At 73.6% G+C, this 55184-nt stretch carries 54 protein-coding genes and 2 pseudogenes (2 of these 56 only partly in view); 24 read left to right on the top strand and 32 right to left on the bottom strand.

From position 1 onward, the window contains the following. Nucleotides 1-572: the final stretch of a hypothetical protein gene (locus tag AB5J51_RS33740; RefSeq protein WP_369779353.1), read on the top strand. 901 nt of this gene lie to the left of the window's left edge; 572 of the gene's 1473 nt are visible here — the last part of the coding sequence; the start codon falls outside the window, past its left edge; it ends in the stop codon at nt 570-572. A gap of 33 nt (nt 573-605) precedes the next feature. Here AB5J51_RS33740 and AB5J51_RS33735 read toward each other — a convergent pair whose 3' ends face one another. After that, a complete protein-coding gene (locus AB5J51_RS33735) occupies nt 606-1430 on the bottom strand; it encodes an alpha/beta hydrolase (RefSeq protein ID WP_133898813.1) in 825 nt (274 codons plus the stop codon). A 153-nt stretch (nt 1431-1583) separates the two neighbouring features. Between AB5J51_RS33735 and AB5J51_RS33730 the strand changes: the two genes are divergently transcribed. Then, on the top strand, nt 1584-2348 hold the full coding sequence (locus tag AB5J51_RS33730; RefSeq protein ID WP_240805111.1) for a serine protease: 765 nt from the start codon (nt 1584-1586) through the stop codon (nt 2346-2348). A 16-nt stretch (nt 2349-2364) separates the two neighbouring features. Here the strand turns inward: AB5J51_RS33730 and AB5J51_RS33725 are convergent, their stop codons facing one another. The 3 genes from AB5J51_RS33725 to AB5J51_RS33715 are packed head-to-tail and all read right to left on the bottom strand — an operon-like array spanning nt 2365 to nt 5082. Then, a complete protein-coding gene (locus AB5J51_RS33725) occupies nt 2365-2865 on the bottom strand; it encodes an NUDIX domain-containing protein (RefSeq protein ID WP_053788538.1) in 501 nt (166 codons plus the stop codon). Between the two features lie 37 nt (nt 2866-2902). After that, nucleotides 2903-4522: an apolipoprotein N-acyltransferase gene (gene lnt / locus AB5J51_RS33720; RefSeq protein WP_369779351.1), complete on the bottom strand. Its 1620-nt coding sequence runs from the start codon at nt 4520-4522 to the stop codon at nt 2903-2905. A gap of 44 nt (nt 4523-4566) precedes the next feature. Continuing rightward, complete coding sequence (locus AB5J51_RS33715; RefSeq protein WP_243879101.1) at nt 4567-5082, bottom strand: hypothetical protein; 516 nt, start codon at nt 5080-5082, stop codon at nt 4567-4569. A 124-nt stretch (nt 5083-5206) separates the two neighbouring features. Here AB5J51_RS33715 and AB5J51_RS33710 point away from each other — a divergent pair, with 124 nt between their 5' ends. Beyond that, entirely contained in the window at nt 5207-5683 is a 477-nt protein-coding gene (locus AB5J51_RS33710; RefSeq protein WP_369779350.1) for a VOC family protein, read from the top strand. Between the two features lie 38 nt (nt 5684-5721). On the opposite strand, the pseudogene AB5J51_RS33705 reads toward AB5J51_RS33710, so the two are convergent. Beyond that, nucleotides 5722-6092, bottom strand: a pseudogene (locus tag AB5J51_RS33705) (FAD-dependent oxidoreductase); the annotation flags it as partial. A gap of 35 nt (nt 6093-6127) precedes the next feature. On the opposite strand from AB5J51_RS33705, the gene AB5J51_RS33700 reads away from it, so the two are divergent. Both AB5J51_RS33700 and AB5J51_RS33695 read left to right on the top strand, forming a co-directional pair. After that, nucleotides 6128-6265 (top strand): hypothetical protein, encoded by a 138-nt coding sequence (locus AB5J51_RS33700; RefSeq protein WP_369779349.1) that lies wholly within the window; start codon nt 6128-6130, stop codon nt 6263-6265. Next, nucleotides 6235-7182, top strand: a complete 948-nt coding sequence (locus AB5J51_RS33695; RefSeq protein WP_369779348.1) for an ADP-ribosylglycohydrolase family protein — start codon at nt 6235-6237, stop codon at nt 7180-7182. Before AB5J51_RS33700 ends, AB5J51_RS33695 begins: the two co-directional genes overlap by 31 nt. 103 nt (nt 7183-7285) lie before the next feature. Here AB5J51_RS33695 and AB5J51_RS33690 read toward each other — a convergent pair whose 3' ends face one another. Both AB5J51_RS33690 and AB5J51_RS33685 read right to left on the bottom strand, forming a co-directional pair. Next, nucleotides 7286-7435 (bottom strand): hypothetical protein, encoded by a 150-nt coding sequence (locus tag AB5J51_RS33690; RefSeq protein WP_369779347.1) that lies wholly within the window; start codon nt 7433-7435, stop codon nt 7286-7288. A gap of 7 nt (nt 7436-7442) precedes the next feature. Next, nucleotides 7443-8237, bottom strand: coding sequence for a glutamate racemase (locus AB5J51_RS33685; protein WP_053788534.1), 795 nt, complete (start codon nt 8235-8237; stop codon nt 7443-7445). A gap of 2003 nt (nt 8238-10240) precedes the next feature. On the opposite strand from AB5J51_RS33685, the gene AB5J51_RS33680 reads away from it, so the two are divergent. From AB5J51_RS33680 to AB5J51_RS33660, 5 genes are all read left to right on the top strand, one after another. Then, complete coding sequence (locus AB5J51_RS33680; protein ID WP_369779346.1) at nt 10241-11410, top strand: glycosyltransferase; 1170 nt, start codon at nt 10241-10243, stop codon at nt 11408-11410. A 247-nt stretch (nt 11411-11657) separates the two neighbouring features. Next, nucleotides 11658-12170: a DUF6643 family protein gene (locus AB5J51_RS33675; RefSeq protein WP_133898807.1), complete on the top strand. Its 513-nt coding sequence runs from the start codon at nt 11658-11660 to the stop codon at nt 12168-12170. A 55-nt stretch (nt 12171-12225) separates the two neighbouring features. Further along, entirely contained in the window at nt 12226-13050 is an 825-nt protein-coding gene (locus tag AB5J51_RS33670) for an MOSC domain-containing protein (RefSeq protein ID WP_136222234.1), read from the top strand. Between the two features lie 247 nt (nt 13051-13297). Continuing rightward, complete coding sequence (locus tag AB5J51_RS33665; protein ID WP_369779345.1) at nt 13298-13915, top strand: hypothetical protein; 618 nt, start codon at nt 13298-13300, stop codon at nt 13913-13915. 127 nt (nt 13916-14042) lie between these two features. Further along, nucleotides 14043-16484, top strand: coding sequence for a right-handed parallel beta-helix repeat-containing protein (locus AB5J51_RS33660; protein WP_136222236.1), 2442 nt, complete (start codon nt 14043-14045; stop codon nt 16482-16484). On the opposite strand, the gene AB5J51_RS33655 is transcribed toward AB5J51_RS33660, so the two are convergent. Beyond that, nucleotides 16435-18897, bottom strand: coding sequence for a hypothetical protein (locus AB5J51_RS33655; protein ID WP_369780356.1), 2463 nt, complete (start codon nt 18895-18897; stop codon nt 16435-16437). The genes AB5J51_RS33660 and AB5J51_RS33655 overlap by 50 nt on opposite strands. 201 nt (nt 18898-19098) lie before the next feature. On the opposite strand from AB5J51_RS33655, the gene AB5J51_RS33650 reads away from it, so the two are divergent. Further along, nucleotides 19099-19596 (top strand): SRPBCC family protein, encoded by a 498-nt coding sequence (locus tag AB5J51_RS33650; protein WP_053790831.1) that lies wholly within the window; start codon nt 19099-19101, stop codon nt 19594-19596. Nucleotides 19597-19678: 82 nt separating this feature from the next. Here AB5J51_RS33650 and AB5J51_RS33645 read toward each other — a convergent pair whose 3' ends face one another. Beyond that, on the bottom strand, nt 19679-20815 hold the full coding sequence (locus tag AB5J51_RS33645; protein ID WP_369779344.1) for a PLP-dependent cysteine synthase family protein: 1137 nt from the start codon (nt 20813-20815) through the stop codon (nt 19679-19681). Nucleotides 20816-21013: 198 nt separating this feature from the next. On the opposite strand from AB5J51_RS33645, the gene AB5J51_RS33640 reads away from it, so the two are divergent. Further along, on the top strand, nt 21014-21562 hold the full coding sequence (locus tag AB5J51_RS33640) for an ATP-binding protein (RefSeq protein WP_063785334.1): 549 nt from the start codon (nt 21014-21016) through the stop codon (nt 21560-21562). Between the two features lie 150 nt (nt 21563-21712). On the opposite strand, the gene AB5J51_RS33635 is transcribed toward AB5J51_RS33640, so the two are convergent. Then, nucleotides 21713-22948 (bottom strand): ROK family protein, encoded by a 1236-nt coding sequence (locus AB5J51_RS33635; RefSeq protein ID WP_133898803.1) that lies wholly within the window; start codon nt 22946-22948, stop codon nt 21713-21715. A 44-nt stretch (nt 22949-22992) separates the two neighbouring features. Further along, nucleotides 22993-23709, bottom strand: coding sequence for an alpha-ketoglutarate-dependent dioxygenase AlkB (locus AB5J51_RS33630; RefSeq protein ID WP_136222240.1), 717 nt, complete (start codon nt 23707-23709; stop codon nt 22993-22995). Between the two features lie 36 nt (nt 23710-23745). Here AB5J51_RS33630 and AB5J51_RS33625 point away from each other — a divergent pair, with 36 nt between their 5' ends. The 3 genes and pseudogenes from AB5J51_RS33625 to AB5J51_RS33615 all read left to right on the top strand — a co-directional run. After that, a complete protein-coding gene (locus AB5J51_RS33625; RefSeq protein ID WP_053790722.1) occupies nt 23746-24492 on the top strand; it encodes a maleylpyruvate isomerase family mycothiol-dependent enzyme in 747 nt (248 codons plus the stop codon). 55 nt (nt 24493-24547) lie between these two features. Continuing rightward, a complete protein-coding gene (locus tag AB5J51_RS33620; protein ID WP_053790723.1) occupies nt 24548-24799 on the top strand; it encodes a DUF6332 family protein in 252 nt (83 codons plus the stop codon). A gap of 134 nt (nt 24800-24933) precedes the next feature. Further along, nucleotides 24934-25560: pseudogene (locus AB5J51_RS33615) on the top strand (phosphatase PAP2 family protein); the annotation flags it as partial. A 51-nt stretch (nt 25561-25611) separates the two neighbouring features. Here AB5J51_RS33615 and AB5J51_RS33610 read toward each other — a convergent pair. From AB5J51_RS33610 to AB5J51_RS33595, 4 genes are all read right to left on the bottom strand, one after another. Then, nucleotides 25612-26292, bottom strand: coding sequence for a response regulator (locus AB5J51_RS33610; RefSeq protein ID WP_369780355.1), 681 nt, complete (start codon nt 26290-26292; stop codon nt 25612-25614). A gap of 35 nt (nt 26293-26327) precedes the next feature. Then, the gene (locus AB5J51_RS33605; protein ID WP_369780354.1) at nt 26328-27770 is read right to left on the bottom strand and encodes a sensor histidine kinase; all 1443 of its coding nucleotides are present in this window, start codon (nt 27768-27770) and stop codon (nt 26328-26330) included. 83 nt (nt 27771-27853) lie between these two features. Continuing rightward, nucleotides 27854-28798 carry a spherulation-specific family 4 protein gene (locus tag AB5J51_RS33600; RefSeq protein WP_078988077.1) on the bottom strand — a complete coding sequence of 315 codons (945 nt, stop codon included), beginning with the start codon at nt 28796-28798 and terminating at the stop codon, nt 27854-27856. 140 nt (nt 28799-28938) lie between these two features. Continuing rightward, nucleotides 28939-29637: a TetR/AcrR family transcriptional regulator gene (locus AB5J51_RS33595; RefSeq protein WP_369779343.1), complete on the bottom strand. Its 699-nt coding sequence runs from the start codon at nt 29635-29637 to the stop codon at nt 28939-28941. Between the two features lie 147 nt (nt 29638-29784). On the opposite strand from AB5J51_RS33595, the gene AB5J51_RS33590 reads away from it, so the two are divergent. Next, nucleotides 29785-30243, top strand: coding sequence for a nitroreductase/quinone reductase family protein (locus tag AB5J51_RS33590; protein ID WP_053790726.1), 459 nt, complete (start codon nt 29785-29787; stop codon nt 30241-30243). Between the two features lie 182 nt (nt 30244-30425). Here the strand turns inward: AB5J51_RS33590 and AB5J51_RS33585 are convergent, their stop codons facing one another. Then, complete coding sequence (locus AB5J51_RS33585) at nt 30426-31676, bottom strand: geranylgeranyl reductase family protein (protein ID WP_369780353.1); 1251 nt, start codon at nt 31674-31676, stop codon at nt 30426-30428. A gap of 254 nt (nt 31677-31930) precedes the next feature. Here AB5J51_RS33585 and AB5J51_RS33580 point away from each other — a divergent pair, with 254 nt between their 5' ends. After that, nucleotides 31931-33295: a dipeptidase gene (locus tag AB5J51_RS33580; RefSeq protein WP_133898797.1), complete on the top strand. Its 1365-nt coding sequence runs from the start codon at nt 31931-31933 to the stop codon at nt 33293-33295. Nucleotides 33296-33369: 74 nt separating this feature from the next. Continuing rightward, a complete protein-coding gene (locus tag AB5J51_RS33575; RefSeq protein WP_369779342.1) occupies nt 33370-34071 on the top strand; it encodes an MBL fold metallo-hydrolase in 702 nt (233 codons plus the stop codon). A 38-nt stretch (nt 34072-34109) separates the two neighbouring features. Here AB5J51_RS33575 and AB5J51_RS33570 read toward each other — a convergent pair whose 3' ends face one another. Next, entirely contained in the window at nt 34110-35168 is a 1059-nt protein-coding gene (locus tag AB5J51_RS33570) for an NUDIX hydrolase (protein WP_107093719.1), read from the bottom strand. Between the two features lie 120 nt (nt 35169-35288). Between AB5J51_RS33570 and AB5J51_RS33565 the strand changes: the two genes are divergently transcribed. Continuing rightward, the gene (locus AB5J51_RS33565; RefSeq protein ID WP_369779341.1) at nt 35289-36326 is read left to right on the top strand and encodes a LacI family DNA-binding transcriptional regulator; all 1038 of its coding nucleotides are present in this window, start codon (nt 35289-35291) and stop codon (nt 36324-36326) included. Nucleotides 36327-36330: 4 nt separating this feature from the next. On the opposite strand, the gene AB5J51_RS33560 is transcribed toward AB5J51_RS33565, so the two are convergent. Beyond that, nucleotides 36331-36528, bottom strand: coding sequence for a hypothetical protein (locus tag AB5J51_RS33560; protein WP_136222265.1), 198 nt, complete (start codon nt 36526-36528; stop codon nt 36331-36333). Nucleotides 36529-36726: 198 nt separating this feature from the next. Here AB5J51_RS33560 and AB5J51_RS33555 point away from each other — a divergent pair, with 198 nt between their 5' ends. Continuing rightward, the gene (locus AB5J51_RS33555; RefSeq protein WP_369779340.1) at nt 36727-39027 is read left to right on the top strand and encodes a WD40 repeat domain-containing protein; all 2301 of its coding nucleotides are present in this window, start codon (nt 36727-36729) and stop codon (nt 39025-39027) included. Nucleotides 39028-39078: 51 nt separating this feature from the next. On the opposite strand, the gene AB5J51_RS33550 is transcribed toward AB5J51_RS33555, so the two are convergent. The 6 genes from AB5J51_RS33550 to AB5J51_RS33525 all read right to left on the bottom strand — a co-directional run bounded on the left by AB5J51_RS33550 (nt 39079) and on the right by AB5J51_RS33525 (nt 43678). After that, nucleotides 39079-40377 (bottom strand): aldolase, encoded by a 1299-nt coding sequence (locus AB5J51_RS33550; RefSeq protein WP_369779339.1) that lies wholly within the window; start codon nt 40375-40377, stop codon nt 39079-39081. A gap of 185 nt (nt 40378-40562) precedes the next feature. After that, a complete protein-coding gene (locus AB5J51_RS33545; protein ID WP_030296678.1) occupies nt 40563-41525 on the bottom strand; it encodes an electron transfer flavoprotein subunit alpha/FixB family protein in 963 nt (320 codons plus the stop codon). A gap of 59 nt (nt 41526-41584) precedes the next feature. Beyond that, nucleotides 41585-42370, bottom strand: coding sequence for an electron transfer flavoprotein subunit beta/FixA family protein (locus AB5J51_RS33540; protein WP_030296680.1), 786 nt, complete (start codon nt 42368-42370; stop codon nt 41585-41587). Nucleotides 42371-42573: 203 nt separating this feature from the next. Next, nucleotides 42574-43107 carry a flavin reductase family protein gene (locus AB5J51_RS33535; protein WP_053790736.1) on the bottom strand — a complete coding sequence of 178 codons (534 nt, stop codon included), beginning with the start codon at nt 43105-43107 and terminating at the stop codon, nt 42574-42576. Between the two features lie 71 nt (nt 43108-43178). Then, nucleotides 43179-43259, bottom strand: a complete 81-nt coding sequence (locus AB5J51_RS33530; RefSeq protein WP_353962368.1) for a putative leader peptide — start codon at nt 43257-43259, stop codon at nt 43179-43181. Nucleotides 43260-43357: 98 nt separating this feature from the next. Beyond that, nucleotides 43358-43678, bottom strand: coding sequence for a thioredoxin family protein (locus AB5J51_RS33525; RefSeq protein ID WP_240805113.1), 321 nt, complete (start codon nt 43676-43678; stop codon nt 43358-43360). A 220-nt stretch (nt 43679-43898) separates the two neighbouring features. Here AB5J51_RS33525 and AB5J51_RS33520 point away from each other — a divergent pair, with 220 nt between their 5' ends. Further along, on the top strand, nt 43899-44621 hold the full coding sequence (locus AB5J51_RS33520; protein ID WP_053790738.1) for a 1-acyl-sn-glycerol-3-phosphate acyltransferase: 723 nt from the start codon (nt 43899-43901) through the stop codon (nt 44619-44621). Between the two features lie 89 nt (nt 44622-44710). On the opposite strand, the gene AB5J51_RS33515 is transcribed toward AB5J51_RS33520, so the two are convergent. Together AB5J51_RS33515 and AB5J51_RS33510 are read right to left on the bottom strand one after the other, a co-directional pair. Beyond that, nucleotides 44711-45922 carry an alginate lyase family protein gene (locus AB5J51_RS33515; RefSeq protein WP_369779338.1) on the bottom strand — a complete coding sequence of 404 codons (1212 nt, stop codon included), beginning with the start codon at nt 45920-45922 and terminating at the stop codon, nt 44711-44713. A gap of 151 nt (nt 45923-46073) precedes the next feature. Beyond that, entirely contained in the window at nt 46074-46658 is a 585-nt protein-coding gene (locus tag AB5J51_RS33510) for a CGNR zinc finger domain-containing protein (protein WP_369779337.1), read from the bottom strand. An 82-nt stretch (nt 46659-46740) separates the two neighbouring features. Between AB5J51_RS33510 and AB5J51_RS33505 the strand changes: the two genes are divergently transcribed. Beyond that, nucleotides 46741-48015, top strand: coding sequence for an MFS transporter (locus tag AB5J51_RS33505; protein WP_136222275.1), 1275 nt, complete (start codon nt 46741-46743; stop codon nt 48013-48015). Here AB5J51_RS33505 and AB5J51_RS33500 read toward each other — a convergent pair. From AB5J51_RS33500 to AB5J51_RS33480, 5 genes are all read right to left on the bottom strand, one after another. Then, entirely contained in the window at nt 47951-48550 is a 600-nt protein-coding gene (locus AB5J51_RS33500) for a transglutaminase family protein (protein ID WP_369780352.1), read from the bottom strand. The genes AB5J51_RS33505 and AB5J51_RS33500 overlap by 65 nt on opposite strands. Before the next feature lie 90 nt (nt 48551-48640). Next, nucleotides 48641-49702: a low specificity L-threonine aldolase gene (locus AB5J51_RS33495; RefSeq protein ID WP_030296694.1), complete on the bottom strand. Its 1062-nt coding sequence runs from the start codon at nt 49700-49702 to the stop codon at nt 48641-48643. Then, nucleotides 49699-50463: an SDR family NAD(P)-dependent oxidoreductase gene (locus AB5J51_RS33490; RefSeq protein WP_053790742.1), complete on the bottom strand. Its 765-nt coding sequence runs from the start codon at nt 50461-50463 to the stop codon at nt 49699-49701. Before AB5J51_RS33490 ends, AB5J51_RS33495 begins: the two co-directional genes overlap by 4 nt. A gap of 26 nt (nt 50464-50489) precedes the next feature. Continuing rightward, complete coding sequence (locus AB5J51_RS33485; protein ID WP_053790743.1) at nt 50490-51896, bottom strand: DUF6421 family protein; 1407 nt, start codon at nt 51894-51896, stop codon at nt 50490-50492. A 259-nt stretch (nt 51897-52155) separates the two neighbouring features. Further along, nucleotides 52156-53277, bottom strand: coding sequence for an LLM class flavin-dependent oxidoreductase (locus tag AB5J51_RS33480; RefSeq protein ID WP_369779336.1), 1122 nt, complete (start codon nt 53275-53277; stop codon nt 52156-52158). Between the two features lie 49 nt (nt 53278-53326). Between AB5J51_RS33480 and AB5J51_RS33475 the strand changes: the two genes are divergently transcribed. Both AB5J51_RS33475 and AB5J51_RS33470 read left to right on the top strand, forming a co-directional pair. Continuing rightward, nucleotides 53327-53962 carry a PadR family transcriptional regulator gene (locus AB5J51_RS33475; RefSeq protein WP_369779335.1) on the top strand — a complete coding sequence of 212 codons (636 nt, stop codon included), beginning with the start codon at nt 53327-53329 and terminating at the stop codon, nt 53960-53962. Nucleotides 53963-54150: 188 nt separating this feature from the next. Further along, entirely contained in the window at nt 54151-54840 is a 690-nt protein-coding gene (locus AB5J51_RS33470; protein ID WP_053790746.1) for a glycerophosphodiester phosphodiesterase family protein, read from the top strand. Between the two features lie 42 nt (nt 54841-54882). On the opposite strand, the gene AB5J51_RS33465 is transcribed toward AB5J51_RS33470, so the two are convergent. Then, nucleotides 54883-55184, bottom strand: partial view of a GNAT family N-acetyltransferase gene (locus tag AB5J51_RS33465; RefSeq protein ID WP_053790747.1) — the 3' portion only. Its footprint extends 238 nt past the window's final position; the window shows 302 of its 540 coding nt (coding positions 239-540); the start codon falls outside the window, past its right edge — the gene reads right to left on this strand; it ends in the stop codon at nt 54883-54885.

Raw genomic sequence — 55184 nt, 5'->3', positions numbered from 1 at the left:
TGTTCCTGGACCGGTACGTGCTGTTCAGCATGCTGGGTCTGGCCCTGCTGGTCGGTGCGGCGCTGGGCGCTGCGGTACGGGCGGCCCGGCCCCGGTTCCCGAGGGCGGCGGGCCTGCTCGTGCCGGGCGTGGCCGGGATCGCGGTGCTGGCGCTGCTGCCGGTGGAGCTGGGCAAGCGGGCTCCGGCCAGCCGGGTCGACGACGTGCTGGCGGTGGCCGGCGAGGTGGCCCGGCTGGGGCGGCCCGGGGACGCGGTGCTGTTCGTACCGGCCGCCCGGCGGGACACGGCGCTGGTCTCCCCGGGGGCCTTCGCGGGGCTGGTGGACGTCGCCCTGGAACGCAGTCCGGTGGCCTCGGCCACCCTCAAGGGCGAGGAGGCGGACCCGGCGCGGATTCGGGCGGCGCTGCTCGGGCAGCAGCGGGTGCTGCTGGTGACGGACGCGGCGAAGGTGGCGAAGCCGTCAGGGGCGGCGCGGGACGCGGCGAAGGCGGCGGCGCTGAAGGAACGTTTCACCGTGGTGGAGGACCGCCAGGTCCGGGGCCGCCGGGTGACGGTGTACGAGCGCCGCTGACGGCGTACGAGGGCCGGTGGACGCCGATGCCGGTCAGGCGGCGTGGGGATGGGCCGCCGCGGTGTGGGAATCCAGCCACGAGAGCGAGGCCTCGGCCAGGTCCGGCCAGCCGTGGTCGACGGTCAGCGAGTGGCCGCGGTCCTCGAAGCACTGGTACTCGGTGGTCGCGTGGGAATGCTGATACTGCTTGTAGGTCGAGCGGGTCAGCAGGTCCGGGACGGTGTGGTCGAGCCTCCCGGACAGCAGGAGCAGCGGTCCCCGGGTCTCGTTCTCCGTGTCGACCTTGGTCGGTGAGTGCGGGGTGAAATTGCCGAGGGCCAGCTGGAACAGCGGGCGGGCGGTGCTCGGGATCGTCCACTCCTCGAAGAGCTCCTCGGCCTCCTGCTCGGAAACGGCGTTGGCGAAGCCGTAGCGGAACTGCTCGCGGTTCAGCGAGACGGCTCGCCGGGTGTTTCCGGGGTTGTGCAGGACGGCGAACGTCGACTTGGCCTGGGCCGGGGCGATGGCCTTGACGCCCTTGATCTGCCCGGGGCAGATGGCGACGGCGGCCTCGGCGAGGCCCTGGCCGAGCAGGTGCTGGGCGATGAACCCGCCCACCGAGTGCCCGACGAGAACAGGTCGGACCGGCAGGGCGCGGATCACCTTGGCGTGCGCCTCGGAGATCTCGACCAGGCCGACCCCGGCCTGGTCGTCGGGTCGGCGACGGGCCTCGGTGACGGTGCCGGGGACCCCGGGCCACTCGGGCAGGACGGGCTCGTACCCGGCTTCACTGAAGGTGTCGGCCCAGCCCTCCCAGCTCGAGGAATGCAGCCAGAGGCCGTGGATGAACACCACGGGCGTTCGGCGCTGTGCGGTCATGGCAGGACACCTCCTGGGCCCCCCTGGCGCCTCTGCCAGTCTCGCCCGTGCGGCGCGGCCCCGCCTGCGGAGCCCGGATTCACAGCGCATTCATATGGAATACCGGGCTCCGGACATAGCTTCTGCGGGGAGGCTCGGTGCATGATCCCGTGCATGCTTCCCCGACCGGCCCACCGCGCCCGCGCCCGGCGGGCGTCCCGGATCCTGCCGACGCTGGCCGCGATGGCCGCCCTGGTGAGCGTGGACCTGCCCGACGCCGCGGCCGTCCCGCCGCTCGGGGTGACGGCCGAGGCCGGGTCCGACCGGGCGGCGGACCGGGTGGGCGCCCTCTTCGCGGGCACCCTCGACGGAGGGCACTTCTGCACCGCTGCGGTGGTGCACAGCGACGACCGCAACGTGATAGCCACCGCCGCGCACTGCCTGGACGACCCGGACACCACGGTGTTCGCGCCGGGCTACCGCGACGGCAAGGCCCCGTACGGGGTGTGGAAGCTGACCGGCGTGCACGTCGCCCCGGACTGGACGGACGGGCGGGACCCGGATCAGGACATCGCCTTCGCGACGGTCGCCCCGGCGGACGGCGGCACCGGACGCATCGAGGACGCGGTGGGCGGCTTCCCGGTGGCCACCGGGCAGCCGGACGACGTCACGGTGACCATCCTCGGCTACCCCGCCGCCGACGAGGCCCCGCTGCGCTGCGCCAACACCACCGGCCTGTTCTCGCGGACCCAGCGCCGGATCGACTGTCCCGGCCTCAGCGGCGGCACGAGCGGCAGCCCCTGGCTGGCGGACGGCGCCGTGGCCGGCGTCCTCGGCGGCCACGAGGGCGGCGGCACGGACCCGGACGTCTCGTACAGCGCGGTGATGGGCGACCAGGCCCTGGAGCTCTACCGCGAAGCCGCGGTCTCCGCCGGCTGACCATCCGCCGGGCGCCTCAGACGGGGCGCGGCTCCTCCTGGATCCCGACCGGGGGTGCGAACCAGGTCGGTTCGTCGCGTCGGGCGCGGTGGATGCGGTCCAGCGCGAACTCTTCCAGCGGAGGCAGGGCGTCCGGTGCGAACCAGGCCACCTCCAGCGACTCGTTGTCGTTGGCCCGGGCCTCGCCGCCGGTGGCCCGGCAGCGGAAGGTGATGTCCTGGAACTGGCAGACGTCGCCGTTCGGGTAGGTGATCGGCTCGAGCATCTGGACCAGCACCACCCGCTCCGGGACGCAGTGCACCGCCGTTTCCTCGTACACCTCGCGCACCGCCGTCTCCGCGGGCTGCTCCCCCGGCTCCGCGATCCCGCCGACCACGGCCCACCGGCCGGTGTCGGAGCGCCGGCCGAGCAGCACCCGCCCCCGGTCGTCGAAGACGATGGCCGTGACCCCGGGCAGCAGGAGCAGCTGGTTCCCGGCAGAGGCGCGGATCGCGCGGATGAACTCAGGTGTGGTCATCCTCCGACCCTAAGGGGCCGCGCCCACCCGACCCGCGTCAGGCCGCCCGGCGGGCGCTGATCCGGCGGGCGAGGGTCCAGCCGAGGCCGCCGGCGGCGACCAGGAGCAGCAGGTACTCGGGCAGCGGGCCGAAGCGGGTGGCCGGGGTCTGCGTGGAGCGCAGCGGGATCTCGGCGACCAGCGCGTCCGCGGTGAACATCTCGGTCTGCCGGACGATCTCCCCGTCGGGGCGGATGACGGCGCTGACACCGCTGGTGACGGGGACGAGCACGGTCCGGCTGTGCTCGACCGCGCGGACCCGGTCCATCGCGAGCTGCTGGTAGGTCATCTGCGACCGGCCGAACGTGGCGTTGTTGCTCGGTACGGCGATCACCTGCGCACCGTCCTGGACGGTGGAGCGCACGGCGTCGTCGAAGGCCGCCTCGAAGCAGGTGACCATGCCGACCCCGCTGCCCGCCATGTCGAAGACGCCCGGGTCCTTGCCGGGGCCGAAGTCGCGGCGCACCCGGTCCACGTCCGAGCTGAAGAGCCGGACGAACGACCGCATCGGGATGCGCTCGCCGAAGGGCTGGATCTTGCGCTTGTCGTACGTGTCGGTGGGGCCCTTGACCGGGTCCCAGAGGATCATCGTGTTGCGCAGCGGGCCGGTCTCCGGGGCCAGGACGGAGCCGATCGCGACCGGCACGCCGATGGCCTTGACCGCATTGTCGATGACGCCGTACGCATCGGGCTGCGTGTACGGGTCGATGTCCGAGGAGTTCTCCGGCCAGACCACGAAGTCGGGCTTGGGGACCCGGCCGGCCTTGACGTCCGCGGCGAGCTGGATCGTGCGGTTGGCGTGGTTGTCGAGGACCTGGCGGCGCTGGGCGTTGAAGTCGAACCCGGCGCGCGGGACATTGCCCTGGACGACGGCGGCCACGGCGGTGCCGTCCTCGGCTGCGTCGGACACCAGCGGGCGGGCGGCGAGCGCCGCGCCGATCGGGGCGGCGACGGTGAGGGCCGCGAGGGCCGCGGTGGCCCGGCGGGGGTGGCTGCGCGCGGTGCGCAGGGCCTCGTACAGCCCGAATCCGCAGAGCACGATGGCGAAGGAGAGCAAGGGGGTCCCGCCGAGGGCGGCGAGCGGCAGGAAGAAGCCGTCGGCCTGGCCGAAGGCGAGCTTGCCCCAGGGGAAGCCGCCGAACGGGGCCCGGGCGCGCAGCGCCTCGCCCGCGATCCAGACGGCCGCGGCCCACAGGGGCCAGGCGGGGAGCCGGCTGACGAGGGCGATCCCGAGGCCGGTGAGGCCGATCAGGAGGGCCTCGAGGGTGACGAGGGCGATCCACGGGACCGGGCCGACGCCCTCGCTGGTCCAGACGAGCAGCGGCAGCAGGAAGCCCAGGCCGTGCAGGAGGCCGAGGCCGAACCCGGCGCGGGCGCGGCGGCCGTGCAGGCAGCCGCCGAGCACGGCGAGGGCGACGGGGGCCAGCCACCACAGCGGGCGCGGCGGGAAGCTCAGGTAGAGCAGCGCACCGGAGCCGGCGGCGAGGGCGGCACGCACCGGCCAAGAGGCCGCCCACCCCTTCCGGGGGGACGCGGCGGCTCCGGCTTCGGTTCCGGCTTCCGCTCGGGGTTCCGCTTCGGCGGTGCGGCCGGGGTCTCGGGTGATGCTGCTGCTCATTTGGCGGAGTGTACGTCCCCACGCGCCGGGGGCGGGAGAGCGACTCAGCGGGCGAGAGCCCGCAGGTGGGCGCGGATGACCCGGACCGCGTTCTCGGCGTCGTCGACGGTGACGGTGAACACCTTGCCGTCGCCCAGCCGCAGCTCCACCCCTTCGCCGCGCCGGACGATGACGGCAGTGCCCTTCTCGGGGCGCCACCGGTAGCCCCAGCCGCCCCACTGCTGCGGGGTGATCCGGGGGAGGAACTCGGCGGAGGCCACCTCCGCGAGCCGGATCTTCCGGCGCGGCAGCCCGATGTGGCCGCAGCGGACCTCCAGCGCCTCGGCGTCGACGGTGACGGCGACGTGGACGAAGGCGAGGGTGCCGTAGAGGATCAGCAGCCCGGCGGCCAGGCAGCCGATGACGGACATCAGCAGCGGGACGATGCCGGCGGTCCAGGACGAGTCGACGGCGAGCTCGACGCCGAGTGCGAGACAGGCCGCGCCGGCGGCGGCGAGCAGCCACTGCACGCGGTTGGAGGCCCGGCCCGTCCACAGGGGACCCGGGGGGTGACCCGTCATGTGTAGCAGCGTACTCACGTTCCGCATGTACGCCACCGCCTCTCGCCCGCACGGCGGCGGGCGCGTCGGATCGCACCTGCCCGGTGTTGACCTCAAGCAAACTTGAGGTCCTACGGTCGTCCACATGACCACTCACGCAGCAGACCAGCAGGCCGTACAGATCGTTCCCGAGCGCTACCGCACGGCGGTCGTGGCCCACGTCATGGTGTCCGACGCGGCCGCCGCACTCGCCTTCTACGGGCGGGCCTTCGGTGCCGTCGAGGACTTCCGGCTCGATCACCCCGAGGGCGGGGTGATGCACGCCGAGATACGGATCGGCGGGGCCGTGCTCATGCTCGGTGACGTCTCCGAGGGCCCGTTCACCGCGCCCTCGGAGCTGGGCGGTACCTCGGTCGCGCTGCACGTGTTCGTACCGGACGTGGACGCGCTCGTACGGACGGCGCTGGCCGAGGGCGCCGAGCTGGTCCAGCCCCCGGCGGACCAGTTCCACGGCGACCGGACCGCCATCCTGCGGGACCCGTTCGGGCATCTGTGGGTGTTCCTCACCCACGTGGAGGACGTGTCCTGGGAAGAGCTGCAGGGACGGCTCGCGGACGCGTGACCCAAGGGCCCCGGAGCCCCGGCGCCCGGGGCTTCAGCCGGGAGGAGGCCGAGGAGCGCATCGCGCAGGGCGGGGCGCCGGGCCGTCATGAACCGGTGCAGGTTCCGCGAGCCGAAGGCGACGCGCTGGGCACTGCGGCGCCGCTCACCCTCGTAGGCGCGCAGTGCGCCGGCCAGTGCGGCCCGCCCGTGGACGGCGACCGCACGGGCGAGGGCCTCGGCGTCGAGGAGGGCGGTGCAGGCGCCGTGGCCGAGGTTGGGGGTCATGGCGTGCGCCGCGTCGCCGACCAGGGCGGTACGGCCGCCGTGGACGAACGAGGGCAGCGCCGGGTGCAGTTGGCGTCGTACCGGATCCAGGTCGCCGGATCGGTGTCGGCGAGGACCTGCGGGATCGGATCGTGCCGGGCTGCCGGCCGGAGCGGACCGGGTCCGCCCCCTCACCCTCGTGCTGCACGGCGCGATCCCGCACCTGCTGGCCGGAGCCCCGGACGCCCTCGCCGCCGCCGACCTCGACGACCTGGAAGGCTTCGCACGCGGTGTACTGGCCTGCGTATGCCCCGAACCGTCCGAGGAGGAACCGTGATCACTCGACTCGACCGCGCCGTGGGCGCCGTTCTGGGCTCGGCCGTCGGTGACGCGCTCGGCGCGCCCTACGAGTTCGGGCCCGCCGGCGAGCTGACCGCGCGCGGCGAGGAGATGCGCGGGGGCGGCGGCTGGGACCCGGGCGAGGCGACCGACGACACGCAGATGGCGGTCCTGGTCGGCGAATCCCTGCTGGAGCAGGGCGGTCTCGAACTCCCCGACGTCTTCGGGCGGTTCCAGCGCTGGGCGGCAGGCGAGCCCAAGGACATCGGGCTTCAGACGGAGGACGTGCTGACCAACGGCGAGGCCTGGGACCTGGCCGCCGCACTGCACTTCCAGATCAACGCGCGGGCGGCCGGCAACGGTTCCCTGATGCGGGCCTCCACCTCGGCGGTGTACTTCGCCTCCGCCGGGCGGGAGGGCACGATGGACGCCGCCCGCCGGATCGCCGCGCTGACGCACGGCGACCGGGCCGCCTGGGAGGGCACGGCCCTGCTGCACGAGCTCGTACGGGTGATGCTCGACGGGGGCGATCCACTGGCCGCCCTCCCCGAGGCGCTCGCCGCCGTACACCCCGACCACCGCGAGCGGTACGGGCTCGTCCTCGGCCCCGACTGGCATCCGGGACTGGCCACCGAGTTCAACGGAGCGGTCTGGCCCTGCCTCGGCTCGGCGGTCTGGGCCCTGAGGACGACCACCGGGTTCGCCGAGGCCGTACGGGCCGCCGTGGACCTGGGCGGGGACACCGACACGGTGGCGGCGGTCACCGGCACCCTGGCCGGGGCCCGCTACGGGCAGGCGGCGATCCCACCGGAGTGGACCGCACCGCTGCACGTACCGCTGCCCGGGTTCGGGAACCGGGTGCTGGACGCGGACGGGCTGCGCGCGCTCGCCCAGTCGCTCGCGGGGCGGACGTAACGCTCGGGGAGCAGATCCGCCACGGGCACGGCACGCAGCGCGCCGCCGGACCCGAGGATCACCCGCAGCCGCGGGTGGCCGCGGCCGGGGCGACGAGCTCGGCTCAGGGGCCTGCGGTGAAGTGGTACACGTTCACGCCCTCGACGGTCCTGCCGTCGCGGGCACGGGCCACCGCCGCCACGGTGTGGTCCTCGCCGCGGCACCGGCTCCGGGCCGGATCGGTGGCGGCGAGCGCGAGGTCCTGCAGGGTCATCGCCGGATCATCCCCCGACGGCGGCGCCCTCTTCCGCGAGCAGCCGGCCTTCGGCGTAGCCGAGTGCGGCCGCGGGGAGCGCCCCCTCCTGCCCGCTGAGCAGGACGGTCAGGGTGCCGGTACGGGGCAGGCCCGGCTCGGGGAGGGCGCCGAGGCGGCGCAGCGCCTGTACGGCGACGGGCTCGGCGGAACCGTGGTAGCGGAGGTCGGCGCCGCCGGTCCGCTCGGCCAGGGCGGCCCGGATGGGTGCCTCGACGAGCTCGTAGTGCGTGCAGCCGAGGACGACGTCGGTGACGTCGGCCGGGGTGAGCGCGGCGGCCGCGGCGACGGTCGCGGCGACGGCGGCGCCGTCCCCCGCCTCGACGGCGTCGGCGAGTCCCGGGCAGGGCACCTCGGTGACACGGGCCCCGGCGGCGAAGTCGCGGATCAGCCCGCGCTGGTACGGACTGCCGGTGGTGGCGGGGGTGGCCCAGATGGCCACGCGCCCACCCGCCGCGGCGGCGGGCTTGATCGCCGGCACGGTCCCGATCACCGGGATCCCGGGCTCGAGCGCGGCCCGGAGGGTGGGCAGGGCGTGCACGGAGGCGGTGTTGCAGGCCACGATCAGCGCGTCCGGCCGGTGCCCGGCGGCGGCCTGGGCGACACCGAGGGCGCGCCCGGTCAGATCGGCAGGGGTACGCGGCCCCCAGGGCATGCCGTCGGGGTCGCTGGAGAGGACCAGATCGACGTCGGGCCGCAGCCGCCGCATCGCGGCAGCCGCCGCGAGGAGGCCGATTCCGGAGTCCATGAGGGCGATCTTCACCTGGTCACCTTAATCGAAGCCGCCGGGAAAGCCCTCAATGTGGGGCGGGGGTGGGGGCGAGGCGGGGTGAGGGTGGCGGGGGCGGCGGGCCGGGAGCGTCAGGGGCTCCGGGGGTGGGGCCGCGAGGACCGAACGACCGGGGCGGCAGGCACGGCGGGATCTGAGCGGCGGGGTCCGCGCACGCGGAGCCGACGTGCCAGTCGGGGCCGGGCCGCGGGCGGGGCCCGCCGAAGCGGGATGACCGGTGCGGCGGAGGCGGCAGCGGGGCGGCCTGCCGAGTCGATGCCGGAAGGGTCGTTCGGGACACCAGAGGGCACGTCCGCGCGCTCGGCAGCAGAGCTCGACCGGGAGCACGGGAGTCCGCGCACTCGGCGACGGGAGGGTGGATCGGGGGGACGGGGGCGGGGGCGGGGGCGGGGTCTGTGGGTCTGTGTAAGCGGCGTCGATAAGGCGAGCCGGGACCTTGAGGGCGGGGGCCGTGCACTCGGCGTCGGTAAGGCCCGACCGGGACGCGGGGGCGGAGCCGCGGGAGCGACAGCGGAAAGGCCAGCCGGGATGTCGGGGGCGGGGCCGCGGGAGCGACAGCGGAAAGGCCAGCCGGGATGTCGGGGGCGGGGCCGCGGGAGCGGCGTCGATGACGTCTGCCGGGGTGTTGGGGGGGCGGGATCTGTGCACTCCGCGTCGGTGTGGGTCCGGGGGCGTCCCGTCAGTCCACTGTCCTTCCGTGGCGTGCCGGCCCGTCAAGGGCGCTCCTCCTTCGTCGTCGCGTCGCTTCGCGATGGCCTTCGGCCACCCTTGACCGACCGACCCGCCCCGGAATGCCAACAGACTGCCGGGAAGCCCCCGAAGGAATGGCCGGGAGGTTCATGTTCCGATGAGGGCCTATCAGAGATGCCGAGCAGGGGCCCCTGTCCATCCGGAGTCAGTCCCCAGGACCACGGAGGTGGACCAGGAGGGGGCCAGGGGGAGGCCACAGTCCCCCAAAGGGCCCAAAGGAAGCCCTTTCCGGACCCGAGCAGGGTCAACCTGCACCAGACAGCGATGAGATGACCATGCGGTGCCGGTCGGGCCGTGGACGCTCCAAATCGCTACGCGCTCCGCCCGGTTCGGCGTCCGACGGCCGTCTGGGGCTGGACATAGGCCGCCCACGACCGGCACGGTCCGGCATGGGAAGCGACTGCGGGTCGTTTGTCCCGTTTTGACGCCCAGTTGATGCGTGAATGCGTGCTTGTCGGAGTCAGGGGTTGAGAAATCCGGCATCAGGCTCCTTCTCGCCCGCTTTTCACCCCAAATAGCGTGCAGACGCTCGAAAACCCGCCCACGGAGGCGTCTCGGCTGTTTATGTCCAGCCCCAGACGGCCGTCGGACGCCGAGAGATGAGGAGCGCGTAGCGATCCGGGGCGCCTGCCGGCCCACGCCTACCGGCATGGTCATCTGGCCGCTGTCTGGTGCAGGTTGACCCTGCCCGGGTCCGGAAAGGGCTTCCTTTGGGCCCTTTGGGGGACTATGGCCTCCCCCTGGCCCCATCCTGCTCCACCTCGGTGGTCCCGGGGAATGGGGTGCGGATGGACAGGGGCTCCCGCTCGGCATCTCTGATCGGGGCCAATCGGAACATGAACCTCCCGGCCATTCCTTCGGGGGCTTCCCGGCAGTCTGTTGGCATTCCGGGGCGGGTCGGTCGGTCAAGGGTGGCCGAAGGCCATCGCGAAGCGACGCGACGACGAAGGAGGAGCGCCCTTGACGGGCCGGCACGCCACGGAAGGACAGTGGACTGACGGGACGCCCCCGGACACACACCGACCCCGAGTTCGCGAACCCCGCCCCCGGCCCCCGATCCACCCTCCCGACGCCGAGCACACAGACCCCGCCCCAGATCCCGCTCGCCTTACCGACTCCGAGAACACGTCCCCCACCCCCACCCGCACCCCCCCGGGCGCAGAACCCGCCACCCCCGCCCCGCCCGAATGCGGGACACGTCCCGCGGGGTTCGGCAGACTGCCCGCATGGGCCTTCTCTGCGCCGCCTGCGCGTCCCTCGTCGTCTGGATCTGGCTCACGTTCGCCCAGGGCATGTTCTGGCGGACCGACGTGCGGCTACCGCCGCGCAGCGCTCCCGCCCGCTGGCCCTCCGTCGCCATCGTCGTCCCGGCCCGGGACGAGGCCGGGGTGCTGCCCTGCAGCCTGCCCTCGCTCCTCGCCCAGGACTATCCCGGCGAAGCCGAGGTCATCCTGGTCGACGACGGCAGTACCGACGGCACCGGCGCCCTCGCCCTGCGGCTGGCCCGGGAGCAGCCCGGGCTGCCCCTCACCGTCGTCTCCCCCGGCGAGCCGGAACCCGGCTGGACCGGGAAGCTGTGGGCGCTGCGGCACGGCATCGCGCTCGCCAGGACCGCCCATGCCACCGAGCCCGAGTACCTGCTCCTCACCGACGCCGACATCGCGCACGAGCCCGACAGCCTGCGCGAGCTGGTCGCGGCCGCGACGAGCGCCGGGCTCGACCTCGTCTCGCTGATGGCCCGCCTGCGCGTCGTCAGCCTCTGGGAGCGGCTCGTCGTGCCGGCCTTCGTGTACTTCTTCGCCCAGCTCTACCCCTTCCGCCGGATCAACCGCCCGGCCGGCCGGACCGCCGCCGCGGCCGGCGGCTGCGTCCTGCTGCGCACCGAGGCCGCCGTACGGGCGGGCGTGCCGGAGTCGATCCGGCAGGCCGTCATCGACGACGTCTCCCTCGCCCGTGCCGTGCGGCGCTCGGGCGGCCGGATCTGGCTGGGGCTCGCGGAGCGGGTGGACAGCGTACGCCCGTACCCCGCGCTCGCGGACCTGTGGCGGATGATCTCGCGCAGTGCGTACGCGCAACTGCGCCACCGTCCGCTGCTGCTGGCCGGGACGGTGGCCGGGCTCGTGCTCGTCTACCTCGTCCCCCCGGTCGCCTTCCTCGCAGGTCTGGCCACCGGACAGGTCGCCACCGCCTGGGCCGGCGCTCTCGCCTGGCTGCTGATGGCCGGCACCTATCTGCCGATGCTGCGCTACTACCGCCAGCCGGCCTTGCTGGCTCCGCTGCTTCCGCTCACGGCGCTCCTGTACCTCCTGATGACCGTCGACTCGGCCGTCCAGCACTACCGGGGCCGCGGCGCGGCGTGGAAGGGCCGTACCTATGCCCGTCCGAGTGATGCCTGAAACGGCGAACTGCCCTCCGTGCCGATGTCATCCCAGGTCACCGAATTGTGACGCTGCGTCAGCAACAAGTCGGTGCAACACCCAACCGGTGAGTACGAGTAGGAACAACCCGGGGCGCAAGTGGCGAAAACGTGCACATGAACGAGAAGTGAAGGGTGTGGCTCTGACCTGCGAATATGCAGGTCAGGGCGGTGTTCGTCACACCTCGCTATGGACCCGGTGAAGTCGTGGGCTTAACTTAGGTCCCATGACCTCCCCCCGCTCCACTTATGGCGGCGGTTACTACTCCGCGCCCTCCTTCCCGGACACCCCCATCTACGACTCCCTCGTCGCCGAACGCGGCACCCCGCAGATCGCCCCGATCCGCGTTCCGGCCGCGTACGACTCCCCGAGCGCCGGCTATTCGAGCGGTGGGTACCTCCCGGCCCTCGCCTCGTCCCTGCCCGCGCTGCCGCCAGCCATGCCCCAGCAGCAGCAAGCCCCTGCGTACGGGTACCCGTACCAGCAGCAGGCTCCCGCGCCGATGCCGCTGCAGAACGCGCCCGCCCCGTACATCCCGCAGCAGCAGCCCGCCGTGGCCCGCGCGGGGTACATGCAGCAGGCGCAGCCGCAGCAGCCGCGACCGGTGGCCACGGGCACCGGGTACGAGGCGATGCGTCCGGCCGCACCGCGCCCGATGCAGGTTCCGGTTCCGGCTCCGGTCCCGGCCGCCTCGTACGAGGACCCGTACGGCCGCCCGTACCAGGGGCGCGGCTACTGACGGGCCCGCTGACGCTCGTCGGGGCGTGCGTGGGAGCTCCTGGCAGGATGCTCCCATGGCGAATTTGTATGTCCAGGCGCTCCACGTCCATCCCGTCAAGTCGGTAGCGGGGACAGCTCCCGACGAGGTGGTCGTGGAGCCCTGGGGTCTGTCCGGGGACCGGCGGTGGGCGCTTGTCGACACCGAGGGCACGGTCATCACCCAACGCCAGCAGCCCCGGCTGGCGTTGGCCGCGGCGCGTCCGCTGGGGGGCGGCGCCGTCGCGCTCTCGGCACCGGGCATGGCCGAGCTGGTCGTGGAGGTGCCGCAGCCGGGTCCGCTGGAGCCGGTGGTCCTGTTCGGCAAGAAGGTCGAGACCGTGCTCGCCGCGAGCGCCGCGGCCGACTGGTTCAGCGCCTACCTGGGGGTGCCGGCGCGGCTGGTGCACCTGGACGATCCCGCCGTGCGGCGGCCCGTTGACCCGGAGTACGCACTGCCGGGCGAGACGGTGAGCCTCGCCGACGGCTATCCGGTGCTGCTCGTGACCCTCGCGTCGCTGGACGCGCTCAACGCGCTGATCGCTCAGGGGGACCATCCCGAGGAGGGTCCGCTGCCGATGGACCGTTTCCGGCCGAGTGTGGTGGTCGCCGGCGCCGAGGCGTGGGCGGAGGACGGCTGGCGGCGCATCGCGATCGGCGACGCCGTCTTCCGCGGGGCCCGGGAGTGCGGGCGGTGCATCGTCACGACCACCGACCAGGCGACGGCCGAGCGCGGCAGCGAGCCGCTCAAGACCTTGGCCCGGCACCGGCGGATCGGCAAGTCGCTGGCGTTCGGGCGGCAGCTGGTTCCGGTGCGGGTGGGCACGGTGCGGGTCGGAGACGAGGTCCGCATCCTGGAGTGAGCGTGCGGCGGCCCCTCGGAATGACACCTTCGAGGGGCTCTGGGGGAACGCTGGAACCAAGCACCGTGGGCGGGCCGTTGGTGCATTCGACAGGTGTGGCAGGAAGGTACGGAAGCTCGGCTTCGGCTTCCGTGACTTCGTGCACCGGATCGGGTGACACGACTGCCGCGCGTCCCGGAATGCGCGTTGCCGGGGCATGCGGGAGGCTTGGACCGCAGGCAGACGGAGGCAAAGGGGGTGCCGGACCGTGTGGACAGCCATGGGTGTGTGGCGTTGGCGGCGCAATCCGCTGCGCCGGCCGACGGATCTCTTCGAGGCGTGGCTGGCGTTCGCCGCGCTGGTGTGCGTCCTGCTGGTGGCTCCGGCCGTCGGCGCGGTCGCGGGCCTGGAGGTGGACGGCACGCTGCAGCGGGCCGCGCGTGAACAGCGGCAGGAGCGGTACCTCGTCCCGGCGGTGGTGGTCCGGCCGGCCGCCGAGCCGGCCTCGGGTGCAGGGGCGAGCGCCGATGCGTCGACGCAGCGGCAGTCGCCGCAGCGCACGCAGATCGTGGCGTCGTGGACGGCGCCCGACGGCAGCAGCCACCAGGGGACGGTGCCGGCCGCGGAGGAGCCGCCGCGGGCCGGGGAGCGGTTCCGGATATGGACCGATACGCAGGGCCGGCTCGTGGGGCGTCCTCTCGACGCGTCCTCGGCGAGTGCCCACGCCGCGGTGGTGGGCCTGGCCGCGGCCGTCGGCGCGGCAGCGCTGGTGGAGACGGTCCGCCGGCTCGTCGTACGAAGGCTCATGCATCGGCGGTACATACGCCTGGACCGTGCCTGGGCGGCGGCGGGACCGGACTGGGGCCGGGCGGGCGCGGGCAGCTGACCTGGCAACTCACCGGCTCCGCGCGCGCTACGGTGGAGCGGCCGGAGTCGGTCGTCGCCACGACGGTGGGCGGCGGGTTTCGGTCGCTTCGACAGCGCGAGTACGAGGGCGGGGGAACGACAGCACCATGGCACAGGGCACGGTCCAGGTGACGCACGGCGGATCTTCGCGGTGGCGGCGCCGCTCCGGTGAGTATCCGACGCTGGCCGCCGCGCTCGCCGTCGCGGGCGACGGGGACGTGCTGTCCATCGCCCCCGGCACCTACCGGGAGAACCTGGTGCTCCACCATGCCGTCACCCTGCGTGGGCCGGAGGGCTCGGTGGGTTCGGTGCGGATCGCCCCGCTCGACGGGGTCGCGCTGACGGTGCGCGCCTCGGCCGTCGTCCAGGACCTGCACCTGGAAGGGCAGGACCGGGCGGCGCCCGCGCTGCTCGTCGAGGAGGGCTCCCCCGAGCTCACCGATCTGCGGGTGAGCACCCGGTCGGCGGCCGGCATCGAGGTGCGCGGCGGGGCCCGCCCGCTGGTGCGGCGGTGCACGGTGGAGAACCCGGCGGGCGTCGGGATCGCCGTACTGGACGGTGGCGGCGGGGTGTTCGAGGAGTGCGAGGTGGTGGCCTCCGGGCAGGCCGGGGTCTCCGTCCGCGGAGGGGGGCATCCGCGTCTGGAGCGCTGCCGGATCCACCATGCGTCGGGCGCGGGCATCGCGGTCACCGGCGAGGGTTCGGGTCTGGAGGCGCTGGGCTGCGAGGTGTACGAGATCAAGGGCACCGGTGTGCAGATCGCCGCGCGGGCGGCGGCCCGGCTCACCGACTGTGCGGTGCACCGCACCGCGACGGACGGGGTCACCCTCGACACGGACGCGGTGCTCACCCTCGCCGGCTGCGACATCCACGACATCCCGGAGAACGCGGTGGACCTGCGCTCCCGTTCGGTGCTCACGCTCAGCCGCACCACCGTCCGCCGGTTCGGCCGCAACGGTCTGTCGGTGTGGGATCCGGGTACCCGGGTGGATGCCGAGTCCTGCGAGATCCACGACAGCACGGGCGACTATCCGGCGGTGTGGATCAGCGACGGGGCCACCGCGTCGCTGAACTCCTGCCGCGTGCACGACGTGCCGGACGCAGTGTTCGTGCTGGACCGGGGCTCGCGCGCCGACGTGGTCGACAGCGACCTGTCCCAGGTGCGCAACACGGCCGTCTCGGTGAGCGACGGGGCGACCGCGCAGGTCGACGACTGCCGGATCCGGGAGGCGGCGACCGGGGCCTGGTTCCGCGACCACGGCAGCGGCGGCACCCTCGCCAACTGCACGATCGACGCGGTCCAGACGGGAGTGATCGTCACCAAGGGCGCCGATCCCGCGCTGGAGCGGTGCACGGTGAGCTCCCCGTCCGAGGCGGGGTTCTACGTGTCGGCGGGCGGCCGCGGAAGCTTCCACTCCTGCCGGGTGACGGGCAGCTCCGGCTTCGGCTTCCACGTCATCGACGGCTGCCGCACCACGCTGACCGGCTGCCACACCGAGCGCTGCGCGCGCGGTGGCTACGAGTTCTCGGAGGACGGCCCCCTCGCCGAGGAGTGCACGAGCGACGAGTCCGGGTCGCGGCTCGCGGCCCAGTCGGCCGCGGCCGGGGCCCTCGCCGGTGAGCGCGCGGGCATCCGTACCGTCGCGGCGGTCCAGGGCCCTGCGGCGCAGGCGGCGCAGGTGCCCGCTCCGCGCCCGGTGGAGGACGCGGACCGGGGGCCGTCGGCGGCGCGCGGCTCCGGCGAGGTGCTGGGCCAGCTCGATGCGCTGGTGGGCCTGGAGAGCGTCAAACGCGAGGTGCGGGCGCTCACCGACATGATCGAGGTGGGCCGGCGACGGCAGCAGGCGGGCCTCAAGGCCGCCTCGGTGCGCCGCCATCTGGTGTTCACCGGCTCCCCCGGCACCGGCAAGACGACGGTGGCCCGGCTCTACGGCGAGATCCTCGCCTCCCTCGGGGTGCTGGAGCGCGGCCACCTGGTCGAGGTGTCCCGCGTGGACCTGGTCGGCGAGCACATCGGCTCCACGGCGATCCGTACGCAGGAGGCCTTCGAGCGGGCGCGCGGCGGGGTGCTGTTCATCGACGAGGCGTACGCGCTGGCGCCGGAGGACTCGGGCCGGGACTTCGGGCGCGAGGCGATCGACACCCTCGTGAAGCTGATGGAGGACCACCGGGACGCGGTCGTGGTGATCGTCGCCGGGTACACGGCGGAGATGGACCGGTTCCTGACCGTCAATCCGGGTGTGGCCTCGCGGTTCTCCCGGACCATCACCTTCGGCGACTACGGTCCGCAGGAGCTGCTGCGGATCGTGGAGCAGCAGGCGGAGGAGCACGAGTACCGGCTCGGCGAGGGCACGGCCGAGGCACTGCTGACGTACTTCACGGAGCTGCCGAAGGGTCCGGCGTTCGGCAACGGCCGCACGGCCCGCCAGACCTTCGAGTCGATGGTCGAGCGGCATGCGGGCCGGGTGGCGCAGCTGTCGGATCCGGGCACGGACGAGCTCACCCTGCTGTTCCCGGAGGATCTTCCGGCTCTGCCGGCTCCTTGCTGACCCTGGGGGCCGGAACGGCGGGTGTGGCGCCGCTCGGGGTCGGCCCTGCCGATCGGGCGCGGCGGGCGGGTCCCGCCAACCGGACCAGGAGGGCGTCGCGTTCGGCGGCGAAGGCGGGGTCGGCCTGGTAGTCGAAGTGGCCGAGGATCGGCGCGGGCAGCGGGTGGCGGGCGCTGCGCCCGTAGGCGAGCGGGTCGGCGAGCGGCCCGCGGTCCACGGAGCCGGCCGCGGCGGCCGGGCTTCCCGGGGCGGCCGGGGCTGCCGGGCCCGTGGTGTCGCGGGCGGCTGCGAGGACGGGGCCGCCGATCGGGTCGGTGGAGCGCCAGAGGTTGCGCCAGCAGTCGACGTCGCCGTGCAGCGCGCGAAGCGGGCCGGGGCCGAAGTACGCCGGGAACCAGCGTCCGTAGAGCCGCCGCAGCGGGGAGCCGTACGTGAGCAGGGCGACCCGGCGGCGGACCTGCGGCGGCAGCTGCCAGACGGCGGCCGCCGCGAGGACGCTGCCCTGGGAGTGACCGGAGATCACCAGGCGGCCGCCGGTGCGGCCGGTCCAGCCGGTCATCCGCCAGGTCAGGTCGGGGACGGCGCGCTCGGCGTAGCAGGGCGGCGCGAACGGATGGGCGGCGCGCGGCCAGAAGGTGCCGACGTCCCACAGCACGCCGATGGTACGGCGGGCGGCGGGGTCCCGGTAGGCGCGGCGGCCCCAGGTGACGAACAGGACGAAGCCGAGCCCTATGAGCCAGGACCCGGCGTCCTGTGCGGCGCGGGCGGCGGTCTCCAGCAGCGGGTGGGCGCCGCGGGCGGCCTCGCCCGGGACCCGGCCGCTGATCCAGGCTCCGGCGAGGGCGCCCGCGCCGAGCAGCAGGGTGATCCCGGAGACGGCGGCGACGAACCAGGGCGCGGAATCGGTGAGCGCGGCGGCGGCCCGGGCCCCGGCGATCCGGCGGCTGCGGTCCTCGTCGGGCGGCTCCCCCGGGTACTCGGCGGCCACCCCGGCGGCGAGCCTGCGCCGCGCCCGGATCCCGCCCACCGCGAACCAGGCGGCGACCAGGGCCAGTACGAGGAGCAGCGGGGGCAGTACGGCGGCCTGCCAGGACAGCAGCACGGGCGGCGCGGGCAGCGGAACCCCGCCCGGCCCGGGGGCCCCGGCCCCGTCCAGCCAGTCGGCGACCCGCTGGGCGACACCGCCGGACATGACCCCGCCGAGGGCGCAGCCGAGCATGGCGATGGCGGGGCCGCCGAGGCCGTACAGGGCGGTCGCCGGGTCGGGGGCCGACCGGTAGAGGCGGGCTGCGACGACGGCGAGGAGCAGGACGCAGCAGCCCTGGCCGAGCATGAGCGTGCCGAAGGCGAAGTCGCCGGGGAGCCGCCCGGCGGAGGTCCACCCGGGGCGGGACCAGCCGGCGTACAGCAGCACGGCGGCGAGCAGCGCGAGGGCGGAGCCGGGCAGCAGTGTGACGGCGGCCCGGTCGAGGCGGTGGTCGGCGCGGACCTCGGTGCGGCCGCGCCGGCAGACGACCCAGGCGACGGCGACGGCCCCGCCGACGAGCAGCACCTCCAGGGCCCAGCCGAGGGCCTCGAGCGCCGGGGTGCCGGCGCGGCGGTCGTGGCGGGCGGTGGGTACGGCGACGGCGGCGGCCACGGTGAGCAGCCCGGCGGCGGTGTGCGCGGCGCGCAGCCGTGCCACGATGCGCCGCCCGTACCAGAACCCGGGCCGGCCGAGCGCGGGCGAACCGCCCGCGGCGGCCGGGGGGACGGCCGTGCCCGCGGGCGGCGGCTGGGACTCGTACGCGCTCCACGTGCGGTTCGACAGGAACCACAGCAGCCCGGTCAGCGCGGCCGGGACCAGCGCGCCGAGGGCGAGCCGCCGCCCGGGCTGGCCCCACCAGCCGCCGGGTTCGAGGAACCCGAGCCGGGAACGGGAGCCGGCGCAGTGGGCGGAGCCCGCGCACTGCCATGCCAGGAGGTCGAGCGAGACCTCGCAGGCGGCTGCGATCAGCAGCAGGGTGAGGCTGAGGGCGAGGACCCGTACGAGGACCCCGTACGTGCGCACCCCGCGCGGCGCCGGTCCGGTGGCGGGCGCGGCCGGCCGGGCCCAGTGGGCGAGGTTGACCACCATGAAGGGCAGGAGCAGCAGCCACAGGGCGCGGGCGCCGTTGCCGGAGGTGAGCCGGGACCAGCAGTAGGCCTCGACGACGGGCCGGCCGGCGTACCACTCGGGGTGGTCCTCGGCGTCGGCGTCCGCGGCGCGGCGGAACACGGCGGCGGTCGAGTCCCCGGTGATCCGGACGGTGCGCGGGTCGCCGAGCAGCTCGTCGGGGGGTGCGCCGTGGACTCCGTGCACGCGCAGTTCGAGGGCCAGGGGCCGCGGGGGTGTGAGGAGTTCGAGGGCCAGGGGATGCGGGGGCTTGGGGATGTCCGGCACGGCGGCCTCCGCTAGCGGGGCGGGATCAGCGCAGCAACAGCATCCCGCGTCACGGACCCCGTGCCTAGGCCCCCTCCGGGCGATGCTCCGGCCCTGGGACCGGGCTGCAGCGGACATCTGACGGAGCGCCAGCTATGGTACGCGCACCAGATGCGCACGTACGTTCTGCTGCTCACCCCCAGGAGGCACTCCATGGCACGCCGACTCCGCCCGGTGGGGCTGGACTTCATCGAGGACGCCCCGGTCCGCCTGAGCTTCGCCGCGCGGACGGCGGCAGCGCCCGAGGCCGTGTACCGGGCCCTGGCCGAGGAAGTCGAGGGCTGGCCGCGCTGGTTCAAGGCGGTGACCCTGGCCCGGCCGACGCACGGGGGTGCGGGCCGGGAGGTCCGACTGGTGGGCGGAACCCGCTTCCAGGAGACGATCATGGCGGCGGATCCGGAACGGCGCTACGCGTACCGGGTCGACGAGACCAACGCCCCCGGGGTCCGGGCCCTGTTGGAGGAGTGGCGGCTCGCCCCCGCCGAGTCGGGATCGGGCACCCGGGTGCGCTGGACCTTCGCCGCCGACGGCCCGGTGCTCTTCCGGCTCGCTCTCACCGGTGCCCGGCCGGGCCTGGGCCACTCGTTCCGCTCGGCGGTCCGGGCCCTGGACGCCCGCCTGTCGTCGCAGCGCCCGGCCGGCGGCGCATGACGCGCCGCATGCCACGCCTGACGCGCCGCATGCCACGCCGCATGACGCACCGCCGGCCCGGGCGCCGGGCGGCCCCCGCCGGTCAGGCCGTCGGCTCGCGCCAGACGCCCGTCGCCAGCAGGGTCTCGAGCGTCTGCGCGTACGGGGCGATGTCCAGGCCCTGCGAGGCCAGCCACTCGTCCGAGTAGTACTTGTCCAGGTAGCGGTCGCCCGGGTCGCACAGCAGCGTGACCACGCTGCCCTTGCGCCCCTCGGCCACCATCTCCGAGATGATCTTCAGCGCGCTCCACACGCCCGTCCCCGTCGAGCCGCCCGCCTTGCGCCCTATGGCCTGCTCCAGCGCCCGGCACGCGGCGACGCTCGCCGCGTCCGGCACCTTCATCATCCGGTCGATCGCGCCCGGCACGAAGCTCGGCTCCATCCGCGGCCGGCCGATGCCCTCGATGCGCGAGCCGCAATCGCTGCTCGCGTGCGGGTCGTTGCTGGTCCAGCCGTCGAAGAAGCAGGAGTTCTCCGGGTCCGGGACGCAGACGCGGGTGTCGTGCTGCATGTAGTGGACGTAGCGCGCGATGGTCGCGGAGGTGCCGCCGGTGCCGGCGGTCGCCACGATCCACGCGGGCTCGGGGTAACGCTCCAACCGCAGCTGCTGGTACATCGATTCTGCGATGTTGTTGTTGCCGCGCCAGTCCGTCGCCCGCTCCGCGTACGTGAACTGGTCCATGTAGTGCCCGCCCGTTCGGGCGGCGAGTTCCGCCGACTCCTCGTACATCTTCATCGAGTCGTCCACGAAGTGGCATTCCCCGCCGTGGAATTCGATGAGGCGGCACTTCTCCGGGCTCGTCGTGCGCGGCATGACGGCGATGAACGGGACGCCGATGAGCTTGGCGAAGTACGCCTCGGAGACGGCGGTCGAGCCGGACGAGGCCTCGACGACCGGCCGGCCCGGCCGGATCCAGCCGTTGCACAGCGCGTAGAGGAACAGCGAGCGCGCGAGGCGGTGCTTCAGGGAGCCCGTCGGGTGCGTGGACTCGTCCTTGAGGTAGAGGTCGATGCCCCATTCCTCGGGGAGCGGGAAGCGCAGCAGGTGGGTGTCCGCGGAGCGGTTGGCGTCGGCCTGGACCTTGCGGACGGCTTCCTTCAGCCAGGCGCGGTACTCCGCGTCGCTACGGTCGACGTCGATCGTCGTAGCCGTCGTACCGGAGGTACGGGTGGTGCTCATGCGCCTTGCTCCTTCGTGCGTTTCTTCGCCCCCTGCTTTCGCAATGTACCTCCCTCACCTGCACAAACAGTCCCTTTGGGTATCTATGCGGATCGCTTTCGATCGCGTTCGGTTGCATACACGGGCACCGTGGGTGACCCTGGTGGAGCATTACTGAGGGTGCAGCACCCGTAACACTCATGTCGGGGAGTCGCAGCCGTGATCAGTCATTCACGCAGGCACTGCGTCGTGGAACTGCAGGCCTTGCCGTCCCGGATCGGACAGATCCGAAGGATCGTTTCAGCGCAACTGCGCCACTGGCAGCTCGATCCGCTCATAGACCGGGCTGCGCTCGGCGTGACGGAGCTGCTCAGCAACGTCCACCGCCATGCGCAGCCGGACAAGACGTGCACGGTCGAGATCGAGCTGCGGCTGGGGCGGCTCACGGTCTCGGTGTACGACAGCGATCCGCGGCTTCCCGTCCTGCGGGAGGCGGCTGCGGACGCCCTGGAGACCTGCGGACGCGGGCTCGCGCTGGTCGCGGCGGTCAGCGAGGCCTGGGGCGCGCGGAACCAGGCCGACAGCCCCGGCAAGGTGGTGTGGTTCTCGCTCCGCGCCGCCCCGGCGGCATCGGCGCAGCAGCGTCCGATCGGCAACGGCTCCAAGCCCGTACGAGAACCCGTGCCGGCGGTGGTCGTCGCCGTGGACCCGGGCGCCGTCCCGACGGGCATGTCGGTGGCGGCGTCGGTCGGCGCCAGGCCCGGGTGAGGGTTCCGCCGCCGCATACCGCGCCCCGGCAGCACCAGCGCCGCCAGGGCGCCGGCCCGTCCGCTCGCCGGCCCGGTGGCGAACCCGGCCCGCCGGGCGACCCCGGCCCGGCGGCCGGCCCCGCCCGGCGGCCGGCCCCGCGAGGACGGCCTACGCCGCGGCCCCCAGGGTCCCGAGCGGGTCGTCCAGCACCGGCTGCCACGCCAGTTCCGCCGCTCCGACCAGGCTGTTGTGGTCCAGGGTGCACGGCAGGATCGGCACTCCCCCGCTGCGGCCCCACAGGCTGCGGTCCGCGACGACCGCGCGCAGCCGCTCCGGGTCCGCGTGCAGCAGCTCCCGGTGCAGGCCGCCCAGGATGATCCGGTCCGGGTTCAGGATGTTCACCAGCCCCGCGAGGCCCAGGCCCAGCCGGTCGATGAGCTCTTCGGCGGCCGCCCGTACCGCCGGCTCCGCGTACTCCTCGCGCAGCAGGTCGCGGGCCTGCTGGAGCAGCGACACCTCCGGGCCCGGGGTGCGGCCCGCCGCGGTCAGGAAGGCCAGCGGGTCCGCCTCCACGTCCAGGCAGCCGCGGCCGCCGCAGTGGCAGGGCCGCCCCTCCGGGTTGACGGTGAGGTGGCCGACCTCCAGGGCCAGGCCCGAACTCCCGCTGTGCAGGCGGCCGTCCAGCACCAGCGCGCCGCCCACCCCGCGGTGGCCCGTGGCCACGCACAGCAGGTGCTGGGCGCTGCGGCCCGCGCCGTGCCGGTGCTCGGCGAGCGCGGCCAGGTTGACGTCGTTCCCGGTCAGCGCCGGGCCGTCGATCCCGGCCGCCTTCACGCACTGCGCGAACACGGCCCGTACGGGAGACCCGGCCGGCCAGGCCAGGTGCAGCGGGTTGAGCGCCGTACCGTCCGGCTCCGCGACCGCCGACGGGACCGCGAGGCCCGCACCGATGCAGCGGCGGCCGGTCTCGGCGAGGAGCGCCGCCCCCGCCTCGACGACCGCGCCCAGCACCTGCGCCGGGTCGGCGGAGACGGTGACCTTGCCCGGGGCGGTGGCCACGATCCGGCCGCCGAGGCCGACCAGCGCGGCCCGGAACCCGTCGGGGTGCACCTGCGCGGCCAGCGCCACGGGGCCGTTCTCGTCGATGGAGAGCCGGTGGGAGGGGCGGCCCTGGGTGCCGCCCGCGCCGCCCGGGCGGGAGTCCACGCGGATCAGGCCGAGCGCCTCCAGCTCGGCGGCGACGGCCCCGGCGGTGGCGCGGGTGACGCCGAGCTCTGCCGTCAGGACGGCGCGGGTCGGGGCCCGGCCCGTGTGGACGAGCTCCAGCGCAGGACCGAGGGCGCCGCGGCCCCGCTCCAGCTTGGTCCTCTCCCCCGCCCGCGGCGGGGCCCCGTTGCCGTTCATGACAGCGATCCTCGCATGATCGGCGGTGTGCGCGGCGCCGCCGGTCAGTCGGGGGGTGTTCCCAGCCCGCCGACCCGCAGGGTGATGTTCAGCCGCCCGGCCAGCCCGAGCCAGGGCGGGGCGGTGCCGGGCAGGACCTTCGGCACCCCGTGATAGGCCAGCCGGGCCGGGCCGCCGAAGACGAACAGATCGCCGCTGCGCAGCGGCACGTCCTGGTAGGGGCGCCCGCGGGAGGCGGTGTTGCCGAAGCGGAAGACGCACGTATCGCCGAGGCTGAGGGAGACGACCGGTGCCCCGGACTTCTCCTCGGCGTCGCGGTGCATGCCCATGCGGGAGTCGCCGTCGTAGAAGTTGATCAGCGCGATGTCGTACGCCTCGCCGGTTCCGGTTCGGGTTCCGGTTCCTGCCCCGCCCCCGGTCCCGGCCGGCTCCGGCAGGCCGTACGCCGCGGTCACCGCCTCGCGCCCCAGTTCCGCGAGCCAGCCGGGCATCGGCTTGACCGGGGCACCGTCGCCGTCCACCACGGTGCGGGCGTACCCGTACGGATACCAGTGCAGTCCGAGGCACACCTGGCGGGCGGTCATCGTCCCGCCGCCGGGTGTCCGTACGGTGCGCAGCCCGGCGGGCGGGCGCGCCCAGGCGCGGCAGGCCTCGAGCAGCTCCCGCTGGCGCTCGGGCGCGAGCCAGTCGGGCACGTGCACGGCGCCGGGGGCGATCTCGGTCCGCTCGCGCGGGAAGAGTTCCCCGGGTTCCCCGTCCATGGCTCCATTGTCACCGGTCGGTGGGACACTGCCCGCATGAAGATCACAGAGTATGTCGAGGCCCTTGTGCGGGAAGGCGAGTTGCTCGCCGACGCGGCCGAACGGGCGGGTACGGACGCCCCGGTGCCCACGTGTCCGGGGTGGCGGGTTTCCGATCTGCTGAGGCACACGGGTGCGGTGCACCGGTGGGCCGCCGGGTACGTCAGGGACGCGGTCGTGGAGCCGGGCCCGTTCCCGGACGCCCCCGAGCTGGTCGGCTCCGAGCTGGTGGCCTGGTACCGGGAGGCGCACGAGGCCCTGGTCTCGACGCTGACCGAGGCTCCGGCCGATGTGCAGTGCTGGACCTTCCTGCCGACGGCCGCGCCGTCGCCGCTGGCGTTCTGGGCGCGCCGGCAGGCGCACGAGACGGCCGTGCACCGGATGGACGCGGAGGCGGCGCTCGGGGTGCCCTTCGCACCGCTGGCGCCGGAGTTCGCCGAGGACGGGGTGGACGAGCTGCTGACCGGCTTCCATGCGCGGCCCCGCAGCCTGATGCGGACCGAGGAGCCGCGGGTGCTGCGGATCCGCGCCGCCGACACGGGCGCGGTGTGGACCGTACACCTGTCGGCGGAGCCGCCCCGTACGGTGTCGGGCGACACGGGGGACCCGGCGGACTGCGAGGTGACCGGCGAGGCCTCGTGGCTGTACGAGGCCCTGTGGAACCGGCTCCCGCTGCTGGGCCCGGGGGTGACCGGGGACGAGTCGCTGGCGCGGCAGTGGGCCGAGACGGCCGGCATCGGCTGAGCGGAAGCCTGCAGCGGCCTTGTGACCGTATGGTACGAGCTGTGACACTGCGTGCATGGAGAGACGGACGCAGGCGGACCGCGACGCGATCACGATAGAGATCGGCTACGCCTTCGTCAGTGCGTGCTTCGCGGCCGCCCTCGTGTTCGGGGCGGTGTACGGCCCCGCCCTGGTCTTCGACGTCTCCCCCACCACCGATGCCGTCCTGACCCTGGCGGGCGGGGTGCTGGCCGCGGTGGTGTTCCTGCTCCGGGTCACCCAGGTGCTGTGGCGCTTCGCACGCCGACCGGAGAACGACGGGCACTGACCGTCACGTTCGGGGCGTGCTGGGACCACGTCCGGATCACGGCCGGGCGGGCTGCGCAACCCTGACGATCGTCGGGGCTGCGGCCCGCCGTTCGGCGGGGGTGCCCTGCCGACGGGATTCCTACCGTCGGCGCCATGGACACACTCATGCGGTACGGATGGGGCCGGCGGGCCGTGATGGCGGGCGTGGCGGCTGCGGCGGGGACCGGGGCCCTGCTCCGGCTGGCGCCCGGCGGCGGCCTGGGCACGAGCGATCCGGTGCAGGTCACCGGCGGTGCTTCGGCGACGGGGTACCGGGCGCTGGCGCGGGGCGCCGCGGACGGGCCGTCCTGGGCGGGGCCGGTGCTGGAGGCGGCGAGCGAGGGAACGCTGGTCGTCCTCGGCCTGCTGCTGGTGTGGGTGGGGTGGAGCGCCCTGCGGCGCCGCGATCCGCAGGCCCTGGCGGGGGCGGTGCTGGTGGGCGCCGGGACGGTCGTCGCGTATGCGCTCGGCGAGGCGTTGAAACTCGTCGTCGACGAGGAGCGGCCCTGCCGGGCCCTGCCGGGCGTCCCCTCCCTCGCCGCGTGCCCTGGGATCGGCGACTGGTCCTTCCCCAGCAACCATGCCGCGCTCGCCGCCGCCCTGGCCGTCGGGGTGTCCCTCGTACGGCCCCGGCTCGCGGTCCTGGCGCTGCCGGTGGCGGGGGCGGCGGCGCTGCTGCGGGTGCTGGTCGGGGTCCACTACCCGCACGACGTTCTCGCGGGTGCGGTACTGGGGGCGACGGTGGCCCTGGTGCCGGCCCTCCTCGTCCTCGGACCCGCCGTGCGGGCCGGGTCAGCGCTGCTCGGAGGGACGCCGGGAGCGGGACGCGGGCCCGGGCGCGGACGCCGGGACCATGCCGGCCTCGTGGGCGACGACGGCCGCGGCGGCCCGGTTGTCGACGCCGAGGCCGGCCAGGATGGAGCTGACGTGGGCCTTCACCGTTCCCTCGGCCAGGTGCAGGCGGCGCGCGATCTGCCCGTTGGACAGGCCGCCGCCCAGGAAGGCCAGTACGTCCCGTTCCCGGGCGGTCAGCGCGTCGACCGCTTCGCGGGCCGCGGTGCGCCGGCCGGCCAGGGCGCCCGCGTCCCCGGCGGCGAGGTGGGCGACGACCCGCGCGGCCACCTTGGGTGACAGGTAGGCGGCGCCGTCGGCGACCGCCCGGACCCCGGCGATCAGTTCCTCCGGCTCCCCCGACTTGATCAGGAAGCCGGTGGCTCCGCCGCTCAGGGCGCGCAGGATGTACTCGTCCTCCCCGAAGGTCGTGAGGATCACGACCGCTGTGCCGGGTACGGTCCGGTGGATCTCGGCGGCGGCCTCGATGCCGTCGAGGTGCGGCATGCGGATGTCGAGGACGGCAACCCGGGGGCGGTGGAGCCGGGCCAGTTCGACCGCTTCGCGGCCGTTGCCGGCTTCGGCGACGACATCGATGCCCGGGTCGGTCGCGAGCACGGCCCGTACGCCGGCGCGGATCATCGGCTCGTCGTCGGCGATCAGTGTCCTGATCTGCGTCACGGGGAGTCCTCTTCCTGGGAGTCGGTGTCGGGGTCGAAGGCGTCGGCGGAAACCAGCAGGCCGGCCCGGAAGCACAGCCGGTAGAGGTCCCCGGACCGGTCGTCGAAGGGGTCTGCGGTCTGTACGTAGAACTCGCAGGCGGCATCCGGCGGCCGGGGCACGGCGACCGCCGGGCGGCGGGCCGTCTGCCGCTCGGGCAGGTGCGGCGCGATCTCCGCACGGGGCTGGCCGAGCCGCAGGCGGGCGTAGTCCTCAGGGGCGAACACGGACTGGCGGGCCGCCACCGTGTCCCACACCCGTACCCCGGTGACCAGTGCGGCCAGGGTGAACAGCGGCACCAGGACGGCCGCGGCCGCGCTCCGGCCGAGCCTCCCGGCCGCCGGCCGGGGCTCGGGGGCGGCGGCCGGCGGCCGGTGCGGGAGCGTGGCCCGGATCCCGAAGCCGCCGCCTTCGGGCCCGGCCACGAAGGCCCCGCCGACCGCCCGGACCCGTTCCCCCAGGCCTGCGAGCCCGAGCCGCCGGTCCTGCCCACCCTGCGGCGCCTCCCCTGCCGCAAGGGCAGCCCCCGTTTCGGTCGCGGGGCCCGGCGCCGGATCCGGCAGCGGCACGTTCGTGACGCGGACCTCCGTGCGGGCCTTCGTGTGGCGGACCACGACGGTCGCCCGGTGGCCGGGGGCGTGCTTGGCCACGTTCGTCAGCGCTTCCCGGACCACGCGGTGGACCGTCCGCTCCACGATCGGCGGCACCTGCCCGGGTGCTGCGTCGCCCTCCAGCCGGAGCCGTGCGTCCAGCCCCGCGCCGACGGAACGGGCGACCAGGTCCTCGAGCTCCGTCGGCCCGGCCCCCGGCTCCTCGCGCAGGACGCCGACGACCTCGCCGAGCCGGTCCACGGCCGCGCCCGCGCGGGCCCGGATGTCGCGTGCGGCGGCCCGGTGCTCGCGCGGCAGACCGGGAGCCAGCTGCAGCGCGCCCGCCGACAGGGCGAGCAGGCTCAGCTCGTGGCCGAGGAGGTCGTGCATGTCCTGGGCGATCCGGGTCCGCTCGCGCAGCCGGGCCTGTTCCGCGAGCAGGTCCTGCTCCCGTTCGAGCTGTGCGGCCCGCTCCCACCCGGCGCGTACCAGCTCGCGGTACTGGCGCAGGAACCGGCCCGCGCACCACGGCACCACGGCCGCCGCCACCAGGCCCGTGAACCGGCTCGCCCACACGAGCCAGGCCGGCACCAGGGCCACGGCCACGATGGCGGCCGCCACCACCGCGGCCAGCGCCAGCGCCGTGTTCCGCGCCCGGCCGGGGCGCCCCCCGGCGAGGAACGCGCAGCCCGCCTCGGGTATCAGCCACCAGCCGCTGTCCGTGCCCGCGGCGGCGCCGGCCGCGGCCACGGCGGCGACGGCCAGGGCCGCCGCCTGCACGCGTGCGGGCCGGGGGAACTCGTCGATCATTGCTCTCACGCCCGCGACCCTACGGAATCGCCCCGGGCCCACGGCACTGCCGAAAGTCCACCCTTGGCCCGACGCCGACGCGTTCAGCCCACGGTGGCGGCGTACGCGGTCTGGCTGCGGTATTTCCAACTCGGCGATTCGTCCCACGGGTTCGGCATGAGCGTGCCGGTCGCGTACGCGTAGCCCGCGCCGCGGTCGAACGCCGTACGCAGGGTGGTGCGCATGGCGGCGGCGTCCGGTACCGCGTGGACGAGGTGCCAGAACGCGGTGCCGGTCGGGTCGAGTTCCGTGCCGGGGCGGTAGCCGCCCGACGCGCCGAAGACGTTCCCGCCGAGCCAGCCGCCTTCCGTGTAGGCGGCGTAGGTGTCCTCGTAGGTGACGAAGACGTCCGCGGTGCGGTGGCCCGGTTCCAGGTAGCAGTCGGCGATGGCGGTGCCGGGGTTGTCGACCACCAGGTCCGCAGCGGTGGGGTCGGCGGCGTTCATGGTGTCCTGCACGTACGCGCGCAGCTGCGCGTAGTGGTCGCGGGTGGCGTTGCCGGGGCCGCAGTCGCGGCTGACCACGTCGAAGAAGATGCCGTCCACGTGCAGGCGGCCGTCGCGGGTCTTGAGGTAGTTGTCGATGGAGGCCTTGACGGCGGCGATGTCGCGGTTGCCGTGGTCCGTGTGGACGTAGCCGAGGACCTTGGTCTTCTCGCCGGTGGCGGTGGTCCCGGCCCGCAGCGCGTCGGCGCGGGCCTGCCAGGGTGCGTCGAAGGGGGCGTCCCCGTTGCCGGGGTTGAGGACCACCACGGAGGCGGCGGGTGTGGTGGCGACGAGGTCGCCGAGCATGGGGTCGCCGGCCCATGCGTATGCGGGGACGGCGATCTCCAGGCCCCGCACGCCGGCTATCCGGGGTCTGGGGGCCGGTGCGGCGTCCCCGGCCGCGGCCACGTCTCCCGTGCCGGCCGAGGCGGTCACGGCGGGCGCCGGGGCGGCCAGTAAGGAGGTGATCAGAACGGCGTACAGGGCCTTCACGGCGCGGGCCATGGCTGTTCCTCCGGCGAGGGGCGGGGGCAGGAGCACGACCCGACGAACACTAGACCGGCGCCCGATCCGTGAAGGGCGAACGACTCGCATTGATACGAGGAACAGACAAGCGATCTGTCACCTCATCATGTGAGCCGCCGTCATACGGAGGGCAGCCCGACCCCGTGGGCCAGTTGGCCCGCGGCGTGGGTGAAGAAGGTAGCCCGGTCCTCGACGACCCGGTTGAACTGGCCGAACAGCTCGAAGGAGACGAGTCCGACCAGCTGCGCCCAGGCGGCGACCAGGGCGGCGGTGACCTCGGGCGGCAGCCCTTCGGCGAAGTCCGCGGTCATCCGGACGGCTTCGGGGCGCAGGTCGGCGGGCAGCGGCGGGAGGGCGAGGCCGCGGCCGGCGTGGGCGGCGCGGACGATGCCGATGAGGGTGTTGCCGACGCGGGAGGCGGGGCCGACGGTGTCCATGGGAGCGCTGTAGCCGGGGACCGGGGAGCCGTAGATGAGGGAGTACTCGTGCGGGTGCTCCAGCGCCCAGGCGCGGACGGCCTCGCAGACGGCGGTCCAGCGCTCGAGGGGCGGGGCGCCGGCGGCGAGGGTGCGGGCGTCGGCCTGCTCGGCGGCGGCGCCGATGCTGTCGTAGGCGTCGACGATGAGGGCGGTGAGGAGCTCGTCGCGGCTGGGGAAGTAGCGGTAGAGGGCCGAGGAGACCATGCCCAGCTCGCGGGCCACGGCGCGCAGCGAGAGCTTGGCGGCGCCCTCGGCCGCCAGCATGCGGCGCGCCTCGTCCTTGATGGCGGCGGTGACCTCGATACGGGCCCGCTCCCGGGCCCCGCGCACGGTACTCATGCGAGCAGTGTGCCACGGAGGCAGAGCAGTGCCCAAAAATGGGATCGCCGATCCATTTCGAGAGCACTGCTCTTGCTTTGGTGCAGCGATCCGTGCACACTGATCTCAAGCGAGAGCACCGCTCTCCCAGCAGCCCCGGAGACCGTCATGAACGCGCCCACCCCGTACTACGTCCAGGCCGGCCCGCTCGCCACCCGCTTCAACGCCCTCTTCGGGAAGCTGGCCCGGCTCGGCATCTCCTTGGCCGGTTCGGCCGAGCTGTCGGTGCGCGGCCGCAAGTCCGGCCAGATGCAGCGGATCCCGGTCAACCCGCACACGTACGAGGGCGAGCAGTACCTGGTCTCGGCGCGCGGCCACTCCCAGTGGGTCCGCAACATGCGGGTGGCGGGCGGCGGCGAGCTCCGTGTGGGCCGCAAGGTGCGCACCTTCACGGTCACCGAGCTCACCGACCCGGTGCAGAAGGCCGCCGTGCTGCGCGCCTATCTGGCGAAGTGGGGCTGGGAGGTCAACCGGTTCTTCCAGGGCGTGACCGTGGACTCCTCCGACGCGGAGCTCCAGGCGGCGGCCGGCGACCACCCGGTCTTCCGGATCACGATGTCGAACTGACGGGCAGGGCGCCACCCGCGCCCCCGCACCGCCCACGCCCCACGCCGCCCGGCACACCCGGCACCCGGCACCCGGCACCAAAGCAGCGGCGGCCTTGCCCGCACCCCCGGCAAGACCGCCACCCTCGTCCACAGACCGGCCCCGGAAGAGGCCCGGCCGCCGCCGGGCCCGGGTCCGGAACCCTAGGACCGTTCCCTCTCCTGCTCCGGCTGCTCCTGCCCCCGGTTCCGCGCCTGCCTGCCGTCCAGGACGTGCAGCGCCTTGCGGGCCATGGGGTACGTCCGCACCAGGTCGGGCAGCGTCGTCGCACCCCGGGTGATCCGGGCGAAGGCCGTCCATGCCGGGCGGAAGCCGGTGATCGCCGCGTGCATCAGCCCCGGCCGGGCTTCGAAGGCGGTCAGCATCCGCTTGCCGACGCTCATCTCCACGCCCAGTCCGGCCTTGACCGCGAACGCGTAGTTGAGGGCCTGGCGGCGCGCGTCCACCGCGTCCTGCGCCTCGGAGATCTTCACGGCCCACTCCCCGGCCAGCCGGCCCGAGCGCAGCGCGAAGGAGATGCCCTCCCGGGTCCACGGCTCCAGCAGCCCGGCCGCGTCCCCCGCGACCAGTACCCGGCCGCGCGAGAGCGGCGAATCGGGCTTGCGGCAGCGGGTCAGGTGCCCGGAGGAGACGGCGGGTTCGAAGCCGGCGAGTCCGAGGCGGGCGATGAAGTCCTCCAGGTACCGCTTGGTCGCGGCGCCGTCGCCCTTCGCCGAGATGACCCCGACGGTGAGGGTGTCGCCCTTGGGGAAGACCCAGCCGTAACTGCCGGGCAACGGACCCCAGTCGAGCAGCACCCGCCCCTTCCAGTCCTCGGCGACCGTCTGCGGAACCGGGATCTCCGCCTCGAGGCCGAGGTCCACCTGGTCCATCTCGACCCCGACGTGCGCGCCGATCCGGCTCGCACTGCCGTCGGCGCCGACCACCGCGCGCGCCAGGACGGTCTCCCCGTCGGCGAGCACCACGGCGACCGTGCGCCGGTCGGGCACGGCCGCCCCGTGCTGCTCGACCCGCGCGACGGCGGAACCCGTACGGACGGTGGCTCCGGCCTTCTCGGCCTCGGCGACCAGCGCGGCGTCGAACTCGGGCCGGTTGATGAGCCCGAACAGCATCTGCCGCGAACGGCGGGTCCGGGTCAGCTTCCCGTTCAGCGAGAAGGTGACCGCATGGATGCGGTCCTTGAGCGGCAGGACGAAACCGGGCGGGAGGGCGTCGCGCGAAGGGCCGATGATCCCGCCGCCGCAGGTCTTGTAGCGGGGCAGCTCGGCCTTCTCCAGCAGCAGTACGCGCCGCCCGGCCGTTGCCGCCGCGAACGCGGCCGAGGCGCCGGCCGGTCCGGCCCCGACCACGACCACGTCCCAGACCTCGCCGGTTGCGCCGGCGCTCCCGGCCATCCCGTCCCCCGTCCCCTGAGCGGCCTGTCCTGCTGCTGAGTCGGGTCCCCCGACGGTGCTGTCGTCGCTGCTCACGATGTGCTGCTGCTCCTGATCATGCGGTTGCTCCGATGCAGGCAAATCCTACGGCGCGAGTCCGCCCCGTCCTGCTGTGCGAGGATCGGGACTGACTTTCGACGTACCCCGCATGCGCCCACGACGCGGATGCGGACGGCGTACACGTACACAACGTCGCACCCAAGAGGAGCGTGCCCATGTCCCAGAATCCGATCGCCGAGACCATCGCCTCGCTGATGCCCCGCGCCAAGCAGGAGCTGACCGAGCTGGTGGCCTTCCAGTCGGTGGCGGACTGGGCGCAGTTCCCGCAGAGCGAGAGCCAGGGCGCGGCGAACTGGGTGGCCGACGCGCTGCGCGCCGAGGGCTTCCAGAACGTGTCCCTGCTGGACACCCCGGACGGCACCCAGTCGGTGTACGGCTTCCTGCCCGGCCCCGAGGGTGCGCCGACCGTCCTCCTGTACGCGCACTACGACGTGCAGCCGCCGCTCGACGACGCCGCCTGGGTCTCCCCCGCCTTCGAGCTGACCGAGCGCGACGGCCGCTGGTACGGGCGCGGCGCCGCGGACTGCAAGGGCGGGTTCATCATGCACCTGCTGGCGCTGCGCGCACTGAAGGCCAACGGCGGTGTGCCGGTGAGCGTGAAGGTGATCGTCGAGGGCTCGGAGGAGCAGGGCACCGGCGGTCTCCAGCAGTACGCGGAGGCGCACCCGGAGCTGCTGACCGCCGACACGATCGTCATCGGCGACGCGGGCAACTTCCGGCTCGGCCTGCCGACGGTGACGGCCACCCTGCGCGGCATGACCCTGATCAAGGTGAAGATCGACACCCTCGGCGGGAACCTGCACTCCGGCATGTTCGGCGGCGTCGCCCCCGACGCGCTGGCCGCGCTGATCCGGCTGCTGGACTCGCTGCGCGCCGCGGACGGTTCGACCACGGTGGACGGCCTGGCCTCGGACGCGGTCTGGGAGGGCCTGCAGTACCCGGAGGCGGACTTCCGCGCCGATGCGAGGGTGCTGGACGGGGTCGGGCTGATCGGCGAGGGCACGATCGCGGACCGGCTGTGGGCCCGCCCGGCCGTCACCGTGCTCGGCATCGACTGCCCGCCGGTGGTCGGCGCCACCCCCTCGGTGCACGCGAGTGCAGGCGCGCTGATCAGCCTGCGCGTGCCGCCGGGCGTGGACACGGCCGAGGCCATCAAGCTGCTGGAGGCGCACCTGGTGGCGCACACCCCGTGGCAGGCGCGCCTCGAACTCGAGGTCGTGGGCCAGGGCCAGCCGTTCCAGGCGGACACGAGCAGCCCGGCGTACGCGTCGATGGCGGCGGCCATGCAGGTGGCGTACCCGGGCCAGGAGATGCAGGTCGCGGGCATGGGCGGATCGATTCCGCTGTGCAACACGCTGACCACGCTCTACCCGGAGGCGGAGATGCTGCTGATCGGGCTGAGCGAGCCGGAGGCGCAGATCCACGCGGTGAACGAGAGCGTCTCCCCGGAGGAGCTGGAGCGCCTCTCGGTCGCGGAGGCCCTGTTCCTCGTCAACTACGCGCAGTCCAAGCGCGGCTGACCTGCGCTACGGGCGAACTCCGCTCCCGGTGAAAGTCGCGCCGGGGGCGGGGTCGGCGCACGTACGTTCGGAGCATGGATCTCGTAGAGGTACTCCCGCAGCGGCTCCACATGCTCCGCTTCCCGATCGGCCAGGCGTACCTGTGGTGCGACGGCGAAGCCCTGACCCTGATCGACTCCGGCCACGCCGGATCCGCGGCGGCGATCGAGGAGGCCGTCCGCTCCCTCGGGCTCGGCCCGGAGCGGCTGGAGCGGATCGTGCTGACGCACTGCCACCGCGACCACATCGGCGCCGCGGACGAACTCGCCGCCCGCTGGGGCGCGGAGGTGGTGGCGCACCGGCTGGAGGCTCCGGTGATCCGGGGCGAGCTCCCGGTGCCGGAGCCGGTCCTGCTGGACTGGGAGGTCCCGCTGTACGAGAACGGGCTGACGGTCCCGGAGGCGCCGCCGACTCGGGTCGACCGCGAGGTCGAGGACGGCGAGGTGCTCCCGTTCGGCGGCGGCGCGGTGGTGGTCCACGCCCCGGGCCACACGCCGGGCAGCATCGGCATCCACCTGCCGCGCCACGGCGTGCTGTTCGTGGGCGACTGCATCGCGGGGGTGGGCCAGGTGATGCTGGGCGTCTTCAACGTGGACCGTGACGAGGCCCGGGCCTCCTTCCGCCGCCTCGCGGCGCTGTCCCCGTCGGTGGCCTGCTTCGGCCACGGCGACCCGCTGACCGAGGACACGGCCGCCACCCTCCTCACGGCCACGGATTCGGAGCCGGTCCTCCCGTAGCCCCCGGCTCCGCCCGGACCCCGCGCCTCGATCGCCGGCTACGGCGTGGGGTGGCCCGCCTCCAGGTACAGGGGGCGTCCGCGCTCACGGGCCCGCAGGGCCCAGCGGAGGCGTTCGTACCGGACCGGCGGCAGCAGCCCCTCCGCCTCCGCCTCCGTGACGAACCGCCAGGCCCGCAGCTCCGGTCCCGGCAGCCGGAGCCCGGCCGCGGCGGCGGCCGGGAGGCGGCCCCCGTCGAACAGGAGCCGCAGCCCCCCGTACGCCGGAGGCACCGGCGGCTCCCAGTCCACGACCAGCAGCCCCGGTACGGCGTCCAGCGTCAGGCCCAGCTCCTCCGCGACCTCCCGCACTCCCGCGCACCCCGGCGCCTCGCCCGCCTCCACCACCCCGCCCGGGAACTCCCAGCCCGGCTTGTACGTCGGATCCACCAGCAGCACCCGGTCCTCGTCGTCGAAGAGCAGCACCCCCGCGGCCACCGTCTCCCGCGTCGGCTCCGGCGTCTGCACGATGTCGCAGACACGGGCCGCGTCCGTGCGTACGGCTTCGGCGATCCGCTCCGCCGTCTCCCGTACGGTCAGGGCCCCGTTGTCGATGACGTGCGCGTCCGCCGCGAGCCAGCCGGCCAGTGCCTGCTGGTAGGCGGGTATGTGGTCGTACGCCCACTGCCGGACCCGCACGTCCACGTCCGCCGGGTCGCCCTGCTCCTCCCGTGTCGCGATCCGCTCCCGCAGGATCGTTTCCTCCGGGGCGAGCAGCACATGCCGCACCGGTATCCGGCGCGCCGCGAGCCCGCCGAAGATCTCGTCCCGGTACTCCTGCCGCAGCAGCGTCATCGGCACGACCAGCACCCCGCCCAGCTCCGCGAGCATCGCCGCGGCCGTGTCCACCACCAGGCGCCGCCAGCTCGGCAGGTCCTGGTAGTCGGAGACCTCCGCGAGGCGCTTGCGCGGCAGCAGTTGGCGTAGTGCGTCCCCGACGAGCTCCGGGTCGTACAGGGTGCTGTCGGGAAGGATCCCGGTCAGTTCGCGGGCCGTGCTGGTCTTCCCGGCGCTGAATGTGCCGTTGATCCAGACAATCACGTCTACCCCTCTCCCCATGGCTCGTCCGGAGCCCCCAGTGGCTTGCCCGCATCACCCTGCCACGGAAACCCGCTCCCCGGCCCAGTGCATATCCTCAAGGTCAGAGCCGTGCCCGCCACTTCCGGAGGATTCCGTCCCGTGCCGCAGACCCGCCGCCCGTCCGACCCCCGCTACGGCAACCGGCCGACGATGAAGGACGTGGCGGCCCGCGCGGGCGTGGGCCTGAAGACGGTGTCGCGGGTGGTCAACGGCGAGGCGGGGGTCACCCCGGACACGGTGCGGCGGGTCCAGGAGGCCATCGAGGCGCTCGGGTTCCGCCGCAACGACAGCGCGCGCGTGCTGCGCAAGGGACGTACGGCCACCGTGGGGCTGGTCCTGGAGGACCTCGCGGACCCCTTCTACGGGCCGCTGAACCGGGCGGTGGAGGAGGTTGCCCGGGCCCACGGGGCGCTGCTCATCAACGGGTCGAGCGCCGAGGACCCCGACCGGGAGCGGGAGTTGGCGCTGGCGCTGTGCGCGCGCCGGGTGGACGGGCTGATCGTGATCCCGGCCGGGGACGACCACCGCTACCTGGAGCCGGAGATCCGGGCGGGTGTGGCGACGGTGTTCGTGGACCGCCCGGCGGGCCGGATCGACGCGGACGTGGTGCTGTCGGACAACTTCGGCGGCGCCCGGGAGGGGGTGGCGCACCTGATCGGGGGCGGCCACCGCCGGATCGGCTTCATCGGGGACCAGCCGCACATCCACACGGCGACGGAGCGCCTGCGGGGCTACCGCGCGGCGATGGCGGACGCGGGCCTGCCCGTGGCCGATTCCTGGGTCTCCCTCGGCTCGACGACCCCGGAACGCGTCGGGGAGGCGGCCCGGGCGATGCTGGCGGGCCCCGACCCCGTCACCGCGGTCTTCGCGGGGAACAACCGGGTGACGGTGACGGTGGTACGGGTCCTGGCCGAGCACCGGCCGCCGGTGGCCCTGGTCGGGTTCGACGACTTCGAACTGGCCGACCTGCTGCGCCCCGGGGTGACGGTGGTCGCCCAGGACGCGGCGGCCCTGGGCCGGGTGGCGACCGACCGCCTGTTCCAACGCCTCGCCGGCGCCGCCCTTCCCCCGGCCCGGATCGAACTCCCGACCCGCCTGATCCCCCGCGGCTCGGGCGAACTCCCCCCGGCGGCCTGAGGCTTCACCGGATCAGCCCCCGCAGCACGGGCACGGCCCCACCGGCGGCCGTGAGCCCGGCGAGCACGGCCAGGGCGGGATGCGTTCCGCCGAGGTACGTCAGCCCGCCGACGACGAGCCCGCCGAGCAGGGAGGTGAGCAGCACGACGGCGGTGTGCAGGGGGAGAAAGGGCGGCTCGGTGTCCGGCGGCGTGGTGTCCATGCCCCGATTCCACCGCCGGCCGGTGCCCTGAGCAGCGCGGACGGAACGGATCAGGACCGAAGTCGATCAGCGTCGAACCTCCTTGAACAGCCGGGGTGTTCGACGGAACGCACCACCTGGTCCGCGCTGTTCCGCGTTGTTCCGTCCCGTTCCGGAAACTTCGGGACCGCGCCGTCGCGGGCGTCTACGGTGGTCGCCATGGAGGAGCAACGCTCGGGCACGTTCGACGAGGAACTGGCCGCCCTCGCCGCCGATCTGCGCCGTCTGCGGATCGAGCGCGGCAACCCCTCGTACCGCGACCTCGTCACCCGGGCGGTGAGATCGGGCGCCGGGATCCAGCTGTCGCCCGCCACCCAGAGCGACGCCTTCAACGGCAGGCGGCTGGTCCGGGTGGACACCCTCATGGGTTTGGTCCGGATCCTGCACGCGTACGACGAGTACGGCGAGGAGCGGACCGTCCCGGCCCACAACGCACCGGAGCTGGCCGACTGGCGGCGTCGCTGGCGCGCCTTGGCGGAGCTCCAGTCCGTCGGCACGGCCCGTGCCCGGACGGCGGCGGTGACTGCCCAGGAGGTTCCGGAGCCCCGGAAGGCCCCGGACGCCCCCGAGACCCCCACGGCCCCGGCTCCCCCTGCGGCGCCCGCTCGCCCACCCGCCGAGCAGCCCGCAGGGCCCGCCCCGTACACGTTCGCCTTCCGCCTCGCCGGCCACGACCAAGCCGTCCGTGACGTGGCCTTCTCCCCCGACGGCCGGTACCTGGCCTCCGCCGACCGGACCACGGTCCGGCTGTGGGAGACCGCGACGGGCGAGCGCGCGGGGCTGCCCCGGCCGGGGACGGCCCCGGTGGCGTTCACCGCCGACGGTCTGCTGCTGACGGTCGACGCCACGGTCAGGTCGGTGGTCCACCGGTTCGATCCCGCCGAGTCGTCCGCGGCCTCTCCGCTGGCCGGACCCGGCCCGCGGGTCCGCGCCATGGCCTGCGATGCGGAAGGGGCCGAGCTGGCCACGCTGGATGCCGAGGGGGCCGTACACCTGTGGGACCTGCTCTCCGGCCACCTGCACTTCACCCCCGGCGAGGGACGGTTCACCACGGCGCGCTTCACGCACGACGGCCGCCTGCTGGCCGTCGACACCGGTGCACGCGTGTGGGACCTCTCGGAGGAACGGCCCGTCGGTCAAACGCTCCACGAACCGGAGTCCGCCGTTGCGGTCACGGCGCTCTCCCCGGGCGGCGGTGTCCTCGCCCTCGGCCGCCGGGACGGCACCATCGCCCTGCGGGAAGGCCGTCGCGAGCGACCGCTCGCCGGCCATGCGCAGGCCGTCACCGCCCTGGCCTTCTCCCCGGACGGCACGCTCCTCGCCGGCGCCGCGGCCGACGGCACCGTACGGTTCTGGGACACCGCGACGGGCCGGCCGGTGGGGTCACTCCTCGGCGACCACGGAGCCGACGTCAACGCGGTGGCGTTCTCCGCCGACGGACGCATGTTCGCCACCGCGTCCGGCGACCGGACGGTGCTGCTCTACACACGTGCCTTCACCGGCGGCGACACCCCGCTCGCAGCCCGGGCCCTGGCCGTCGCCCTGCGCATGCGCCGGGCGGTCCAGCTGCCTCCCGTCACCGCCGGACGCCCGCTCGTGCGGACCGCGTTCTCGCCGGACGGATGGAGCATCGCCGCGACCACCGGCGATCTGTCCGTCCGGCTCTGGGACCCCGTCTCGCGCTCGCCCCGCTGGCCGCGCCTCGCCGAGCCGTCCGTCCTGCCCTGGGGGCTGGCGTTCTCACCCGACGGGGCCCTTCTCGCCACCGCTTCCGGCGACCGGTCCGTCTGCCTGCACGATGCGGCGAGCGGCGCCGTCCTGCGGGAGATACGGACCCGGCACAGCGGCGCCCTGAAACGCCTCGCGTTCTCACCCGACGGGCAGTTGCTGGCCACCGGCAGCACGGACACCACGGCGCGGCTGTGGGACCCGCACACCGGCAAGGGGGTCGGACAGGCCCTGCGCGGCCACGGCAACGAGGTGGTCGGGATCTGCTTCTCCCCGGACGGAAGGCTCCTGGCCACCTCCGGCGCCGACGGCGGCGTACGGCTGTGGGATCCGCGCACCCAGCAACAGCTGCGCGCCCCCTTCGACGGCCACCGGGGAACCGTGTGGGCGGTGTCCTTCGCACCGGACGGGCGGGTCCTGGCCACGGCCGGCGCAGACGCCACCGTACGGCTCTGGGACCCGGTTCGCGGGGTCCAGCTCGGCGCACCGCTGAGCGGACATGCCTCGGCCGTCCACGAGCTCGCCTTCTCGCCTGACGGGCAGCTCCTGGCCTCGGCCGGTGAGGACGGTGTGGCGCTGCTGTGGGACCCGGTCACGGGAGAGCGGGTCGGCAGTGCGCTCACCGGCCACGAGGGGGCCGTGGGCGGGCTCGCCTTCTCCCCCGACGGCAGTCTCCTCGCCACCGCAGGACGGGACGGCACCCTGCGCCGGTGGATCATCGCCACCGTGTGAACGCCGCGAGGCCCGGCCGGGGTTCCGGCCGGGCCTCGCGTTCCATCGTGCTCAGGCGGTCGCGGTCAGGGTCGCCGAGCGGCGGGGGATGGCGAACGCGTCCAGTTCGGCGCGGGTCAGGCCCGTCAGGGCGGTGACCTCGTCGGCGCCCACCGCGCCGCAGTCCAGGCCGCGGACCAGGTAGCCGGCCAGGGCCTTGGCCGTGGCGGGCTCGTCCATCACGTCGCCCTCGATCTTCGCGACGTACGCCTTCAGGCGCGCGGCGGCCGTCTCGAGGCCCTCGCGGTAGAAGGTGAAGACCGCCGCGTAGCGGGTCGGGAGGTGGCCCGGGTGCATGTCCCAGCCCTGGTAGTAGGCGCGGGCCAGGGCCCGGCGGGTGAGGCCGTAGTGCAGCTTCCAGGCCTCGTGGACGTGCTCGGTGGTGCCGATCGGCAGGACGTTCGTCGAGCCGTCGGAGACGCGTACGCCGGTGCCGGCGGCCGCGACCTGCATGATCGCCTTGGCGTGGTCGGCGGCCGGGTGGTCGCTCGACTGGTAGGCGGCGGAGACCCCGACGCAGGCGCTGTAGTCGAAGGTGCCGTAGTGCAGGCCGGTGGCGCGGCCCTTGGAGGCCTCGATCATCCGGGCCACGGTCGCGGTGCCGTCGGAGGCGACGATCGACTGGCTGGTCTCGATCTGGATCTCGAAGCCGATCCGGCCCGGGCGCAGGCCGCGGGCGGTCTCGAAGGCCTCCAGCAGCTTGACGAAAGCGCTGACCTGCTCTGCGTACGTGACCTTGGGGAGGGTGAGGACCAGTCCGTCGGGGAGGCCGCCGTGCTCCAGCAGCCCGGACAGGAAGATGTCCGTGGTGCGGATGCCGCGGTCGCGGACGTTGGACTCCATGCACTTCATGCGGATGCCCATGTACGGGGCGTTCGTGCCGTTGGAGAAGGCTTCGGAGACGAGGCGGGCGGCGCGGGCGGCCGCCTGGTCCTCCTCCTCGTCGGGGCGGACGCCGAAGCCGTCCTCGAAGTCGACGCGGAGGTCCTCGATCGGCTCGGTGGCGAGCTTGGCGCGGACGCGGTCGTAGACGGGTACGGCCAGTTCGTCGCTGATGCCGAGCACCTTGGCGAAGGTCGCGGCGTCCGGGGCGTGCTCGTCGAGGGCCGCGAGGGCCTGGTCGCCCCAGGAGCGGATGGTGTCGGCGGCGAAGACGTCACCGGGGACGTAGACGGTGTGGATGGGCTGGCGGGTGCCGGGGTCGCCCGGGTAGTGGCGCGCGAGCTCCGCGTCCACCGGCGCGAGGGAGGCGCTGATGCCCTCGCTGACCGCGCCTGCGAGGCTCGTCGCCACCTTCTCCTGCTGACCCATCGTGCACTCTCCTCTTTTCCGCTTCACGGAAGCTTAGATCCGCATAGCAGAATTTAGTGTCGGGGTTCCGCCCAGTCAATGGTCCCTCCACCGACACGGGCAAACGACTCGGGGCCGTGCGGTGAGAAACACCACACGGCCCCGAGACGGTCAGCCAAAGGTCAGGCGACGAAGAGATGCGCAGGTCAGCCCTTGCGCGCCTTGATCTCCTCGGTCAGCTGCGGGACGACCGCGAAGAGGTCGCCGACCACGCCGTAGTCGACCAGGTCGAAGATCGGGGCCTCGGCGTCCTTGTTGATGGCCACGATGGTCTTCGAGGTCTGCATGCCGGCCCGGTGCTGGATCGCGCCCGAGATGCCGGAGGCGATGTACAGCTGCGGGGAGACCGACTTGCCGGTCTGGCCGACCTGGTTGGAGTGCGGGTACCAGCCGGCGTCGACGGCGGCGCGCGAGGCGCCGACGGCGGCACCGAGGGAGTCCGCGAGCTCCTCGATGATGTGGAAGTTCTCGGCACCGTTGACGCCGCGGCCACCGGAGACCACGATCGCGGCCTCGGTCAGCTCGGGGCGGCCGGTCGACTCGCGCGGGGTGCGGGAGACGACCTTGGTGCCGGTGGCGAGGGCGCCGAAGGTGACGGCGAGGGCCTCGACGGCGCCGGCGGCCGGGGCGGCCTCGACCGGAGCCGAGTTCGGCTTGACGGTGATGACCGGGGTGCCCTTGGAGACACGGGACTTGGTGGTGAAGGACGCGGCGAACGCGGACTGCGTCGCGACCGGACCCTCGTCACCCGCCTCCAGGTCCACGGCGTCGGTGATGATGCCGGAGCCGATGCGGACCGCCAGGCGCGCGGCGATCTCCTTGCCCTCGGCGGAGGAGGGGACGAGGACGGCGGCCGGGGAAACAGCCTCGTACGCGGCCTGCAGCGCGTCCACCTTCGGTACGACGAGGTAGTCGGCGAACTCGGGGGCGTCGGCGGTGAGGACCTTGACGGCGCCGTGCTCGGCGAGCACGGCGGCGGTGTCGGCGGCACCGGCGCCGAGGGCGACGGCGACGGGCTCGCCGATGCGGCGGGCCAGCGTCAGCAGCTCGAGGGTGGGCTTGCGGACGGCACCGTCCACGTGGTCGACGTAGACGAGAACTTCAGCCATGGGACTGCTCTCCTGCTATTGCGAAGTGTCTGGGGGCTATGAGGGGGTGGCCGAAGTTCTCAGATGAACTTCTGGCCGGCCAGGAACTCGGCCAGCGCCTTGCCGCCCTCGCCCTCGTCCTTGACGATCGTGCCGGCGGTACGGGCCGGGCGCTGCGCCGCGGAGTCGACCGCGGTCCAGGAGCCCTCGAGGCCGACCTCGTCGGACTCGATCTCGAGCTCCTCCAGGTCCCAGGACTCGACCGGCTTCTTCTTGGCGGCCATGATGCCCTTGAAGGAGGGGTAGCGGGCCTCGCCCGACTGGTCCGTCACGGAGACGAGCGCCGGGAGGGAGGCCTCCAGCTGCTCGCTCGCGGAGTCGCCGTCGCGGCGGCCGGTCACGGTGCCGTCCTCGACCTTGACCTCGGAGAGCAGGGTGACCTGCGGGACGCCCAGGCGCTCGGCCAGGATCGCCGGGAGCACGCCCATGGTGCCGTCGGTCGAGGCCATGCCGGTGATGACCAGGTCGTAGCCGGCCTTCTCGATCGCCTTGGCGAGCACCAGCGAGGTGCCCATGACGTCGGTGCCGTGCAGGTCGTCGTCCTCGACGTGGATGGCCTTGTCGGCGCCCATGGACAGCGCCTTGCGCAGCGCGTCCTTGGCGTCCTCGGGGCCCACCGTCAGGACGGTGATCTCGGCGTCGTCGGCCTCTTCGGCGATCTGCAGCGCCTGCTCGACGGCGTACTCGTCGAGCTCCGACAGCAGACCGTCGACGTCGTCGCGGTCGACCGTCAGGTCATCGGCGAAGTGCCGGTCGCCGGTGGCGTCGGGCACGTACTTCACACAGACAACGATCCTCAGGCTCACGCCGGCTCTCCTACCGCATCGTCTTTTTTCTGATACCGCCTTGTGCAGGCAGCATAGGCGCCTTGTCGGGCGGATCCCGGTCGGGGCGGCCCGCGCTCCGAAGGGAATGTTACTCGTCAGTACACCGTGGGTCCCCCACGGTTGCAAGGCCGGTGAACTGTGATCTGTCCAACGCCGCCCAGACCCGCCCCAGCAGGGACGATTCAGTCGCGCAACGCGTTGAAGCGGCCCTGGTGGTACAGGAGCGGGCGGCCCTCCCCGGCCGGGTCCCCGGCCACGGCCTCCGCGATGATCACCCGGTGCGCCCCGGCCGGCACCCGCGCCACGACGCGGCACACCAGCCACGCCAGTACGCCGTCCAGCAGCGGGACCTCGTGCGGACCCGGGGCCCAGCCCGTGGCCGGCCCGAAGCGGTCGGCTCCGCTGCGGGCGAACAGGCCCGCCAGCTCCGTCTGGTGCTCGCCGAGTATGTGGACGCCGAGGTGCTCGGAGTCGCGTATCGCGGGCCAGCTCGAGGACCCGGTGGCGATCGTGAAGGACAGCAGCGGCGGATCGGCCGAGACGGAGTTGAGCGAGGTCGCGGTGAACCCGACCTGCCGGCCGCCGTCGGCGGCGGTGATCACGGCCACTCCCGCGGCGTGCCGGCGGAAGACGGAGCGGAGCAGGTCGGGCGAGCCCGGCTGGGCGGCGTCGAATCGTGCGGACTGGGCCGTCGGAATGGCCGGCGGGGCTGTCATCGAGGAGCTTCCTTCTGCCGCACAGGCGGCGGGCACGGGCGCGGTCGGATCGGGTCGGAGGCCGGGGTCGTTCAGTGGCTCCGACAACGCGCGCTCGCGTAGCGGACGAGGTCCACGTGGACCCGCCCGTAAAGCAGGAGTTCATACCGCATGCGGCCAGCCTGGCGATCTCTCGTGTACACAGTCAAGCCGCACGGGGCAGATGCGAGGCGCGTCACGCTGCGTGCGGGCGCGTGTACCGGCGCACCGCTCATACCGCGGCACCCAGGGCGGCGATCACGTCCGCCTTGCGGGGCATCCCCGCGGCGCGCCTCACGATCCGGCCGGCGGAGTCCAGGACGAGCACGGTCGGCGTCTTCTCGATGCCCAGGGCGCGCACGAGTTCGAGGTGGGCCTCGGCGTCGATCTCGATGTGCGCGACCCCCTCGACCAGCTCCGCCACTTCGGCGAGGATCCGCCGCGTGGCCCGGCAGGGCTGGCAGAACGCGCTGGAGAACTGCACCAGGCTGGCACGCTCCCCGGGCTCCGCACCCAGTTCCGCCACGCCCAGCCGCACCACACCCGCTGTCACCGCGGACCTCGTTCCTGCATCATTGAACGCGTTCGTACGGTGATCCGAGCGCCCCGGACACGCGCCGCATTCCCGGCGTGACGAGAATCTCCTCGGGCACAGACGTCTGGGCTGGCCAGCAGGCCGCGTATGGGGCACGATCCCCAAGGGCCGCGTACCTACGCAGCCGTAACTTCCGGCCGGGAGTACCTCCCCAGGCAGAAAGCGGGGTCTCCCCCTCATGGCTGAGCTCGTCTACCCTCCGGTGATCGGCGCCGCCCACACCCTGTTCCGGGCGCTGGACATCCGCATCGACATGAAGGGCACGGAGAACATCCCGCGCAAGGGCGGGGCGGTTCTCGTGTCGAACCACATCGGCTACCTCGACTTCATCTTCGCCGGCCTGACCGCGCGGCCGCAGAAGCGCCTGGTCCGCTTCATGGCGAAGGAGTCGGTGTTCCGGCACAAGGTGTCCGGCCCGCTGATGCGCGCGATGAAGCACATCCCGGTGGACCGCAAGCAGGGTGAGACGGCCTATGAGCACGCCCTCGACTCGCTGCGCGCCGGCGAGATCATCGGCGTGTTCCCCGAGGCGACGATCTCCCAGTCGTTCACGCTCAAGAGCTTCAAGTCGGGCGCCGCGCGCATGGCCCAGGAGGCCGGCGTCCCGCTGATCCCCGTGGCGCTGTGGGGCACCCAGCGGCTGTGGACCAAGGGCCGTCCGAAGAACCTCAAGCGCAGCCACATCCCGGTGACGATGCGGGTGGGCGAGCCCATCGAGGCTCCGACCGATCAGTACGCCGGGGCGATCACCCGCCGCCTGCGCGAGCGGGTGCAGGAGCTGCTGGATGCCGCGCAGCGCGCCTATCCGGCCGCCCCCAAGGGTCCCGAGGACTCCTGGTGGCTGCCGGCGCACCTGGGCGGCACCGCGCCGACGGCCGCCCAGGTCAAGGAAGCGGGCTGATCCCGGACCACCGGGTCGGGTGATTCGTGCGGCCCCGCTGTTCACGGCGGGGCCGCCGTACCGTGCCTGCCGGGCAGCACGCCCGCCCGTCAGTTGGGGTTCTCGGCGTGGGTCAGCGTCTCCCATGCCTCGAAGTGGTTCTCGGTGCCCGCGGGGCGCCGTCCCTCGGTGAGCTTGCGGGTGTTCTCCATCCCGATGCCCAGCCGCGTGTGCAGGGCGTTGTAGCCGACCTCGGTCGCCGGGCCGATGCCCTTGGTCAGGCTCCCGCCGCACAGCCAGGAGGGCACCGGCGCGCCGAGCTCGTACGCGGCGTGGAAGCCGAGCGCGTGCCGGAAGCGGTCCTTGAACTCCGGGTAGAGGTCGCGGCCCTGGATCCGCGAGGTCTCGGCGACGTGCATGGCCGCGGCGATCCCCATGCCGGTGTGGCCGAAGTCCCGGCAGGTCTCCTGGGCGAGGCCGTCCACGAACGTGCTCTGGCCGTGCCAGTAGTCGACCAGCTCGCCCTTGGTGTCGATGCCCGAGCGCGGCGGGTACTTCGGCTGCGGGCCGTCGGAGGCCAGGTAGAAGTACGCGGGGACCCGGCCCAGGTAGATGGCCATGGCCTTGTCGTAGCTCGCGCGGTCCTCGAGATGGACGGAGATGCCGACGGCGGCGTCCATCATGATCAGTTCCCAGTTGCCGTTGCTGTTCGGCTTGCCGTTGACGACCTCGGGCAGGTAGACGTCGCGCAGCATGGTCGCGAACCGCCCCTGGTTCGGCCAGCCGCCGGTGTACGTGTGCTTGATGATCTCGGCGGCGCGCGGCCAGGTGGATCCCGCCCAGCCGCTCTGCAGCGGGGCGTTGCTGTTGGTGTGGTCCTTGATCTTCGCGGACCAGGCGTCCATCAGCTCGATCGACTTCTTCGCGTACTTCGCATCGCGGGTGATGTACCAGGCGAGTGCGTCGCTGTACGCCGCGATGGCGTCCTCGCGCTCGTCGGAACAGCCGATGTCCGGGTTCGAGTACGAGCCGCACTCGATGACGGCGCGCGGCTTGGGCGTGCGCGACAGGGAGCCGTACTTGCTGGCGAGCATCGCGTCGAACGCGCCCTTCCAGGGCTGCTGCCCGGCCTGCACCTTGGTGCGTACGAAGTCCAGCTGGGCGCGGCTGTTGAGGACTCCGGGGTGGGCGAACGGGGCGCGGGCCGCCGCGGCGGCGGGGGCCGGCCGCGGGGGGCCGGCGTGTGCGGTGGGGGTGAGGGTCAAGGCCGCGGTTAAGCCGAGTGCGAGGGCGGCCAGCCCGGCGGGGACTCCGTAACGCATGAAGCGCCTTCCGGTCGGAGGTGGGGGGAACGGGGGAATTCCTGCCGCCGAAAGTACCCATGGGCATGCCAAGTTGACAACGTTGTCCGACAGGAAACTTTCCTATCGCTTCCACCCGCCGGTCCTCTTGCTTCCTACCCGCCGGACGCTCCTACGCCTCCGCGGGCGCCCCCAGCTGCCCGGACGTCTCGGCGCGCTTGCGCCTGCGGTGCGCGGCGACCCGGGCGCGCGTGGCGCAGGCGGCGGAGCAGTAGCGGCGGGCGCTGCCGGGGCCGGCGCCGAGGAAGAACCGCCCGCACCCCCCGGCGGCGCATGCGCCCCACGCGATCCGCCCGTACTCGGTGAGGAGCTGGGAGAGCGCCAGGGCACCGGAGGCGAGGAACCACTCGCCCCACCCGGCCTGCTCCCCCCGGTCCACGTGCAGGTGCCAGGGGTGGCCGTCGTGCCGGGTCAGCCGGGGGCGGGTGCCGTACTGCGCGAAGAGCGCGTTGAGGGCCTCGGCGGCGCGGTCCTCGTCGGCCTCAGCGAGGACCGCGCCCATCCGCCGGGCGGCGGAGCGCAGTTCGGCCGCGCCGGCCTCGGTGAAGGCTTCCTCGGTGAGGTCGCAGGGGTGCTCACCGTGCCGTTCGAGGAGGGCTGCCAGCTCGGCGCGCGGGACTTCGGGATCCAGGCGAACCGCCTCGGCGAGATCGATCAGCCGCCGGCCGACCGAGAACCCGTGCGCGGAGTCGGTCATCTCCGGATCCTTTCGTTCTACATCCGTTTGGCGTAACGTCTTGTGCCGCTATCACGTTACACATCTCGAGGGGGGTCCGGGGATGCACGGGTTCGGGCGGTACCTGGCCGCTGCGCTGGCCGCGCGGTTCGCCTCGGAGGGCATGAGCCTCGCGGTGGTCCTGCTCGCCCTCGAGCGCACCGGGAGCGCCGCGCACGGGGCCTTCGTCCTCACCGCCTGGCTGGCTCCGCACATCCTGGCGGCTCCGCTCGCCGGGGTGGCCGCGTCCCGGACCCGCCGGCCGAGGCTGTTCCACGTGGGCGCGCTGGCCGGGTTCACCTGCGCGATGGCGGCCCTGTCCGTGCTGCTCGGCCGGGCCCCGGCACCGCTGGTGCTCGCGGTGGCGCTGCTGGGCGGCAGTTGCGGGCCGATGGTCACGGGCGGGATGTCCAGCCTGGTCGCCGGTCTGGTCCCGGCGGGCCCCGCACGGGACCGGGCGTACGGGTGGGACGCGTCCACCTACAACGCCGCCGCGGTGACGGCCCCGGCGGTGGTGGGCCTGGCCGCCGCGCTGGGCTCGGCCGCGCCCGCGATGGCGGCGCTCGCGCTGGCCGGTGCTCTCGCGGCGGCACTGGCCGCGACCCTCCCGTACGGAACCCCGCAGCCGGCCCGGGCGACGGACACGGCGGACAGCCCGGGCGCACCCGCCGGCCCTCCCCCGGCCGGTCTGGGCGCCGGGCTGGCGGCCCTGTGGCGGATCCGGGAGCTGCGGGCGATCACCTCGGCCACGACGCTGGCCTTCGTCGGCATCGGCACGCTCACCACCACCTCGGTGCTGCTGGCCTCCCGGCTCGGCAGCCCGGGCGCCGGGGGCGTGCTGATGACGGCCTTCGCGGTGGGCGCACTGGCGGGCTCCCTGACACTGGGCCGGATCACGGCGGTGGAGCCGGGGCGGCTGGCGCGCTGGGCGATGGCGGGCACCGGGGCCGCCCTGGCGGCAGCCGCGTTCGCCCCGTCCGTCACCCTCGCGGCGGTGCTGTTCACCGCCGCCGGGGTGTGCGACGGGCCGCTGCTGACGGCCACCCTCCGGATCCGCTCCGAGTACGCCCCCGACGCCGTGCGGACCCAGGTGTTCACCCTCGGGGCGGGGCTCAAGCTGACCGCCGCGTCGGTCGGCGCCGCGCTCGTCGGCTTCGCCGCGGCCGCGCCGCCGCAGGCGCTGCTGGCCGGGATCTCCGTACTGATCCTGTCGGCGGCCCTGCTGCACGCGCTGGTGGCACGGCAGGCGCCGGCACCGGCCGGCGCCGCGGCAGCTACAGAGCCGTCGGAAGGTTCCGCCACAGCTCCGGCCGGTCGGCGGACTCCCGCAGGGCCTTGAGCGCGGCCGGGTGCGGGGCGGCGTACAGCTCGGGGTAGTCGACTTCGTCGAGCTCGGGGCGTACGGGGAAGGCGAGTTGCTCGGCGTCCAGGGCGAACTGCGCGTCCACGCCGGGCTTGTTGCCCCGGGGGTCCTGGCGGGCCCAGCCCGCGGCACCGGGCAGCAGGAGGGCGATCAGCCCGTGGACGACGGGGTTCGAGCCGTCGTCGTCGGCGAGCCGCTGGTAGCAGAGGCCTGCCGGGATGCCCCGGGCACGCAACAGGGCCACCAGTGCATGGGACTTGGCGTAGCAGATGCCGTTGCGCGTGCCCAGCACGTCCGAGGCGCGCCAGGAGACGCGCAGGTCCCCGGAGTCGGCGGTGTGCGGGATGGTGTCGCGGACGAACTCGAAGGCGACCTTGGCGTATGAATATGCGTCGCCGGTGGCGGTCCAGAGGGCGTCGGCGGCTTCCCGGACGAGCGGATGGTCGTGGTCGATGACCTCGTCCGCCGCCAGATAGGCATGGATTTCTGGGCTTTGCGGGATCAGCTGCATGGCCCGGAGCATAGGCATACCCCCGACCGTGGATCAATGAATTTACGGTCGGGGGCATATCTATTCAACTACGGAAGGGGGCTGACACCCTTAACGGGCGAGCTCCTCCTTGAGCGCCTGGAGGAAGCCGTCCACGTCCTCCTCCTGGGTGTCGAAGCCGCACATCCAGCGCACGTGCCCGGCGACCTCGTCCCAGAAGTAGAAGCGGTAGCGCTCCTGCAGCCGCCGCGAGACCTCGTGCGGCAGCTTCGCGAACACCGCGTTGGCCTGCACCGGGTAGAGGATCTCCACCCCGTCGGTCTCACGCACGCCCGCCGCCAGCCGCTGCGCCATCGCGTTCGCGTGCTGGGCGTTGCGCAGCCACAGGTCCTTGGCGAGCAGGGCCTCGAGCTGCACCGACACGAACCGCATCTTCGACGCGAGCTGCATCGACATCTTGCGGATGTGCTTCATCTGCCGGACCGCGTCGGGGTTGACGACCACCACGGCCTCGCCGAACATCATGCCGTTCTTGGTGCCGCCGTACGACAGCACGTCCACGCCCACCGTGTTGGTGAACGTGCGCATCGGCACGTCGAGCGAGGCCGCGGCGTTGGCTATCCGGGCCCCGTCGAGGTGGACCTTCATGCCGTGGCCGTGCGCGTGCTCGCAGATCGCCCGGATCTCGTCCGGCGTGTAGACCGTGCCGAGCTCGGTGTTCTGGGTGATCGAGACGACCTGCGGCATCGCCCGGTGCTCGTCGTCCCAGCCCCAGGCCTGCCGGTCGATGAGCTCGGGGGTGAGCTTGCCGTCCGGGGTCGGGACGGTGAGCAGCTTGAGCCCGGCCATCCGCTCCGGGGCGCCGCCCTCGTCGACGTTGATGTGCGCCGTCTCGGCGCAGATCACCGCACCCCAGCGGTCCGTCAGGGCCTGGAGGGCCGTGACGTTCGCGCCGGTGCCGTTGAAGACCGGGAAGGCCTCCGCGTACGGGCCGAAGTGGCTGCGGATGATCTTCTGCAGGTTCTCGGTGTACTCGTCCTCGCCGTAGGCGACCTGGTGGCCGCCGTTGGCCAGGGCAAGGGCCTCCAGGATCTCTGGATGGACCCCTGCGTAGTTGTCGCTCGCGAAACCGCGTACCGCCGGATCGTGGTGGCGGCGGGCATCGGTTTTCACGGTTGCGGAGTGAGCCACAGACGCTGTCCGTTCACATCGATGGCGGGCCGCTCCCACACGCCGGCGATGGCCTCGGCCAGCTCCTTGACGTCGGTGAAGCCCGCGAACTTCGCATTGGGGCGCTCGGCGCGCATGGCGTCGTGCACCAGTGCCTTGATCACCAGGATCGCAGCCGCGGCGCGCGGGCCCTCCTCGCCCCCCGCCTTGCGGAAGGAGTCGGCGAGGGAGAGCGTCCAGGCCTCGGCAGCGGCCTTGCCTGCGTTGTACGCGGCGTTGTTGGCGACCGGCTTGTGCGCGCCGGACTGGCTGACGAGGACGTAGCGGCCGCGGTCACTGCGCAGGAGCGCGTCGTGGAAGGCGAGCGACGTGTGCTGGACGGTGCGGATCAGGAGCTTCTCCAGGAAGTCCCAGTCCGCGAGGTCCGTGTCGGTGAAGGTGGTGCTGCCGCGCCAGCCGCCCACGAGGTGGACGAGCCCGTCCACGCGGCCGAACTCCTTCTCGGTCCGGTCGGCCCAGGCCTTGGCGGCCTCCAGGTCGAGCAGGTCCACGGTGTCACCGGTGACGGTGGCGCCGCCGTGTGCGTAGCGGGCCGCGTCCACGGACTCCGCGAGACGCGTCGGGTCGGCGTCGGCCGCCACGACCACGGCACCCGCCTCGGCGAGGCGGAGCAGGGCCGCGTGGCCGGCGGGGCCGCCGGCCCCGGCCACCGCGACGACAGCCCCGTGGAGCTTGCCGTTCCCGGTCTTCCCAGCGCTGTTCATCTGTGCAGCCTCCTGTGGGCGAGCGCTCACGCGGCGACCCGCTCGGCCGAATCGGCGTTCACTGCAGTGATGCCCTTCGTGGAGGCGATCACTCCCTTGAGCTTCTTGGCGAGCGCCTCATAGAACATGCTCAGCGGAAACTCGTCGGGAAGCACGTCGTCGACGAGCTTTCGCGGCGGCTGCGTCAGGTCGAGGGCGTCGGGGCCCTTGGCCCACTTGGAGCCCGGGTGCGGGGCGAGGTAGGTGGAGACGAGCTCGTACGCCTTGAACCAGTGGACGAGCTTCGGGCGGTCGATGCCGGCCCGGTAGAGCTCCTCGATCTCGGCGCACAGCTGGTTGGTGACCTGCGGGGCACGCATCCAGTCGATCTTCAGCTTGTTGTCCGTCCAGCGCACGACGTCGTGCTTGTGGAGGTACGCGAAGAGCAGCTGGCCGCCGAGGCCGTCGTAGTTGCGGTTGCGGTCGCCGGAGACCGGGAAGCGGAACATCCGGTCGAAGAGGACGGCGTACTGCACGTCACGGCCGTGCTCGTTGCCCTCGGACTCCAGCTTCACGGCCTCCTTGAAGGCGGTGAGGTCGCAGCGCAGCTCCTCCAGGCCGTACATCCAGAACGGCTGGCGCTGCTTGATCATGAAGGGGTCGAACGGCAGGTCGCCGTGGCTGTGGGTGCGGTCGTGGACCATGTCCCACAGGACGAAGGCCTTCTCACAGCGCTCCTGGTCCTCGACCATGCGGGCGATGTCCTCGGGCAGCTCGATGCCCAGGATGTCGACGGCGGCCTCGGTGACCTTGCGGTAGCGCGCTGCCTCGCGGTCGCAGAAGATGCCGCCCCAGGTGAAGCGCTCGGGGGCCTCGCGGACGGCGATGGTCTCCGGGAAGAGCACGGCGGAGTGGGTGTCGTAGCCCGGGGTGAAGTCCTCGAAGGTGATGCCGAGGAACAGCGGGTTGTCGTACCGGGTGCGCTCCAGCTCGGAGAGCCACTCCGGCCACACCATCTTCAGAACGACGGCCTCGAAGTTGCGGTCGAGGTTGCCGTTCTGCGTGTACATGGGGAAGACGACCAGGTGCTGGAGCCCGTCGGCGCGCTCGGCGGCCGGGTGGAAGGCCAGCAGGGAGTCCAGGAAGTCCGGCACCTTGAAGCCGTCCGCGACCCACTTGCGCAGGTCGGAGACGAGCGCACGGTGGTACGCGGTGGCGTGCGGCAGCAGCGGCGACAGCGCCTCGACGGCGTCGATCGCCCGCTCGACGGCGGCCTCGACGGCAGCCGGAGTGGGGGCGTCCGCGGCCTCGAAGTCGATGGAGCCGTCCTTGGACTGCCAGGGGCGGATCTCCTCCACGGCGGCCTTGAGCCCGGGCCACGCCGGGTGGTCGACCACCCGCGCACCGGCGGTTATCACCGCACCGCCAGAACCCGGCACAAGAATTTCCGTCATGTCACTTCCTCCACAGGAGAACCTCGCGTCAACACAGCGTATGTGGGCGGGCCTCTCCTGCTCAAGAGGTTGCTCGGGAAATTATCCTGCGAGACCCCTATCGGCACCGCAATTCTTCCCGCTGTCCACCCTTCGAGCGACGGCTTCGCCCCTTTCGCGTACCGAGGTTCACGTCTGCACCGCCCAGCGGGCAGCCCGTGTCCGCCCGGTGCGTGACGTCCGTCACCCACCGGGCGGACACGGGCCCGGACGGCGCCGCTCACGCGCCGCGGAAGTGCGGGATGACCTTCTCGCCCCACTGCCGCAGCGTCTCCAGGCAGGCCTCCTGCGGCACGGTGCCCATCTGGATCAGGCACATGATCTCGTCCGCCCCCGCTTCCTTGAGCCGCTGCACGTAGGCGATGGCGTCGTCGGCGCTCCCGTACGCGTGGTCGGCGCGGAAGGTGGCCGTCGACGTGGGCCGCACCGGGATGTCCTGCTCGTGCAGCCGGGCCACCACCTGCTCGGCCGCCCGCTGCAGCTCCGCCGCCTCGTCGGCGCCCGCGACCACGGCCTCGTCCGGGATGCCCGTCCCGCCGTACCAGTGGCCGATGGACTGGGCGAAGAAGCGCTGGCCCCGGATGCCGATCCGGCACGCCTCGGCCGGGTCGTCGAGCACGATGGTCGGGCAGAGCACAGAGAAGTGGTCGTTGACCGCGGTGGAGACGAAGCGGGCGCCGTCCCGGCCGGCGACCGCCCCGTCGTACACGGCCCGCATCCCGGCGATGGACTCCGGCCCGGCGAAGCCCATCACCAGGGCCCCGACACCCAGTTCCGCGGCCTGCACGAGGGTCTCGGCGCGGCTGCACGCCAGGAACAGCGGCGGATGCGGGGTCTGCCGCGGCCGGGGCAGGATCGGGTGCGGCGCGATGTCGATCAGCTCTCCGTGGTACTCCAGCTCCTCCTCCTGCCAGGCCTTGCCGATGATCCGCAGCGCTTCCTCGACCTCCTGGGTGGTCCGCTCCCGGTCGACCCCGCACAGGGAGGTCTCCTGCACGGTGCCGCCGCGCCCGGCGCCCAGGTCGAGGCGGCCGCCGGAGAGCAGGTCGAGCATGGCGGCCCGCTCGGCCACCCGGACCGGGTGGTTGAAGTTGAACGGCATGCAGACGACCCCGTGGCCGATGCGTATGGTGTGCGTCCGGGCCGCGACCCAGGTCAGGAAGACCTCGGGGGCGCTCATGTGTGCGTACCACTTCAGCGAGTGGTGCTCGACGGCCCAGATCCGGTCGAAACCCATGCGCTCGGCGAGCACGGCCTGCTCCACGCAGTCGTGGATGACCTGGTGCTCCCGCTCCACGGTCGGGTCGGCGAGCTGAGCTTCGAAGATCACGGAGAATTTCACGATGCCTCCAGGGTTGCGTCCCGTGCCCGGCCACACTTCAATTCGGAATATGACTAGTAGTCATACATCGAAGAAGCAAGACCTTCCGCCGACCGCATGGGCGGTGCTCGGGTTGTTGTCCTTCCCCGGGGAGCGCACCGGGTACGAGCTGAAGAAGTGGGCGGACTCCTCCCTGCGCTTCTTCTACTGGTCCCCGGCCATCAGCCAGATCTACGCCGAACTGCGCCGGCTCGAGGAGCTGGGGTACGCGGCCTCCGCGCGCTCGGGCCCCGAGGAAGTCCGGGCCAAGCGGCGCTACGCGATCACCGACGCGGGCCTCGAGGCCCTCGCCGGCTGGGCCTCGGACACCGCGGAGGCCGGGCCCCCGGTGCTCAAGCACGGGCTGCTGCTGCGGGTCTGGCTCGGCCACCTCGCCGAGCCGGAGCGGCTGCGCGCGATGGTCGGCGGCCATCTGGAGCGCACCCGGGGCGAACTGGCCGCCGTACGGGAGGCGATGGCGCAGGCGGGCGACGTACCGGAGTGGGCCTTCCCGGCGCTCGCGCTGCGCTGGAGCGAACGGCAGCACCTGGCCGAACTGGAGCTGGGCGAGGCCCTGCTGGCGGATCTCGCCGAGCTGGGCGGCGTCGTGAAGGGGGCCGCGGAGGGTGATCGTCAAGCCGGCGGGGACGCGCCCACGCCCGGGTGACGCGGCAGGGCCGCCCCGGGGCCGGCGGCAGCGTACAGCCCTGGCGGGAACCGGCCGGCGGCCTCGTTCCGGGCGCTGCACGGGCGGTCTCATCGCATCCGCGGCGCACTAGCATGCGTCCTCACCGCGCGGCCGGTAGGGACACCGCGACCGCGCGGGGAGCCGCCGTCGACGGAAGCGAGAGAACCTTGACTTTCCTCACCATCGGTCACCGCGGGGTCATGGGTGTCGAACCGGAGAACACCCTGCGGTCGTTCGTCCGCGCGGAACGTTCCGGGATGGACGTCATCGCGCTGGATGTGCAGCTGAGCAAGGACGGCGTGCTCGTCGTCCTGCACGACCCCGAGGTGGACCGGACCACCGACGGCGCCGGCGCCGTCTCCGATCTGACCCTGGCCGCACTGCGCGAGCTGGACGCCGGCCAGGGCGAGCACGTTCCGGCCTTCGAGGAGGTCGTGGACGGGGTCCGGACCCCGCTCCAGGTGTCGGTCCGGGACCTGGCCGCCGCGGCCGCGCTGGCGGAGCTGGTCCTGCGCCGCGACCTGAGCGCGCGGGTGGAGGTGGCCTCCTTCCACGACGAGGTCCTCGCCGAGACGGGACGGCTGCTGCCGGGGGTGCGGACCGTGCTCCACTCGGAGCTGAGCGGCGGGGCCGAGGGCGTCGTGGCCCGGGCACTGGTCTGCGGTGCGCACACGGTCGCCCTGAACATCCGCGAACTCACCCTGGACACGGTGGAGTCGGTCCATGCGGCCGGGCTGCGGGTGACCGGCTGGACCGTCAACACCCTGCAGCAGTTGCGGCTGGCCCGGGCGCTCGAACTGGACGGCGCGGCCACCGACTTCCCGGAGATCCGCAGCACGGGCCGGTTCCTGGCCTGACGGCCGCGACCGGCCCCGGGCTTCCGGTTTCCCCGCTCCGCGCTACAGCGGCTTGACCAGCAGTTCGAAGGCCAGGTCGTCGCGGAGCGGGACGCCGAAGCGCTCGTCGCCGTACGGGAAGGGGCTCAGTTCGCCGGTGCGCCGGTAGCCGCGGCGCACGTAGTAGGCGATGAGCTCCTCCCGTACGTTCACCACCGTCATCCGCATCTCCCCGGCGCCCCAGGTCTCGCGGGCGCGGCGCTCCGCCTCGGCGAGGATCTCCTTGCCGAGGCCGCCGCCCTGCAGTCCCGGGCGGACCGCGAACATCCCGAAGTAGGCGTGGTCGCCGCGGTGTTCGAGCTGGC

Origin of the sequence: Streptomyces sp. R33 (assembly GCF_041200175.1) — a bacterium.
GTDB classification, from domain to species: domain Bacteria; phylum Actinomycetota; class Actinomycetes; order Streptomycetales; family Streptomycetaceae; genus Streptomyces; species Streptomyces katrae_B.
This window is presented reverse-complemented; position numbering and strand designations above follow the sequence as displayed.

Coding starts and splice junctions, on each gene's coding strand:
- AB5J51_RS33735 (WP_133898813.1), bottom strand. CDS start 1,430: ATGACCGCACAGCGCCGAACGCCCGTGGTGTTCATCCACGGCCTCTGG.
- AB5J51_RS33730 (WP_240805111.1), top strand. CDS start 1,584: ATGCTTCCCCGACCGGCCCACCGCGCCCGCGCCCGGCGGGCGTCCCGG.
- AB5J51_RS33725 (WP_053788538.1), bottom strand. CDS start 2,865: ATGACCACACCTGAGTTCATCCGCGCGATCCGCGCCTCTGCCGGGAAC.
- lnt (WP_369779351.1), bottom strand. CDS start 4,522: ATGAGCAGCAGCATCACCCGAGACCCCGGCCGCACCGCCGAAGCGGAA.
- AB5J51_RS33715 (WP_243879101.1), bottom strand. CDS start 5,082: ATGACGGGTCACCCCCCGGGTCCCCTGTGGACGGGCCGGGCCTCCAAC.
- AB5J51_RS33710 (WP_369779350.1), top strand. CDS start 5,207: ATGACCACTCACGCAGCAGACCAGCAGGCCGTACAGATCGTTCCCGAG.
- AB5J51_RS33695 (WP_369779348.1), top strand. CDS start 6,235: ATGCCCCGAACCGTCCGAGGAGGAACCGTGATCACTCGACTCGACCGC.
- AB5J51_RS33690 (WP_369779347.1), bottom strand. CDS start 7,435: ATGACCCTGCAGGACCTCGCGCTCGCCGCCACCGATCCGGCCCGGAGC.
- AB5J51_RS33680 (WP_369779346.1), top strand. CDS start 10,241: ATGGGCCTTCTCTGCGCCGCCTGCGCGTCCCTCGTCGTCTGGATCTGG.
- AB5J51_RS33675 (WP_133898807.1), top strand. CDS start 11,658: ATGACCTCCCCCCGCTCCACTTATGGCGGCGGTTACTACTCCGCGCCC.
- AB5J51_RS33670 (WP_136222234.1), top strand. CDS start 12,226: ATGGCGAATTTGTATGTCCAGGCGCTCCACGTCCATCCCGTCAAGTCG.
- AB5J51_RS33660 (WP_136222236.1), top strand. CDS start 14,043: ATGGCACAGGGCACGGTCCAGGTGACGCACGGCGGATCTTCGCGGTGG.
- AB5J51_RS33650 (WP_053790831.1), top strand. CDS start 19,099: ATGGCACGCCGACTCCGCCCGGTGGGGCTGGACTTCATCGAGGACGCC.
- AB5J51_RS33645 (WP_369779344.1), bottom strand. CDS start 20,815: ATGAGCACCACCCGTACCTCCGGTACGACGGCTACGACGATCGACGTC.
- AB5J51_RS33635 (WP_133898803.1), bottom strand. CDS start 22,948: ATGAACGGCAACGGGGCCCCGCCGCGGGCGGGGGAGAGGACCAAGCTG.
- AB5J51_RS33630 (WP_136222240.1), bottom strand. CDS start 23,709: ATGGACGGGGAACCCGGGGAACTCTTCCCGCGCGAGCGGACCGAGATC.
- AB5J51_RS33625 (WP_053790722.1), top strand. CDS start 23,746: ATGAAGATCACAGAGTATGTCGAGGCCCTTGTGCGGGAAGGCGAGTTG.
- AB5J51_RS33620 (WP_053790723.1), top strand. CDS start 24,548: ATGGAGAGACGGACGCAGGCGGACCGCGACGCGATCACGATAGAGATC.
- AB5J51_RS33610 (WP_369780355.1), bottom strand. CDS start 26,292: ATGATCCGCGCCGGCGTACGGGCCGTGCTCGCGACCGACCCGGGCATC.
- AB5J51_RS33605 (WP_369780354.1), bottom strand. CDS start 27,770: ATGATCGACGAGTTCCCCCGGCCCGCACGCGTGCAGGCGGCGGCCCTG.
- AB5J51_RS33600 (WP_078988077.1), bottom strand. CDS start 28,798: ATGGCCCGCGCCGTGAAGGCCCTGTACGCCGTTCTGATCACCTCCTTA.
- AB5J51_RS33595 (WP_369779343.1), bottom strand. CDS start 29,637: ATGAGTACCGTGCGCGGGGCCCGGGAGCGGGCCCGTATCGAGGTCACC.
- AB5J51_RS33590 (WP_053790726.1), top strand. CDS start 29,785: ATGAACGCGCCCACCCCGTACTACGTCCAGGCCGGCCCGCTCGCCACC.
- AB5J51_RS33585 (WP_369780353.1), bottom strand. CDS start 31,676: ATGGCCGGGAGCGCCGGCGCAACCGGCGAGGTCTGGGACGTGGTCGTG.
- AB5J51_RS33580 (WP_133898797.1), top strand. CDS start 31,931: ATGTCCCAGAATCCGATCGCCGAGACCATCGCCTCGCTGATGCCCCGC.
- AB5J51_RS33575 (WP_369779342.1), top strand. CDS start 33,370: ATGGATCTCGTAGAGGTACTCCCGCAGCGGCTCCACATGCTCCGCTTC.
- AB5J51_RS33570 (WP_107093719.1), bottom strand. CDS start 35,168: ATGGGGAGAGGGGTAGACGTGATTGTCTGGATCAACGGCACATTCAGC.
- AB5J51_RS33560 (WP_136222265.1), bottom strand. CDS start 36,528: ATGGACACCACGCCGCCGGACACCGAGCCGCCCTTTCTCCCCCTGCAC.
- AB5J51_RS33555 (WP_369779340.1), top strand. CDS start 36,727: ATGGAGGAGCAACGCTCGGGCACGTTCGACGAGGAACTGGCCGCCCTC.
- AB5J51_RS33550 (WP_369779339.1), bottom strand. CDS start 40,377: ATGGGTCAGCAGGAGAAGGTGGCGACGAGCCTCGCAGGCGCGGTCAGC.
- AB5J51_RS33545 (WP_030296678.1), bottom strand. CDS start 41,525: ATGGCTGAAGTTCTCGTCTACGTCGACCACGTGGACGGTGCCGTCCGC.
- AB5J51_RS33535 (WP_053790736.1), bottom strand. CDS start 43,107: ATGACAGCCCCGCCGGCCATTCCGACGGCCCAGTCCGCACGATTCGAC.
- AB5J51_RS33530 (WP_353962368.1), bottom strand. CDS start 43,259: ATGCGGTATGAACTCCTGCTTTACGGGCGGGTCCACGTGGACCTCGTC.
- AB5J51_RS33520 (WP_053790738.1), top strand. CDS start 43,899: ATGGCTGAGCTCGTCTACCCTCCGGTGATCGGCGCCGCCCACACCCTG.
- AB5J51_RS33515 (WP_369779338.1), bottom strand. CDS start 45,922: ATGCGTTACGGAGTCCCCGCCGGGCTGGCCGCCCTCGCACTCGGCTTA.
- AB5J51_RS33510 (WP_369779337.1), bottom strand. CDS start 46,658: ATGACCGACTCCGCGCACGGGTTCTCGGTCGGCCGGCGGCTGATCGAT.
- AB5J51_RS33505 (WP_136222275.1), top strand. CDS start 46,741: ATGCACGGGTTCGGGCGGTACCTGGCCGCTGCGCTGGCCGCGCGGTTC.
- AB5J51_RS33500 (WP_369780352.1), bottom strand. CDS start 48,550: ATGCAGCTGATCCCGCAAAGCCCAGAAATCCATGCCTATCTGGCGGCG.
- AB5J51_RS33490 (WP_053790742.1), bottom strand. CDS start 50,463: ATGAACAGCGCTGGGAAGACCGGGAACGGCAAGCTCCACGGGGCTGTC.
- AB5J51_RS33485 (WP_053790743.1), bottom strand. CDS start 51,896: ATGACGGAAATTCTTGTGCCGGGTTCTGGCGGTGCGGTGATAACCGCC.
- AB5J51_RS33475 (WP_369779335.1), top strand. CDS start 53,327: ATGACTAGTAGTCATACATCGAAGAAGCAAGACCTTCCGCCGACCGCA.